The 55,994-nt window shown below is 70.8% G+C and carries 54 protein-coding genes, 1 tRNA gene and 1 pseudogene (1 of these 56 running past the window's edge); 29 read left to right on the top strand and 27 right to left on the bottom strand.

All coding sequences use genetic code 11. The features are described from left to right. From E1267_RS08970 to E1267_RS08960, 3 genes are all read right to left on the bottom strand, one after another. A protein-coding gene (locus tag E1267_RS08970) for a DUF2071 domain-containing protein (protein ID WP_132331680.1) crosses the window boundary here: on the bottom strand, positions 1-597 show its 5' portion. Its footprint begins 147 nt before the window's first position; only the first 597 of its 744 coding nucleotides appear in the window; the start codon lies at positions 595-597; its stop codon lies beyond the left edge, outside the window. Positions 598-798: 201 nt separating this feature from the next. Beyond that, complete coding sequence (locus tag E1267_RS08965) at positions 799-1,053, bottom strand: hemerythrin domain-containing protein (protein WP_132331678.1); 255 nt, start codon at positions 1,051-1,053, stop codon at positions 799-801. Continuing rightward, positions 1,050-2,375 (bottom strand): MFS transporter, encoded by a 1,326-nt coding sequence (locus E1267_RS08960; RefSeq protein WP_132331676.1) that lies wholly within the window; start codon positions 2,373-2,375, stop codon positions 1,050-1,052. The genes E1267_RS08965 and E1267_RS08960 overlap by 4 nt, the downstream gene beginning before the upstream one ends. A 22-nt stretch (positions 2,376-2,397) precedes the next feature. Here E1267_RS08960 and E1267_RS08955 point away from each other — a divergent pair, with 22 nt between their 5' ends. Genes E1267_RS08955 through E1267_RS08940 form a run of 4 tightly spaced genes read left to right on the top strand, consistent with a single transcriptional unit; the run spans position 2,398 to position 5,834 of the window. After that, positions 2,398-3,051: a TetR/AcrR family transcriptional regulator gene (locus tag E1267_RS08955; protein ID WP_132331674.1), complete on the top strand. Its 654-nt coding sequence runs from the start codon at positions 2,398-2,400 to the stop codon at positions 3,049-3,051. 30 nt (positions 3,052-3,081) lie between these two features. After that, a complete protein-coding gene (locus E1267_RS08950) occupies positions 3,082-4,167 on the top strand; it encodes a 50S ribosomal protein L11 methyltransferase (protein WP_132331672.1) in 1,086 nt (361 codons plus the stop codon). A gap of 30 nt (positions 4,168-4,197) precedes the next feature. Continuing rightward, complete coding sequence (locus tag E1267_RS08945) at positions 4,198-5,253, top strand: type III polyketide synthase (protein ID WP_342774793.1); 1,056 nt, start codon at positions 4,198-4,200, stop codon at positions 5,251-5,253. Between the two features lie 38 nt (positions 5,254-5,291). After that, complete coding sequence (locus E1267_RS08940) at positions 5,292-5,834, top strand: TIGR03086 family metal-binding protein (RefSeq protein ID WP_132331670.1); 543 nt, start codon at positions 5,292-5,294, stop codon at positions 5,832-5,834. Here the strand turns inward: E1267_RS08940 and E1267_RS08935 are convergent. Further along, the gene (locus tag E1267_RS08935) at positions 5,803-7,569 is read right to left on the bottom strand and encodes an asparagine synthase-related protein (protein WP_132331668.1); all 1,767 of its coding nucleotides are present in this window, start codon (positions 7,567-7,569) and stop codon (positions 5,803-5,805) included. The two genes, E1267_RS08940 and E1267_RS08935, sit on opposite strands and share 32 nt — an antisense overlap. A 129-nt stretch (positions 7,570-7,698) precedes the next feature. Between E1267_RS08935 and E1267_RS08930 the strand changes: the two genes are divergently transcribed. Both E1267_RS08930 and E1267_RS08925 read left to right on the top strand, forming a co-directional pair. Further along, positions 7,699-9,171 carry a vWA domain-containing protein gene (locus E1267_RS08930; RefSeq protein ID WP_165959522.1) on the top strand — a complete coding sequence of 491 codons (1,473 nt, stop codon included), beginning with the start codon at positions 7,699-7,701 and terminating at the stop codon, positions 9,169-9,171. A 122-nt stretch (positions 9,172-9,293) separates the two neighbouring features. Then, positions 9,294-9,366, top strand: a tRNA-Ala gene (locus E1267_RS08925). A gap of 11 nt (positions 9,367-9,377) precedes the next feature. Here the strand turns inward: E1267_RS08925 and E1267_RS08920 are convergent. The 3 genes from E1267_RS08920 to E1267_RS08910 all read right to left on the bottom strand — a co-directional run bounded on the left by E1267_RS08920 (position 9,378) and on the right by E1267_RS08910 (position 12,306). Beyond that, positions 9,378-10,136: a type 2 periplasmic-binding domain-containing protein gene (locus E1267_RS08920; RefSeq protein WP_165959521.1), complete on the bottom strand. Its 759-nt coding sequence runs from the start codon at positions 10,134-10,136 to the stop codon at positions 9,378-9,380. A 154-nt stretch (positions 10,137-10,290) separates the two neighbouring features. Further along, on the bottom strand, positions 10,291-10,926 hold the full coding sequence (locus E1267_RS08915; protein WP_132331664.1) for a hypothetical protein: 636 nt from the start codon (positions 10,924-10,926) through the stop codon (positions 10,291-10,293). A gap of 126 nt (positions 10,927-11,052) precedes the next feature. After that, positions 11,053-12,306 carry a hypothetical protein gene (locus E1267_RS08910; protein WP_132331662.1) on the bottom strand — a complete coding sequence of 418 codons (1,254 nt, stop codon included), beginning with the start codon at positions 12,304-12,306 and terminating at the stop codon, positions 11,053-11,055. Positions 12,307-12,493: 187 nt separating this feature from the next. On the opposite strand from E1267_RS08910, the gene E1267_RS08905 reads away from it, so the two are divergent. Together E1267_RS08905 and E1267_RS47625 are read left to right on the top strand one after the other, a co-directional pair. Continuing rightward, the gene (locus tag E1267_RS08905; protein WP_132331660.1) at positions 12,494-13,420 is read left to right on the top strand and encodes an NAD-dependent epimerase/dehydratase family protein; all 927 of its coding nucleotides are present in this window, start codon (positions 12,494-12,496) and stop codon (positions 13,418-13,420) included. Then, positions 13,417-13,980, top strand: a pseudogene (locus E1267_RS47625) (glycosyltransferase family 2 protein); the annotation flags it as partial. The gene E1267_RS08905 and the pseudogene E1267_RS47625, both read left to right, overlap by 4 nt. A gap of 167 nt (positions 13,981-14,147) precedes the next feature. On the opposite strand, the gene E1267_RS47620 reads toward E1267_RS47625, so the two are convergent. The 3 genes from E1267_RS47620 to E1267_RS08885 are packed head-to-tail and all read right to left on the bottom strand — an operon-like array spanning position 14,148 to position 16,630. Next, positions 14,148-14,729: a GtrA family protein gene (locus E1267_RS47620; RefSeq protein WP_161714615.1), complete on the bottom strand. Its 582-nt coding sequence runs from the start codon at positions 14,727-14,729 to the stop codon at positions 14,148-14,150. After that, positions 14,722-15,471 (bottom strand): class I SAM-dependent methyltransferase, encoded by a 750-nt coding sequence (locus E1267_RS08890; protein WP_132331654.1) that lies wholly within the window; start codon positions 15,469-15,471, stop codon positions 14,722-14,724. The genes E1267_RS47620 and E1267_RS08890 overlap by 8 nt, the downstream gene beginning before the upstream one ends. Beyond that, positions 15,461-16,630 (bottom strand): NAD-dependent epimerase/dehydratase family protein, encoded by a 1,170-nt coding sequence (locus tag E1267_RS08885; protein WP_132331652.1) that lies wholly within the window; start codon positions 16,628-16,630, stop codon positions 15,461-15,463. Before E1267_RS08885 ends, E1267_RS08890 begins: the two co-directional genes overlap by 11 nt. A 315-nt stretch (positions 16,631-16,945) precedes the next feature. Here E1267_RS08885 and E1267_RS08880 point away from each other — a divergent pair, with 315 nt between their 5' ends. Together E1267_RS08880 and E1267_RS08875 are read left to right on the top strand one after the other, a co-directional pair. Further along, positions 16,946-17,569 (top strand): TetR/AcrR family transcriptional regulator, encoded by a 624-nt coding sequence (locus E1267_RS08880; RefSeq protein ID WP_246063632.1) that lies wholly within the window; start codon positions 16,946-16,948, stop codon positions 17,567-17,569. Further along, entirely contained in the window at positions 17,566-19,071 is a 1,506-nt protein-coding gene (locus tag E1267_RS08875) for an FAD-dependent monooxygenase (protein ID WP_132331648.1), read from the top strand. Before E1267_RS08880 ends, E1267_RS08875 begins: the two co-directional genes overlap by 4 nt. Here the strand turns inward: E1267_RS08875 and E1267_RS08870 are convergent. Further along, positions 19,030-19,662: a TetR/AcrR family transcriptional regulator gene (locus tag E1267_RS08870; RefSeq protein ID WP_132331646.1), complete on the bottom strand. Its 633-nt coding sequence runs from the start codon at positions 19,660-19,662 to the stop codon at positions 19,030-19,032. The two genes, E1267_RS08875 and E1267_RS08870, sit on opposite strands and share 42 nt — an antisense overlap. A gap of 38 nt (positions 19,663-19,700) precedes the next feature. Between E1267_RS08870 and E1267_RS08865 the strand changes: the two genes are divergently transcribed. Next, complete coding sequence (locus E1267_RS08865) at positions 19,701-20,168, top strand: DUF1453 domain-containing protein (RefSeq protein ID WP_132331644.1); 468 nt, start codon at positions 19,701-19,703, stop codon at positions 20,166-20,168. 12 nt (positions 20,169-20,180) lie between these two features. On the opposite strand, the gene E1267_RS08860 is transcribed toward E1267_RS08865, so the two are convergent. After that, positions 20,181-21,002, bottom strand: a complete 822-nt coding sequence (locus tag E1267_RS08860) for an SAM-dependent methyltransferase (RefSeq protein ID WP_132331642.1) — start codon at positions 21,000-21,002, stop codon at positions 20,181-20,183. Between the two features lie 89 nt (positions 21,003-21,091). Continuing rightward, complete coding sequence (locus E1267_RS08855) at positions 21,092-21,469, bottom strand: helix-turn-helix domain-containing protein (protein ID WP_342774790.1); 378 nt, start codon at positions 21,467-21,469, stop codon at positions 21,092-21,094. A gap of 39 nt (positions 21,470-21,508) precedes the next feature. On the opposite strand from E1267_RS08855, the gene E1267_RS08850 reads away from it, so the two are divergent. From E1267_RS08850 to E1267_RS08820, 7 genes are all read left to right on the top strand, one after another. Further along, positions 21,509-22,168, top strand: a complete 660-nt coding sequence (locus E1267_RS08850) for an aminoacyl-tRNA hydrolase (RefSeq protein WP_132331640.1) — start codon at positions 21,509-21,511, stop codon at positions 22,166-22,168. Positions 22,169-22,418: 250 nt separating this feature from the next. Continuing rightward, entirely contained in the window at positions 22,419-23,213 is a 795-nt protein-coding gene (locus tag E1267_RS08845) for a hypothetical protein (RefSeq protein WP_132331638.1), read from the top strand. A gap of 37 nt (positions 23,214-23,250) precedes the next feature. Beyond that, positions 23,251-25,194, top strand: coding sequence for an ATP-dependent zinc metalloprotease FtsH (gene ftsH, locus E1267_RS08840; RefSeq protein ID WP_132331636.1), 1,944 nt, complete (start codon positions 23,251-23,253; stop codon positions 25,192-25,194). A gap of 67 nt (positions 25,195-25,261) precedes the next feature. Further along, entirely contained in the window at positions 25,262-25,882 is a 621-nt protein-coding gene (locus E1267_RS08835) for a DUF937 domain-containing protein (protein WP_165959520.1), read from the top strand. A 16-nt stretch (positions 25,883-25,898) separates the two neighbouring features. Next, the gene (locus E1267_RS08830) at positions 25,899-26,480 is read left to right on the top strand and encodes a Maf family protein (RefSeq protein WP_132331633.1); all 582 of its coding nucleotides are present in this window, start codon (positions 25,899-25,901) and stop codon (positions 26,478-26,480) included. 10 nt (positions 26,481-26,490) lie between these two features. Then, complete coding sequence (locus E1267_RS08825) at positions 26,491-27,237, top strand: EI24 domain-containing protein (protein ID WP_246063630.1); 747 nt, start codon at positions 26,491-26,493, stop codon at positions 27,235-27,237. Between the two features lie 275 nt (positions 27,238-27,512). Continuing rightward, the gene (locus tag E1267_RS08820) at positions 27,513-28,604 is read left to right on the top strand and encodes a DUF4192 domain-containing protein (protein ID WP_132331631.1); all 1,092 of its coding nucleotides are present in this window, start codon (positions 27,513-27,515) and stop codon (positions 28,602-28,604) included. Positions 28,605-28,844: 240 nt separating this feature from the next. Here the strand turns inward: E1267_RS08820 and E1267_RS08815 are convergent, their stop codons facing one another. Further along, positions 28,845-29,192 (bottom strand): hypothetical protein, encoded by a 348-nt coding sequence (locus tag E1267_RS08815; RefSeq protein ID WP_132331629.1) that lies wholly within the window; start codon positions 29,190-29,192, stop codon positions 28,845-28,847. 140 nt (positions 29,193-29,332) lie between these two features. Here E1267_RS08815 and E1267_RS08810 point away from each other — a divergent pair, with 140 nt between their 5' ends. Continuing rightward, entirely contained in the window at positions 29,333-29,923 is a 591-nt protein-coding gene (locus E1267_RS08810) for a DUF1707 and DUF4870 domain-containing protein (protein ID WP_246063628.1), read from the top strand. Positions 29,924-30,053: 130 nt separating this feature from the next. Here the strand turns inward: E1267_RS08810 and E1267_RS08805 are convergent, their stop codons facing one another. The 4 genes from E1267_RS08805 to E1267_RS08790 all read right to left on the bottom strand — a co-directional run bounded on the left by E1267_RS08805 (position 30,054) and on the right by E1267_RS08790 (position 35,074). After that, positions 30,054-30,341: a septal ring lytic transglycosylase RlpA family protein gene (locus E1267_RS08805; RefSeq protein ID WP_342774797.1), complete on the bottom strand. Its 288-nt coding sequence runs from the start codon at positions 30,339-30,341 to the stop codon at positions 30,054-30,056. A 952-nt stretch (positions 30,342-31,293) separates the two neighbouring features. After that, positions 31,294-32,817 carry an ATP-dependent DNA ligase gene (locus E1267_RS08800; RefSeq protein ID WP_132331627.1) on the bottom strand — a complete coding sequence of 508 codons (1,524 nt, stop codon included), beginning with the start codon at positions 32,815-32,817 and terminating at the stop codon, positions 31,294-31,296. Positions 32,818-33,138: 321 nt separating this feature from the next. Beyond that, positions 33,139-33,513, bottom strand: a complete 375-nt coding sequence (locus E1267_RS08795; protein WP_132331625.1) for an FKBP-type peptidyl-prolyl cis-trans isomerase — start codon at positions 33,511-33,513, stop codon at positions 33,139-33,141. A gap of 121 nt (positions 33,514-33,634) precedes the next feature. Further along, complete coding sequence (locus tag E1267_RS08790; protein ID WP_132331623.1) at positions 33,635-35,074, bottom strand: GuaB1 family IMP dehydrogenase-related protein; 1,440 nt, start codon at positions 35,072-35,074, stop codon at positions 33,635-33,637. 98 nt (positions 35,075-35,172) lie between these two features. Here E1267_RS08790 and E1267_RS08785 point away from each other — a divergent pair, with 98 nt between their 5' ends. Then, a complete protein-coding gene (locus E1267_RS08785) occupies positions 35,173-35,625 on the top strand; it encodes a GyrI-like domain-containing protein (protein ID WP_132331621.1) in 453 nt (150 codons plus the stop codon). 35 nt (positions 35,626-35,660) lie between these two features. Here E1267_RS08785 and E1267_RS08780 read toward each other — a convergent pair whose 3' ends face one another. Next, positions 35,661-36,179 (bottom strand): TetR/AcrR family transcriptional regulator, encoded by a 519-nt coding sequence (locus E1267_RS08780; protein ID WP_132331620.1) that lies wholly within the window; start codon positions 36,177-36,179, stop codon positions 35,661-35,663. A gap of 84 nt (positions 36,180-36,263) precedes the next feature. Here E1267_RS08780 and E1267_RS08775 point away from each other — a divergent pair, with 84 nt between their 5' ends. Then, a complete protein-coding gene (locus E1267_RS08775) occupies positions 36,264-37,475 on the top strand; it encodes an FAD-dependent monooxygenase (RefSeq protein WP_132331618.1) in 1,212 nt (403 codons plus the stop codon). Here the strand turns inward: E1267_RS08775 and E1267_RS08770 are convergent. Next, entirely contained in the window at positions 37,472-38,593 is a 1,122-nt protein-coding gene (locus E1267_RS08770; RefSeq protein ID WP_165959518.1) for a CaiB/BaiF CoA transferase family protein, read from the bottom strand. The two genes, E1267_RS08775 and E1267_RS08770, sit on opposite strands and share 4 nt — an antisense overlap. A 252-nt stretch (positions 38,594-38,845) precedes the next feature. On the opposite strand from E1267_RS08770, the gene E1267_RS45545 reads away from it, so the two are divergent. The 4 genes from E1267_RS45545 to E1267_RS08750 all read left to right on the top strand — a co-directional run bounded on the left by E1267_RS45545 (position 38,846) and on the right by E1267_RS08750 (position 44,111). Next, positions 38,846-40,384: a serine/threonine-protein kinase gene (locus tag E1267_RS45545; RefSeq protein ID WP_220449385.1), complete on the top strand. Its 1,539-nt coding sequence runs from the start codon at positions 38,846-38,848 to the stop codon at positions 40,382-40,384. Next, positions 40,381-41,352, top strand: a complete 972-nt coding sequence (locus tag E1267_RS08760) for an NAD(P)-dependent oxidoreductase (RefSeq protein ID WP_132331616.1) — start codon at positions 40,381-40,383, stop codon at positions 41,350-41,352. Before E1267_RS45545 ends, E1267_RS08760 begins: the two co-directional genes overlap by 4 nt. A gap of 142 nt (positions 41,353-41,494) precedes the next feature. After that, positions 41,495-42,844: an FAD-binding oxidoreductase gene (locus E1267_RS08755; protein ID WP_132331687.1), complete on the top strand. Its 1,350-nt coding sequence runs from the start codon at positions 41,495-41,497 to the stop codon at positions 42,842-42,844. Positions 42,845-42,851: 7 nt separating this feature from the next. Next, positions 42,852-44,111 (top strand): SAM-dependent methyltransferase, encoded by a 1,260-nt coding sequence (locus E1267_RS08750; RefSeq protein WP_132331614.1) that lies wholly within the window; start codon positions 42,852-42,854, stop codon positions 44,109-44,111. Positions 44,112-44,160: 49 nt separating this feature from the next. On the opposite strand, the gene E1267_RS08745 is transcribed toward E1267_RS08750, so the two are convergent. The 5 genes from E1267_RS08745 to E1267_RS08725 all read right to left on the bottom strand — a co-directional run bounded on the left by E1267_RS08745 (position 44,161) and on the right by E1267_RS08725 (position 48,562). Then, complete coding sequence (locus tag E1267_RS08745; protein ID WP_181957764.1) at positions 44,161-44,802, bottom strand: DUF6069 family protein; 642 nt, start codon at positions 44,800-44,802, stop codon at positions 44,161-44,163. Between the two features lie 230 nt (positions 44,803-45,032). Next, positions 45,033-45,983 (bottom strand): phosphotransferase, encoded by a 951-nt coding sequence (locus E1267_RS08740; protein WP_220449384.1) that lies wholly within the window; start codon positions 45,981-45,983, stop codon positions 45,033-45,035. 10 nt (positions 45,984-45,993) lie between these two features. Next, positions 45,994-46,281 (bottom strand): HAD family hydrolase, encoded by a 288-nt coding sequence (locus E1267_RS08735; RefSeq protein ID WP_132331612.1) that lies wholly within the window; start codon positions 46,279-46,281, stop codon positions 45,994-45,996. A 113-nt stretch (positions 46,282-46,394) separates the two neighbouring features. Continuing rightward, positions 46,395-46,940, bottom strand: a complete 546-nt coding sequence (locus tag E1267_RS08730; protein WP_132331610.1) for an AAA family ATPase — start codon at positions 46,938-46,940, stop codon at positions 46,395-46,397. 86 nt (positions 46,941-47,026) lie between these two features. Then, on the bottom strand, positions 47,027-48,562 hold the full coding sequence (locus E1267_RS08725; RefSeq protein ID WP_132331608.1) for a long-chain-fatty-acid--CoA ligase: 1,536 nt from the start codon (positions 48,560-48,562) through the stop codon (positions 47,027-47,029). A 185-nt stretch (positions 48,563-48,747) separates the two neighbouring features. Between E1267_RS08725 and E1267_RS08720 the strand changes: the two genes are divergently transcribed. The 3 genes from E1267_RS08720 (at position 48,748) to E1267_RS08710 (ending at position 52,544) form a co-directional block, all read left to right on the top strand. Then, entirely contained in the window at positions 48,748-50,289 is a 1,542-nt protein-coding gene (locus E1267_RS08720; RefSeq protein ID WP_132331606.1) for a GMC family oxidoreductase, read from the top strand. 43 nt (positions 50,290-50,332) lie between these two features. Then, positions 50,333-51,586 (top strand): cytochrome P450, encoded by a 1,254-nt coding sequence (locus E1267_RS08715; protein WP_132331604.1) that lies wholly within the window; start codon positions 50,333-50,335, stop codon positions 51,584-51,586. Positions 51,587-51,647: 61 nt separating this feature from the next. Beyond that, the gene (locus E1267_RS08710) at positions 51,648-52,544 is read left to right on the top strand and encodes an alpha/beta fold hydrolase (RefSeq protein WP_132331602.1); all 897 of its coding nucleotides are present in this window, start codon (positions 51,648-51,650) and stop codon (positions 52,542-52,544) included. Here E1267_RS08710 and E1267_RS08705 read toward each other — a convergent pair. Further along, a complete protein-coding gene (locus E1267_RS08705) occupies positions 52,519-53,595 on the bottom strand; it encodes a methyltransferase domain-containing protein (protein WP_246063626.1) in 1,077 nt (358 codons plus the stop codon). The two genes, E1267_RS08710 and E1267_RS08705, sit on opposite strands and share 26 nt — an antisense overlap. Before the next feature lie 235 nt (positions 53,596-53,830). Here E1267_RS08705 and E1267_RS08700 point away from each other — a divergent pair, with 235 nt between their 5' ends. Continuing rightward, positions 53,831-55,072, top strand: coding sequence for a cytochrome P450 (locus E1267_RS08700; protein ID WP_132331600.1), 1,242 nt, complete (start codon positions 53,831-53,833; stop codon positions 55,070-55,072). A 7-nt stretch (positions 55,073-55,079) separates the two neighbouring features. On the opposite strand, the gene E1267_RS44155 is transcribed toward E1267_RS08700, so the two are convergent. Beyond that, positions 55,080-55,994 (bottom strand): hypothetical protein (locus E1267_RS44155; RefSeq protein WP_165959517.1); only part of this gene is annotated, 915 nt, incomplete at its 5' end.

The raw sequence follows: 55,994 nt of genomic DNA, 5'->3' as shown, positions 1-55,994 counted from the left end.
GGGCCGCATGACCGGGTGCCAGATGCTGTAGACGCCGACCCTGCCGTCCCTTCGGGCATACCAGCCCTGGGTGGGGTGGGTCAGGCGTTCGAGCCAGTCGGACTCGCCGTCGAAGCCGTCCAGCCGGGTGGGCGGCTCCGGTGACTCGGTGGCCTCGCAGTGAGCGGGGCCGGCCTCCAGGCTCCAGCGGGCGGGGTCGCCCGCCCAGTCGGCCTCGATGCTGATGCGGTCGCGCCGCCACGGCATACCCCACACGTGCTGCGGGATGGCGACCACCGGGTGGTCGAGGCCGGTGCCGAAGAACCAGACGCCCGGCCTGCCGTGCGCGGTGACGTAGGCCCGGTAGTTGATCTGGCCGCAGCTGATGGAGGCCGGCGGCAGGAAACGGAAGTGGAAGTCGCGGTCGCGGAAGGCCACGGCCGAGACGAGGGCGCCCGGCCCGTCGGCGAAGGTCATCTTCATCGGGGCGAAACCGTGGGGCAGGTGCCGGGCCAGCGCGCCGGCGTCCACGCGATAGCTGATGATCGCGAAGTCGTCGAGCTCGGTCTGCGCGTGGTGCCAGCGCGGGCGCGGCCGGGGAGTGCCGGTGAAGCTCATGCCTCCAACATAACGATCACCGGTGCCGCCGCGAGGAGGGCGAGGAGGTCAGGAGGTGGCGGCGACGGCGACGTGGCCCACATGGACGCCCGGGCCGGCGAGCGCCTCGGCCAGGGACAGGGCGTGGTCGCGCAGGCCGCCACCGCGATCCCGATGTCGCCCAGGAACGCCAGCGGGTGCGCGCTCCGCGGGGATAGGTCCTCAGACGTCGTCAGGGAGGTCGAGCAGCCGGTTGAGCACCGGGACGAGCTGCTCCTCCTCGTGGTCGAGGTGCGGGAAGAGCCGGCGGTCCTCGCCCTCGTGATGGAGGTGGAGGGCGTCGCAGAACGCCAGGCAGTGCGTACGCAGGTCCGCCCCGCGCGGCGAGCGGCGCAGCTCCGCCAGGTCGCGCCGGAGGCCGTCGTGCAGTTTGACCAGCTCGTCGCCCCAAGCGACAAGTCGCTGTCGATCCGTCATGCCAGTTCCCTCCGTGAAAAATTGCCGTAAAAGGTGGCGAAGAGCGTGGCGAGCAGGGCCGCGCCCGCCGCGATGCCGAAGCTCCACCCGGCGCCCCCGCTCGACAGCGCCGCCGCCCCCACCGCGCCGGCCAGGCTGCTGCCCACGACTCTGACCAGCGCGTTCACCCCTCCGGCCGCGGCGGTCTTGGCGGGCTCGACGTGCTCGACGGCCATCGTGCCGAGCGCGGCGTAGCCGAGCCCGATGCCGAGGCCCAGCACCGCCGCGGCGCCGTACAGGTCGGCGTCCGCGTCCCTGGCGAGCACCAGCCACAGCGCGGCCACCGTCACCAGCGCCGACCCGGCGGCCACCAGCGCGGACGCGGTGAAGCGGCGCATCAGCCGCCCGGCCAGCATCGAGACCACGAGCATCAGGACGGTCGTGGGCAGCAGGTACACCCCCACCTGCAGCACCGAGGCGCCGAGCGGGCCCTGCGCGACCGCCGACACCGTCGTGATGGCCCCGAACAGCGCGAACCCGAGCAGGAACGACGCCACCGTCGCCCCCACCGTCCCCCTGTGCAGCAGCATGGGGATCTCGATCAGCGGTGCCGTCGTACGGCGGGCGGTGACGACCCAGACGGCTGCCACGACCACGGCCGCGACCAGCAGCCCCAGCGTCGGCGGCGACGTCCACCCCCAGGTGCCCCCCTTGCTGATCGCGAGCAGCAGGCACACCAGCCAGGCCGAGACCAGTGCGGCACCGGCCAGGTCGGGACGTCCGGGCTCGCGGGCCGGCGGCGCCTCACGCACGACCGCCGCCACGAGGACGAAGCCCAGCGCCCCGAGGCCGGCCAGCATCCAGAACACGGCCCGGTGGTCACCGTCGACCAGTCCGGCGACGATCATGCCGCCGCCGCTCCCCACGCCGATGGTCGCGCTGAGCACGCCGATCGCCGTCGGCAGCCGATCGCCGGGCACCACCTCCCTGACCAGGCCCATGGCCAGTGGGAGCAGCGGCGCGGCGGCCCCTTGCAGGACCCTGCCGGCCATGATCGGGGCGAGCGCGGTCGACGCGGCGCTGAGCGCGGACCCGGCCACGAGCAGCGCGAGCGCGGCCAGTGAGACGGTGCGCCTGCCGTACATGTCGCCGAGCCTCGACAGCAGGGGGATCGCCACCGCGCCCGACAGCAGCCCGGCCGTGAGCAGCCATGAGACGGAGGTGAGCGGTTCACCGAGTCGCCGCCCCAGCAGCGGCAGCAGCGGCACCACCACGGTCATCTGCAGCGTCCCGACGGCCACCGAGAAGGCCAGCACTCCTACGGTCAGAGAGTTTTTGTACACGTATAGAAAGTAGCATGGCAGCATGCCCTCCCGAACCGGACGACCTCCGAGGATCTCCAGGGCGGAGATCGTCACCGCCGCCCACCGCGTCATCGAGGAGGACGGCGTGGCCGGCCTGACCATGCGCAGGCTCGCCCGCGAGGTGGGCAGCACGCCGATGGCGCTCTACCATCACGTGCGCGACAAGGACGAGCTGCTCCTGCTCCTGCTCGACGACTACGCCGCCGGCATGCCCAGGCCGGAGCTGCCCGAGGAACCGGGCGAGCGCATCGTGGCCGCCGCCGCGGCCCTGCGGGAGGGGCTGGCGGGGTGGCCGTGGGTCGTCGAGGTGATCCGGGCCGACGATCTGCTCTCGGTCAGAGCGCTGTGGTATCCGGAGCAGATCATCGACGCGGCCATGAGCGCCGGGCTGACGATCGAGCAGGCCGTCGGCGCCTACCGCGTCATCTGGCACTACACCGCGGGCGAGATCGCCGCGCGGGCGGCGGCGGCGAAGAGGCGCGAGGATGGGAGCATGACGTACCGGGACCGCGTGTTCGCCGAGCTGGACGCGCGGGAACACCCCCGGCTCAGCGAGGTGGGCGGGCGGTGGGCCGAGCTGACCGCGCGCGACACGTACGAACAAGGGCTGCGCGCGCTGGTGAGAGGGCTCCTGCCCGCAAAGCAGTGGCCGTGAGATGGCGGTCCGTGAGACGGTCGGGGTCTGATGATCTTCTGGAGCGAGGCGGGGCGGGAACGGTCGGCGGCGTGGCGCACGGCGCTGGGCGCGCCGCCGCCGGCGCGCGTGGTGGTCGCCGACGACCGCATGAAGGCCGACACCGCCTACCGGCTCGCCTGTGAGGGCACCGCGCTGTTGTGGCGGGGCGACTTCCACAACGCCCGGCAACTGCTGCGCGCCATGGGCCGCCGCTGCAAACCTGCCGCGCCCGGCAGCGGGTTCCACCGCTACCGCCAGGCCAGGTCGCAACGCGCCCGCACGCTGGGCATGTTGCTCATCCCGTACGACGCCGGCCACGTGGTGCCGCTGCGCCGCGCGCCCGACGTGCGTGAGGCGTGCAACGAGGCGTACGGCCCCGACGCGCCTCCCGCGGTGGGCCAGTTGCGCGAGCTGCTCGGCGTGATCGGCGCTCACGAGTGGCGCAAGAAGGGCGTGTACGTCCCGGCGCTCGGCGCGCGCATCCACCCCCACCACGGCGTCTTCTCCCCGATCAGGGGCGAATATGTCGACCTGGTCGCCGAGGCGCCGCTGCCCGGCGACCGGCTGGCGTTCGACGTCGGCACGGGCACGGGTGTGCTGGCGGCCGTGCTGGCCGGGCGCGGCGTGCGCCACGTCGTCGCCACCGACCTCGACGAGCGGGCCGTCGCCTGCGCCTCCGCGAACATCGCCCGGCTGGGCCTGGACGAGCGGGTGGAGGTCGTACACGCCGACCTGTTCCCGCCGGGGCGCGCCCCGCTCGTCGTCTGCAACCCGCCGTGGTTGCCCGCCACGCCGGTCTCCCCGCTCGACCAGGCCGTCTACGACCCGGGCGGGCGGATGTTGCGCGGGTTCCTCGACGGTCTGGCCGGGCATCTGGAGCCGGAGGGGGAGGGCTGGCTCATCCTGTCCGACCTGGCCGAGCACCTGGGCCTGCGCACGCGCGCCGACCTGCTGGCCGCGTTCGAGGAGGCGGGGCTGCGCCTGGCCGGCCGCATGGACGTCGCGCCCCGGCACGACCGGCCGAAGGACGAGAACGACCCGCTGCACGCGGCCCGCGCCGCCGAGGTGACCTCCCTGTGGCGGCTCACCCGCTGACCATGGGGGAGGCGGCGGGAGCGGTCCGGCATGTTAGCCAGGGCCGTTCAGCGGCAGGAGATGTCCATGCATATTTCGGGGGTACAGGTCGTTCTGCCTGATCACCGCTACGAGCAGGCGGAGATCACCGAGGCGTTCGCCCGGCTGACGGAGTGCGACGAGGACCTGCTGCGGCGCTTCCACACCGCGACCGGCGTGGAGGCCCGCAACCTCGCGCTTCCGCTGGCCGACTATCCCAAGCTCGACTCCTTCACCCGCGCGAACGACGCGTACGTCGAAACCGCCCTCGACCTCGGCGAGCAGGCGATGCGGGCCGCGCTCAAGAAGGCCGACGTGCGCCCCGAGAAGATCGACCACCTGCTGTTCTGCTCGACCACGGGCCTGGCCACCCCCTCGCTCGACGCGAAGCTGGCCCAGCGGGTGGGCCTGCGGATGGACGTCAAGCGGGCCCCGGTGTTCGGGCTCGGCTGCGCGGCGGGCGCGTCCGGCCTGTCCCGCCTGTACGACTACCTTCGCGGCTGGCCCGACCACGTCGCGATGCTCGTCTGCGTGGAGCTGTGCTCGCTGACGATCCAGCGCGACGACACCTCGATCGCGAACCTGGTGGCGAGCGGCCTGTTCGGCGACGGCGCGGCGGCCGTCGTGGCGACGGGACGCGGCCAGGGACCCGAGGTCGTCGCCACCCGCAGCAGGCTCTATCCCGGCACCGAGCACCTCATGGGCTGGAGCGTCGGCGACCACGGCTTCCGCATCATGCTGGACCCCGAGCTGACCGGGTTCGTGGAGCAGGTGCTGGCCGCCGACATCAAGGCCTTCCTCGCCGACTACGGGCTGGCGCCCGAGCAGGTCGCCACCTGGGTCTGCCACCCTGGCGGCCCGAAGGTCATCGACAGGATCGCGCAGACCCTCGGCCTGCCGGCCAAGGCGCTGGACGTGACGTGGCGCTCGCTGCGCGAGCACGGCAACCTGTCGTCGGTATCGGTGCTCCACGTGCTCCAGGAGACCCGCGGCCGGCCCGGCACGCCCGCCGTGCTCATGGCGCTGGGCCCGGGTTTCTCCGCCGAGATGCTCCTGCTGCACTGGTGAGTGCGCGTGCGGGGAGCGGTGCTGGCAGGCTGTGGGCCATGAACGAGACACTGACGATGCTGCGCGAGGCGGCCGGCCGTACGTCGAAGCTGGTCGCCGAGATCGGTGAGGACGAGTTCGCGCTGCCCACGCCCTGCGCCGACTACAACGTGCGGGAACTGATCAACCACCTGGAGTGGGCCGCCACGCTGTTCGAGTCGCTGGCGCAGGACGGCGGGTTCCCGCCGCAGAAGGAGTACACCGGCGACTTCCCCGAGCGGGTCGAGCGCATGCTGGCCGTCTGGGCGCGACCGGAGTCATGGGAGGGCGTCAGCCAGAGCATGGGCCTGCCGAAGAGTGTGCTGGCCAACATGGCGCTGACCGACCTGGTGGCCCACGGATGGGACCTCGCCCGCGCGACCGGCAGGACCTTCGAGGTGCAGGAGGAGACGGCCGCCGCGCTGCTGGCCTTCGCCCGGCAGATGGCGCCGACGGGCCGGGAGCGCGGGGCGTTCGGCCCGGAGGTGCCGGTACGGGAGAGCGCGCCCGTGCTCGACCGCGCGCTCGGGGTCATCGGGCGGGATCCGGCCTGGAAACCGTGATCCGCTCCAGCCCCTCGGGCTCCTTGCCGGGGTGGAGGCCGGTGAGCAGGGTGCTGACGGTATAGAGGTGCCAGGCCTGCGCCGGCTTCTTGACCACGGGGTCGGCGAAGAGCGCGCGCACCTCGTCCGGGTTCACGACGGGGGTCAGGACGTCCAGGTGGTCGAGCACCTGCCTGCGCAGGATGTCCGTCAGCTCGGGTCCGGGGCTGGTGCGCCAGCTCCACCCGCCGCCGGTCTTCGTGGTGGGCATATGCCCGGCGGGCGGACGGGACCAGAACCACCGTTTGGTCATGCCCTCCGCGAACCGCCACGGTTTCCCCTCGATCGGCACGTCCCGCAGCTGGGGGGCGAACCTCAGGATGAGGCCGTAGATCACCTCTTCCGACAGGCGCCAGCCCTGGTCCAGGCTCAGCGCCGCACGTACCACCCGGTTGTCCAGGAACGGCCGCACCGGGTCGCCGCGCCGCAGCGACCCGGCGCGGGCGCTGGCCTGCCAGCGGCCCACCTTGTACCAGATGTAGATGTGGTCGAGGGCCTCCAGCCGGTCCGGCCGGGCCTGCCACGGCCGGGCCAGCTCGCGCGCGTGCTCGTTGGCCTCCGCGGTGAACAGCTTCGTGTCCTTGGTGAAGGTGTTGGTGATCCGCCGCAGCAGCGCCTTGTCGCTGAGGTCTGTCTGGAGCAGGTTCAGGCTGCCCGCGCGCAGCGTCTCGCCGCTCTGCCCCGACATGGTGGGCTTGCCGGAGTACGGCAGGTAGCCGACGATCGACTCGTACGCCGACGTCATGCCCTCGCACGTGCGCAGCGTCTCCCAGGCCCGGCTCAGCGGGTGCTCCACCAGCACCGCGTCCTTCTGGGCGGTCTGCTGCGGCGCGATGACGGTGTGCTCCACCTTCAGCCGGGCCGCGATCTGCCGCGCGAGGATCACATCGGGGTGTGTGTCGAGCCCGTTCGTCGTCACCCTGAACGGCACCCGCGCCGCGTGCAGCAGCGCCGCCAGGATACGGGTGTCGCGCCCGCCGGTCAGCGCCAGGTTGACCGGCTCGCTCAGGTCGCGCAGCGGCGCGACGGTGGCCAGCAGCGCCTCCGCCAACTCGCCGATCGCCGCCCGCTTGGCCCGCGCCGACGTGGGCGCGGGCCCCGCCTGCGGCAGCGGCGCCTCGGTGATGACCCGCCGCCCGTCGCGCACGTCGATCCGCGCGTCGGGCCGCAGCGCCGTCACCCCCTTGTACGGCGTCTCGTCCGACAGGAAGAAGCCCTGTCTGATCATGGTCTGCAGGGCGAGCACGTCGTGGTCGATCCGGTCGGCCGGTTGGGCCGCCAGGTGCACGAGCAGGGCGCGGCTGCCGACGACGTGCAGGTCGGGCGTCTCGGCGTAGAAGACGGGGCACACCCGGTTGACGGCGGTGCTCGCGGTCAGCTGGCCGTCGCGGGCGATCCACGCGGAGAAGCAGCCGCCCACGGAGCCGCCGGGCAGCCTGGTCACGTCGGCGGGTTCGGCCAGGTGGCCGTTCAGCCCGATGACCCGGCCGTCGTGCTCGGTGATCAGCGGCGGCTGCCGCGTGTCGTCGGGTTCGTTGGTCCACGCGAGCAGTGACACGCCTCTGCCGTGCCATTCGCGGGCGCGGATGACGTCGGCGGGCACCGGGAAGGCCGTCTCGATGAGGGTCCGGGCCCGGCTCAGAACCTGAGCGGGAACGTCATGTCGCTTCGCGGCCAGAGCCAGATACACGCGCACGGCGTCATGCCTACCTCAAAGGCACCATTTGTCACAACTGATCACGCGACGGTCGCGGTTTGTGCTCGCTTACGTCACCGGCCCGGCCACCGCTGCGCCGATTCCGTCGTACGAGCGGAGGTGGAAGTGATGAGATTTCGTCCCTTGGTGGTCGGTGCCGGACTGATGGCCGTCCTGATGCTCGCCGCCTGCGGTGGGCCGGGCGGCTCGGCGGACCGAGAGCACGCTGCCGAGCCGGCCGGCGCCCACAACCGGCCGGTCCCGTCGGCGACACAGGGCGCCGACGAGGACGGTCGCGAGGACACCACGAAGGCGCAGATCTCCACGTTCGGGCTGGACGTGGACACCGCGTCGTACGGCTACGCCCGCCGTACCCTCCAGGAGGGCCGCTGGCCCGCGCCCGCGGAGGTCCGTCCGGAGGAGTGGGTCAACGCGTTCAGGCAGGACTACGGGCAGCCGCCGGGCGACGGGTTCGCCGTGCACGTGGACGGCGCGAAGCTGCCGTCAGGAGACGAGGCGGTCATGCGGGTGGGCCTGCAGACGCGCGGCACCGACGCCGCCCAGCGCAGGCCCTCCAACCTCACGTTCGTCGTCGACGTGTCCGGTTCGATGGGTGAGCCGGGCAGGCTCGACCTCGTCAAGTCGGCGCTGGACAAGCTGCTGGACCAGCTCGCGCCCGGAGACCAGGTGTCGATCGTGGCGTTCAGCGACGAGGCCACCGTGCTGGCCTCGATGACCCCGCTGACCGCCAGGGAGGAACTGCGGAGCGCGGTGGACGAGCTGGCCGTCGACGGCGGCACCAACCTGGAGAGCGGCATGGTCGCCGGTTACGAGGAGGCGTCCAAGGCGTTCAGGACGGCCGCCACGAACCGGGTCATCCTGCTCTCCGACGGCCTGGCGAACCAGGGCAGCACCGAGTGGCAGGACATCCTCGACCGGGTCAAGGAACACGCGGCCAAGCGGGTCACGCTGCTCACCGTCGGCGTCGGCAGGGACTACGGGGACGAGCTCATGGAGCAGCTCGCCGACAACGGCGACGGCATGGCCGTCTACGTCAGCTCCCAGGAGGAGGCTGACAAGATCTTCACCACGCAGCTGCCCGCCACCATCGAGCTGCGGGCGCGCGACGCCAAGGCGCAGGTCGTGTTCAACCCGTCCGTGGTGGAGAGCTTCCAGCTCGTCGGGTACGAGAACCGCGCGCTGTCCGCCGAGGAGTTCCGCGACGACACCCGTGACGGCGGCGAGATCGGGCCGGGCCACTCCGTCACCGCCCTGTACGCGCTGAAGCTCAAGCCCGGCGCCAGGGGCCAGCTCGCCCAGGCCACCGTACGCTGGCAGGACCCCGACACCAGGGCCGCCTCCGAGGAGAGCGCGTCGTTGCGGGCGAGCGATCTGGCCGGGTCGGTGTGGGAGGAGGCGCCGGTCCGCCTCCAGGTGGACGTGGTCGTGGCCGCGTTCGCCGGCTACATGCGCGACAAGAAGGCGTTCGGCCTGGATCTGTCCACGCTCGGCGAGCACGCCTCCCGGCTGGCCACCGACTCCGAGGACCCGATGGTGGCGGAGCTGGCCACGCTCATCGAGAAGGCGAGGTCGGTCGGCTAAGCGCGCGGGCCGGCTCGGCGTCACGGGTGCGTGCCGAGCCGGCCCGCGGTTCGCCGGATGTGCGCGGGTTCGGGAGTGTGCTTGAAAGGTCGGGAAGTCGGCTACACTCGTACACGCGACAAGGGGCTATGGCGCAGTTGGTAGCGCGCCTCCATGGCATGGAGGAGGTCTGGGGTTCGAATCCCCATAGCTCCACTCACATCATCTCAGGTGTCCCCGTCGGCGCAACGGTCGGCGTTGATCGTGTCCGGCTCGAACTTCTTCCTGACGATGTCGTCGGTCATGTGAGGGTTGCCGGGCGCCAGTCTCAGATACTCATCGATGAGCTGGCCTCGCAGGTCGGTGAGCCAGTCGTTGCTCCTGACATAGGTGTCGATGGCGCTCACCAGGCGCCGGCACGCTTCGCCGTGGTCCTTGTGCAGCGCTATCGAGATGTGCTGCTGCCTTCCCATCGACAGGTCGGGCACCCGGAAAAAGGACTTCCCCGTCTCCTTGCTGACGTTCTCATCTTGGGTGGTGAATCCCATGAGGATGATCCGGTCGGTGCTGTAGGCGAAGGAATCCTCGTTCCTCACCCTCTCGATGCAGTTCTCCGGGGTCGAGACGGAGGTGAGCCGCAGGCCGGCGGAGTTCTGCAGCACCTTCATGGTTTCGTCGGCCGTGCTCCCCTCCACCGTGCATATGTCCTTGCCGGCGAGGTCCTGGACCTGGTGGACCGGCTCGGCGTCGGCAAGGGTCAGCAGCGCGATGTCGGTCCGCAGATAGGAGCGGGCAAGCCGGAATTTGGCCGCCCTGAGGTCGTTGTCGGAGATCATCCCCATCACCATGTGGACTTTCCTGTTGCTCAGGGCGGTCTCCCAGTTGCTCGTCCACACGGGGGTGGGTGCCGACTCCTGGACGCCCGCGTGCTTGAGTATCTTGTTCCGGGCCTGTGCCTCGAAGCCCACCGGAAGGTGACTGTTCACCGGTGACAGACCTGGGTACAGTTTGACGCCGACCGAGACGATGTCGGCGTCCAGGGGCGGAGGAGGCGCCGCAGACCCGCAGGCGGTCACGAGAAGTAGCGCCGCAGTGAGAATGCCGACACTCCGTGAGGGCTTACCGGACTTCATCTGGACCTCACCGATGGAGTGTGACGTTTTTCGTGGTGATGGATATCGAGCAGTTCTGTGTGGAGATCAGCTCCATGGACACGGTGACCCGGCTCATGTTCTCGTCCACCTCGAACTCGGCGAAATCCCCATTGTCGAAGTCCTCCTTCTTCTCGTTCGGCTGGCGGCCGTCCATCAGAACATCGACCCGGTTGTGCGGGCAGGACCCCCATTCCTCCGCGGGGTCGGTGTACGACACGGGGACGCGAAGCCAGGTGTATCCGGGTTCGAAGCGAACCTCCGTCACGGCCGTGCCGCCGGCCTCAACGGGGTTAGGGGACCACTTAACAGCCACGGCGTGGCCCTGCGTGCCGGCCACGCCCCGGGCGATCCCGTGGGCCGTCAGGCCCGCCAGGGCCGGGGTGACGACAGTGAAGATCACGATGGCCAGGGTCGCGGGGGGCGGATCCAGCAACGGTCGACGAATAATGACCAGCACGGCGGCGGCCAGTGCGGCGTATCCGACGAACAGAGCGGCCAGGTCCAGATCCAGCCAGCCCGGGCCGGCCGCTATGCCGAGGAGAACCGCAAGGAGATGAACCACTCCGACGATGAAGGCATCTTTTCGCTTTATGCCACTCTTGGCGGGTGGGCAGGCGTCCATGCAGAGATGCTAAGTCCTGATCTCTTCTGCTGCGCGGGTCGCGCTAAATTCGGTAATGCAGAAAAGAGCAGCATCATGTGCAATTTCGGTGCACACATATTGTCCGAGTGGTGAACGGCCCAGGCGTCACCGGCGGCCGTTCACCGCCGGCTCGTGACCGTCGGAAAGCCCCTGCGCGCCGGCCGCCGGACCGGTCGCGGGCAGGCCCCGCTCACGCCAGGGCAGGGCGTACACCATCGCGGCGATGACGGCGAGCGACGAGAACACCCACACGCGGTGCGCCGTTGCCCACTCCATGCCCGTCAGGAAGTAGAGCAGGTGCAGATAGCCGGCCACCACCCACAGGCTCGTGAGCGTGATGGCGCTCCAGGCCCCGCGTGGCGGACGGGCGAGGAGATAGGGCAGCGGCCAGAGCAGATACTGGGCGCCCAGCCGGTAGGTCACGATGAGGAAGACCAGGAGGAGGGCGAGGGTCAGCAGTTCGGGCTCGGCCCACCGCCACCACCAGAGCGCGGCCAGGAGCGCCGCGGCCAGGATGACCAGGCCGACGCGGCCGAAGACGGGCGAGACGATCTGCTCCCCGCCGGTCGCCACGGCCGTCCAGCCCCAGTCGCCGACCACGGGGCGGGTCGACATGATGGCGCGCACCAGGGCGGGCAACTCGCTGGCCGCCGTGTCGAGGAAGAGCGAACTGCTGGCCAGCATGGCGAGGGGCGCCATCGCGGTCCAGACGAGCACCGTGACCCGCCGGCGCAGGCCGGGCACCGCCAGCACGACGCCCGGCACGAGCAGCAGCGACCAGTGGGTGCACGACACCGAAAGGCCGATGAGCAGCCCTGCGAGCTGCACGTGGCCCCGCCGGGCGGCCAGCAGCGCGGCCACGCCGAACAGCAGCGTGATGGGCGGGAACTGGCCGTGCACCCCGCTCACCAGGACGCCGACGGGCAGGCACGCGTACTGGAAGCCGCGCAGGGCGCCGCGCTCGGCCGCGAGCCTGCTGATCAGGGGGATGAGGGCGAGGTCGGCGACGACGGGCACGATCCGGCCGGCCACCGCCCACGACAACCCCAGCGTCTCTCCCAGCTCCTGCTGCCCGGCCAGCACGTAGGCGAGCAGCGGCAGGAAATGCCAGCCCCCCTCACGCAGGTGCATCGTCGGGTTCTGCCCGTCGAGCACGGCGTTGGCGGCGTCGCGGAAGTCGTGCTCGAAGTCGTACGGCTGGACGGCCATCTGAGGGGCCAGCAACATGGCGAGCACCCGCAGCACGGCTCCGGCGCAGAGTGCCACCCACAGCGGCGGGGACCAGCCCCTGCGCTGGGCGAACACCGCCAGAGCGAAACCGACGGCCAGCGGTGGCCCCATGATCAGTTCGGGGGTCACCGGCACTCCATGGGGTTGCTCCGATCTCGGCTGCCACGATCACAGGATGCGAAAACCGTAGCGTACGCGATGTGCTCCCCGGCTCCGTGCGATGCGTCTGAACACTCCGAACCTGGGCAGCCGGATGGAGCGAATCTACAGGTTGCGCCGGTAGGGTCTGCAGAACGTCAAGCGAAAGGAGCGGCGAATGTCGGAGTTCGCCGGAGCTCGTGTGCTGGTCACGGGAGGGTCAGGCTTCATCGGCAGACGCCTGGTCGCCACTCTGCTCGCAGAAGGTGCCGAGGTCGTGGTGGCTGATCTGAACGCCCATCCCGACCCCGAGGTGCGCTCTGTGGTCGGAGATCTGCGCGACCCGGGGGTCCGGGGCGAGGCCGTGTCCGCGGGGCTCGACGGTGTCGTGCACCTTGCGGCGGTCACGTCGGTGTTGCGTTCGGTCGAGGACCCCGCGGGTACGTATGAGGTGAACGTCGCGGCGACCGCGGGGCTGCTCGAACTGGCCCGCGAGCGGGAGGTGCCCAGGTTCACGTTGGCCTCCACCAACGCCGTGACGGGCGACGTGGGCAGCGCGCCCATCACCGAATGGCAGGCGCTGCGCCCGCTGACTCCCTACGGCGCGACCAAGGCCGCGGGTGAGATGTTGCTGAGCGCCTACTCCGGCGTCTATGGCATGCAGGCCTGCGCGCTGCGTTTCGCCAATGTCTACGGCCAGGGCATGGGTCACAAGGACAGCTTTGTGCCCCGGCTGATGCGCGCCGCCGCCGAGGGCGCCGGCGTCCAGGTGTACGGCGACGGCACCCAGTTGCGCGACTACGTCCACGTGGACGACATCGTCCAGGCCGTCCAGGTTGCCTGGCGCACGGGCCACAACGGCCCCCTGGTCGTCGGCTCAGGGCGTTCTGTGAGCGTGAACGAGCTGATCGAGGCGGCACGCGAGGTCACCGGGGCGCCGATCCCGGTCGAGCACGTCGCCGCCAAGCAAGGAGAGATGCCGGCGGTCGTGCTCGACACGTCGCTGGCCAAGACACTCGGGTACGAACCACGGCACGATCTGACCACCGGCCTGCCGACCGTGTGGCCGGACTTCGCGCCGGGTGGTGTGGAGGGCCAAGCATGACCGCCGATCACATGGCGAACACCGACGCGCGGGTCGACGCCGCCGCGCTGGCGGAGTTCACCGCCGAGCACGGCGGCGATCTTCCCCCCATCGCGATCGTCATCGCCGCCTACAACGAGGAGCGCGGGATCGGCGACGTGGTCAGCGCGATCCCGGCCGTCATCGCGGGGCACGACACGGCGACCGTCGTGGTCGTCGACGGCGCCTCCGACGACACGGCGGCCGTGGCCCGCAAGGCCGGCGCGCTGGTCTGCGACGTCCCCGTCAACCGGGGGCAGGGCGCGGCCCTGCGGCTGGGCTACCGCATCGCCAGGGCGGGCGGCGCCCGCTACATCGTGACCACCGACGCCGACGGACAGTACGACCCGGCCGACATCGAGCGCATCCTGACTCCGGTGCTGCGGGGGGAGGCCGACTTCGTCACGGGCTCGCGGGTGCTGGGACGCCAGGAGACCTACGACCGTGTGCGCCGCCTGGGCGTGCACGTCTTCGCCCGGATGATCAGTCTGCTGACCGGGCAGCGCATCACCGACACCTCGTTCGGCATGCGCGCGATGCGCGCCGAGGTCACCGGGGCCGTCACGCTGAAGCAGCCGCAGTATCAGTCGTCCGAGCTGCTCATCGGCGTCATCTCGCGGGGCTACAAGGTGGTGGAGGTGCCGGCGACGATGCGGTTGCGCGTCGCCGGCACGACCAAGAAGGGCGGCAACCTGGTCTACGGTTACCGCTATTTGCGTGTGGTGCTCGGCACCTGGCTGCGGGAGCGCCGCGGCGCCGCGCCGTCCGGGCCGTCCATGGCTTCGGGGCCGTCGGCGTCACCGGGGTCCGCCTCCTCATCGTCGTCCGCCTCGCCGGCGGAGCCCGCGCGGGGGTCGGCGAAGACGAAGTAGTGGAAGAAGCAGAACTTCGCCAGGAACAGCACGCCGTAGACCCCGAGGAAGACCGCGCCCACGAACAGCACGCGCGCCCCGTCGGTGGCGAACAGCCGGGGCCCGACATCGTGGGCGACTCCGGTCGCCCACGTGGTGAGCAGCAGCCCCGTCACCGACGTCACCCAGAACGGCAGCAGCTCGCGCAGCACCCGGGGACGTCCGCGGCGCTGCCACGCCCAGCGGCGGGCGAGCACGTAGTTGGTCACCGCGCCCAGGGCCCAGGCGGCCACCGCGGCCGCCTGGGCTCCGAGTAGCCCCTGACCGTAGGACACCAGCAGCGTCACCTCGCTCACCACGGCCGCGGCCACAGAGCCGAGCGTGTAGCGCGTGAAGATGCGTGGCAGCGTGCCACGGAGGAAGCCGCGTAGGTCAATCACGGGTCGTGCGCTCCCCGTCGTGAGGCACGCGGAGCACACCGAGCACCGACTGGCCGAAGGGGATCGGCAGCGCCCGGTCGAGCACCCGGGTGACCGGCACGATGACCTTGTCGTACAGGCCGACCGCGCCCGCCTTCGGCGAGCCCGCCTTGCCCATGCGCACCGCAGCCCACCAGGCGAGCCCGCCCAGCAGGTTGACCGGCCTGGCCAGCGTCACGCCGAGCCCCGCACGACGGGCGGCGTCGCGCAGGGTGGCGGGCGTGTAGCGGCGGAAGTGGCCGACCTTGCGGTCGAACTCGCCGTACAGGCTCATGTAGGCGGGCACCCAGAGCACGATCGTGCCGCCCGGCGTGACCGAACCGGCCAGTTGCCTGAGAATCTCGGCGTCGTCCTCGAAGTGTTCGAGCACGTTGATGGCGATCACCGTCTCGACCGGCCGTTCCAGCCGCGCGCCGGAGGAGAGGTCGAACTGCATGGCCTCGACCTCGGAGGCGCTGGCGAAACGGTCTTTGAGCAGCCCGACCGCGTCGGGGTCGACGTCGGTGACGACCAGCCGCTCAAGGCCGGTGAACTGCGCGGCGAACTCGCCCAGCCCCGCTCCCACCTCCAGCACGCTGCGTCCGCAATGAGGGGCGATCAGGTCGTACTGGTAGCGGCGGTAGCGGGGCTTGTCGGGGCCGCCGTCCTCGCGCTCGGCCGTACGGCCGGTGGCGCGGGCGAAGGCCCCCTCCTCAGCGCTCACTGGTGCGCTCCGCCCCTGGGTTGCGCCAGTTGACGCCCGGCAGAAGTGCCTCCTCGCGGACCCGGTCGACGTGGCGCTTGGCGACGTCGAACAGCGACGTGATGAGCGTGTCGGACAGCAGGTGCGGAACGAGCCCGAGCTCCACCAGGCCGGTGTGGGTCACCTTGTAGTAGTGCTCCTCCTTCTCGACGCGGGGGTTGTCGAGGTTGTCGATCGTCACCTCGCCGGGGAAGGACTCGGAAACCGTGGTGGCGATGTCGCTGACCGACATGGACTCGGTCATCTGGTTGAACACCCGGAACTCGCCGCGGTCCGCCGGGTTCTCGCAGGCGAGCTGGATGCAGCGGACCGTGTCGCGGATGTCGATGATGCCGCGGGTCTGGGTGCCGGAGCCGTAGACCGTCAGGGGGTGGCCGAGCACCGCCTGGATGACGAACCGGTTGAGCACGGTGCCGAAGACGGCGTCGTAGTCGAACCGGGTGGCCAGCCGGTCGTCCAGCGTGGTCTCGGGCGTCTCCTGGCCGTAGACCACGCCCTGGTTGAGGTCGGTGGCGCGCAGGCCCCAGATGCGACAGGCGAACTCCATGTTGTGGCTGTCGTGCACCTTGGACAGGTGGTAGAACGAGCCGGGCCGCTTGGGGTAGAGCACCCGGTCCCTGCGCCCCTTGTGCTCCAGCTCCAGCCAGCCCTCCTCGATGTCGATGTTGGGCGTGCCGTATTCGCCCATCGTGCCGAGCTTGACCAGGTGGATCTCCGGGTCGATCTCGGCGATCGCGTAGAGCAGGTTGAGCGTGCCGACGACGTTGTTGGTCTGCGTGTAGACCGCGTGCTTGCGGTCGATCATCGAGTAGGGGGCGGCTCGCTGCTCGGCGAAGTGCACCACGGCGTCGGGGCGGAAGTCGCGGATCATCCCGTACGTGAAGTCGGCGTCCATGAGGTCGCCGACGAACATCTCGATCGTCTTGCCGGTTCGCTCCTGCCACGCCGTGACGCGGGTGTGCAGCGATGCGATCGGTACGAGGCTGTCCACGCCGAGTTCGAGGTCGTACTGACGGCGTACGAAGTTGTCGGCGACCGCCACCTCATGGCCGCATTGCGACAGGTGGAGGGCCGTCGGCCATCCGAGGTATCCGTCGCCGCCGAGGACCAAGATCCGCATAAATCCATCCTGACTTGTTGTAGACGCATCCGCATCCCGCGGCCCTGCGTCGGTGTGTCGCTTACGGGGTGTCCGCAGCCTGCAGCTAACCAGCCTTATCACACGCTAAACGGGTTCTCATTAATTGAGCATGACTTCTCAGGCTGACTTTGGTGGTTCGACGATGTTACGCGTTGTGCGCACCGTATCGGGTTCTGGAGAGACGTTGTGCCGGACGTGAGGAGTATCTCCCATCGACGTAGAACGCATGTTCGCAACAGAAAGTGCGCATCCTGCAAATTTGCTTAATCCGTAATTTTGCTCCAGGCTGCTCCCGTGAACGGGCTGAGGGAACGGAAGAAGCGTGCCACACGCGAGGCGCTGATGGCGTCCGCGCTCCGGCTCGCGCTGGAGCGCGGGCTGGAGGGCGTCCGCGTCGACGACATCGCCGCCGAGGCCGGTGTCTCGCCCAGGACGTTCAACAACTACTTCACCGGCAAGCACGAGGCGATCGCCGCGCGCCACACCGACCGCATCGAACGGTCGGTGGCCGTGCTGCGCGCCCGGCCTCCCGAGGAACCCTTGTGGGAGGCGCTGACGGAGGCCATGGTGCGGCCGTGGGAGCAGGACGCGGGTGACGCCGGCTCGCCGCCGCCTCCCGAGCTGCTGGCGAGCATCCGGGTGTTGTCCAGGGAGCCCGCGCTGCGGGCCGAGACGTTGCGGGTGGCCCTCGCCGCCGACGGCGCTCTGGCCGCGGCCGTGGCCGAGCGCACCGGCACCGACCTTGCCCGTGACCTTTATCCCCATCTCGTGGCCGCGGCCGCGACCGCGGCCGTGCAGGCGGCCGTCGGCCACTGGCTGCGCGCCGACCCGCCGGTCTCGCTGGCGCCACTGCTGCGCGACGCCTTGCGCGCGCTGGCGGCCGGACTGCCCGCACCCACCGAGGAGCCCGTGACATGAACACCGACAGCGCCACCGACAGCGCCATCGGCTTCGACAGTGACGTCGTCATCGCCGGCGGCGGCCCCAACGGGCTGCTGCTGGCCTGCGAGCTGAGCCTGGCCGGGGTCCGGCCGCTCGTCGTCGAACGCCTGCCGCAGCGCAGCGACCAGCCCAAGGCCAACGGCGTCGTCGGCCAGGTCGTACGGCTCCTGCGCGGGCGAGGCCTCGCCGCCGATGAGGCTCCGATACCCGCGTTCGTGTTCGGCGCGCTGCCGCTGGACCTGTCGGGGCTGGAGGACAACCCGCTGCACGGGATGGGCATCAGGCAGCCCGAGCTGGAGGAGCTGTTCGAGAAGCGGGCGCTGGAGCTGGGTGCCAGGATCGGGCGCGGGCACGAGCTGACCGGCTTCGACCAGGACTCCGAAGGCGTCACGGTGCGTCTCGAAGGGCCCGCGGGCCCCCGCGCGCTGCGTACCCGCTACCTGGTCGGCTGCGACGGCGCGCACAGCACGGTGCGCAGGCTCGCCGGCATCGGCTTCCCGGGCGTGGTGACGGCCGACGTCGTGAGCCGCGCCGCCCACGTCAGCGTGCCGGGGGCGGTGCTGCGGATGGAGCGGGCCGAGCTGGAGGTGCCGGGCGCGGGCACGTTCGGGCTCTACGCCTGGCACCGCACCGAGCGCGGCGCGTACGCGATGATGCCTGCGGGCCCGGGGACGCTGATGATCAGCGTGATGGAGTGGGAGCCCGGGGCGCCGGGCGACGACGTGCCGATGACCATCGGCGAACTGCGTGCCGGCCTCGCCCGTGTGACCGGCGCCGACCTGCCGCTCTCCGGCCCCGTGGGCGCGGGCCCGCACGTGCTCAGGCGGCTGAACGGGCGCAACACGCGGGTGGCCGAGCGTTACCGCGAGGGCCGGGTGTTCGTGGCGGGCGACGCCGCGCACGTCCACTCGGCCATGGGCGCGCCCGGGCTCAACGTGGGCCTGCAGGACGGCGTGAACCTGGCCTGGAAGCTCGCGGCCGAGGTGCGTGGATGGGCGCCGCCGCGGCTGCTCGACAGCTACGAGAGCGAGCGCCGCCCGGCCGCCGAGCGGGTGGCGCTGCACACCCGGGCGCAGCTCGCGCTGACCGCTCCCGGGGGCGAGGTGACGGCGTTGCGCACGGTGTTCGGCGAGCTGCTCGACGACGAGGCGGCCCGGCGGCGCATCGCCTCCCTGATGGCAGGCTCCGACGTGGTCTATCCGATGCCCGCTCCGCCGCATCCGCTGCTCGGCCGCTTCCTGCCCGGCGTGCCCGCCGGGCCCGCCGCCCGCGCCCGGCCGGTCCTGCTCGACCCGGAAGGGCGGCTGCGGGTGCGTCACGGCCGGGTCGACGTGGTGCCGTCGGAGGGGCCCGACGCCGTGCTCGTACGTCCCGACGGCTACGTGGCCTGGGCGGGCACGCTCGGCGAGAGGTCCGGAGGGACGCTCGACGAGGCGCTAAGGACGTGGTTCTGCGAGAGTCTGGAGGTGACGGCGTAGCGCGTCGCGCATCAGCTCGGGCGTCATCCGGTCGGGGTGGAGCACGCCCGCGAGAGTGAGCCCGTCGATCAGCGCGGCCAGCCGCTCGGTCTCCACCTCCGCGTCCACCTCCAGGTCCACCCGGGTGCCCGGCGGCCGGTGCCGGGCGACGCCGTCGATGATCCGCCTGACGAGCCGGCGCATGCCGTCGTGCGCCTCCTGGGCGAGCGGCCGGAGCTCGGGCCGGGTGCGGGCGGCCGTCGTGAACGCCAGCCAGACGGCCGCCTCGTCGCGCCGGGCCTCGTCGAGCGGCAGCAGCTCCGACAACATCGGCTCCACGCCCTCCGCCCGCCGGTCATGGTCGCTCGCGGCGAGCAGCGGGCCCAGCCGCTCGATGAGCCGCGCGCTCACCCGGTCGATCGAGGCGCGCATCGCGAACGTCATCAGGTCGGTGTGGCCGTCGAAATAGTGCCGGACCGAGCCGATGGCCAGCCCCGCCTCCTCGGCCACGTTGCGCAGCGACGCCTGCTCGAAGCCCGCGCGCCGCACGACGCGGAACACCGCGTCCACCACTTCTTCCCGGCGGGCGGCCGGATCGACGACCTTCGGCATGGTGTCCTTTATAGCACGATCCTGCTATGTTATTTGGCATGGACGTGCTAAAAATTTTGATCGTCGCCGGGCTCGTCGTGTACGTCGTGGTCGCGCGCCTGGCCGGCCGGCCGCTCGTCGCCAAGGACGTCTACGTGCTGCCGCTCATCATGGTGGTCATCGGGATCCACGGGCTGCGCGAGCTCGACCTGTCGGTGGCCGACCTCCTGTGGCTCGTCGTCACGGGCCTGTGCGGTGTCGCCTTCGGAGCCCTGCGCGCCGCCACCACCGTCGTGTTCCAGAAAGGCGGGGTCCTGTGGCAGCGCTACACGGGCAGGACGCTGGTCGTCTGGGCGCTCACGCTGGTGGCCGGCTTCGGCGTCGGCGCGCTGGCGGTGGCGGCCGGCATGAATCCGGAGGCCAGGTCCATGCCGATCTCGGTCGGCGTCGGCCTGCTCGGCGAGGCGGTGGTGATCCTGCTCAAGTCGGCGCGCTCTGGTGTGCCGTACGCGCAGAGCCGGCGGTGAGGGGCGCCCGGCTCAGGCGCGGCCCACCCCGGCGAGGATGCCCGCCCTGACGTAGTCGTACGGGCCGTCGGGGGAGGCGTCGGGCGCCCAGTCGGCGACCGGCACGACGCCGGGGCCGAGCAGGGCGAGACCCCCGAAGAAGCCGGTGATCTGGTCGCGGTCACGCCCGGCCAGCCCGCCGGCGGTGGTGCCGCGGTAGACCGACCGGCCCGCGTCGGTCACGTCGGCGGTGGCGTCACCCGTGTACAGGTGCGAGAGCACCAGGTGGCCGCCTGGCGGCAGCCGCTCCTTGACGCGGGCGACGATGCCCGCGGCCTCGCCGTCGTCGGGCACGAAGTGCAGCACCGCGACGAGCAGGACCGCGTACGGCTCGGCCAGGTCGATGCGCCCGGTGACGGCCGGGTCGTCGAAGATCGCGTCGGGGTCCCTGACGTCGCCCTCCACCGCGATGACGTCGGGGTCCCTGGCCAGCAGCGCGCGGGCGTGGGACAACACGACCGGGTCGTTGTCGACGTAGACGACGCGCGAGCCGGGGGCGTGCCGGCGGGCGACCTGATGCACGTTGTCCTGGGTGGGCAGGCCGGCGCCGATGTCGACGAACTGGCGTACGCCCGCCTCGGCGATCGTGCGTACCGCATGGCGCAGGAAAGTGCGGTTGGCGAGCGCGATCTGCCGGGTGTCGTTGCCCATCCGGCGGCCGATCCCGATCATCTTCTCGGCCGCCTCGCGGTCGGCGGGGAAGTTGTCGCGGCCACCGAGGTAGTAGTCGTACATGCGGGCGACGCTGGGGACACGGGGATTGATCCCTGGAGGTAAGCGGTCACCCTCGGCCATGTCACGACCCTTCCGGCATTATTGATCTTTTTCGCTGATTCTAGGTGGGCGAGATGCCGGGAGCGCGGGGTCGTGCGGCGAACGGCCGATCAGGTGCGCCGGAAGGTACGCCAGTAGGCCGGCGGCGAGACGCCGACGGCCGCGTGCAGGTGCTGGCGCAGCGAGACCGCGGTGCCGAACCCCGACCGCCTGGACACCTCCTCCACGCCCAAATCCGTCGTCTCCAGCAGGTGCCTGGCGTGCTGCACCCGCTGCCGGGTGAGCCACTTGGCCGGGCTCACGCCGGTCTCCTCACGGAAGCGGCGGGTGAACGTGCGCACGCTCATCCTCGCGTGGTCGGCCAGCGCCGCGAGATTGATCGGGGCGTCGAGGTTGGCCAGCATCCAGCCGCGGGTGGCGGCCGTTCCGTCGCCGTCGCCGTCGCCCTCTGCCTGGTGGCCGCCGGCATGTCCCTGGCGATCGGGCATGCTAGGGGACGACGAACCTGGGCAACCCCCTAGAGAGCGATGAACACCGAGCTGTACGTCCTGCCGCTGGTCGTCAGGATCGAGCGGGCCGCGCCCCCCGAACGCACCGACGCCCTGGAGGCCGCCGCCATGGCCGTGCTGAGCCTGCTCGCCGATCCGGGGGAGTGGGCCGCCGAGCTGCACGCCTGGCAGTCCACCGGCAAGATCCGCAAGGTCGTGCGCCGGGCGCGGGGCGCCGAGTGGCGCAGGGCGCTCGCGCTCCCGGGACGCACGATCGCCCACCGTACGGCCGAGGTGCGGGTGCATCCGCCGGTTCCGCTCGACGACTGGCCGAAGGACCTGGCGCGGCTGCAGGTGTCGGGCACCGAGCTGACCGACACCGTCGCGCCGCCGCCCGCCGCGCCCCCGCGCCTGTGGGAGAACCCCGAGCTGGAGATGTCCGCGGGCAAGGCCATGGCGCAGGCCGGACACGCCGCCCAGCTCGCGTGGTGGGCCAGCGACGCGGACGAGCGTGCCGCCTGGCGGGAGAGCGGGATGACGGTCTCGGTGCGTCCGGCCCCGGCGCGGGACCTCTTCGACGCCAAGGTGGCCGCCGGGCTGCCCGTCGTGCGCGACGCCGGGTTCACCGAGATCGAGCCGGGCTCGTGCACGTTCGTCGCCGACGCGCCCTGGCTCGCCGGGCGTGTCTTCGGCGCGTGAACAGGCAAGAGTGACGCGCGGCGGTCGCGGGTCGCCGTGGACCGTGACGGACCAGGGGGCGGTCGAGGCCCCCCATCCGCGACGCCATGATTGCACTTCGGTCGCTTCGAGGACGCCATGGCGGGATATGTCGTACGCTCCGCTCGTGCTCGATGGGGAAGATGAGATCAACGGTTCGCGCGTGAGGACCGCTTCCAGGCCCTGGATCCCTGATTCTCCGCCCAAACGCTCCCGCATCGGTGATCTCCGGATGCGGGTGGTGTACCGGGGGCTCGCCGTGGCCGCCGCCGTCGTGGCCGTCGCCGTGACGATGGTCGTGGTGGTGCTCCCGTCAGGGCCGGACGAGGTCGCGGCGGGGCCGGTAACCGCGCCGCCGGCCGCACCGTCCTCGTCCGGCCCCGCACCTTCGCCGACCGGCTCCGCGACTTCCCCCACGGTCGGCGAGCCCGCTCCTGCGGCGAAGGCGTCCGCCACTGCGGGGCCCACTCCAGGCGCCTCGCTCGCGCCCGGCTACACGGCCATGGAGGCCCTGTACGCCGACCCGCGCGTCCCCAAGCTGACCGCCAAGGTCAAAGGCGTGAAGGAGCGCGCGTCCGCCAGGCGGGTGGTGAGGGACCGGCGCACCGGGCTGGCCGTGCCGAGGCTGGGCCGGCCGTGGAAGGCGCACAACGCGGCGCCGTTCACCACGAAGCAGGTACTGCCCAGGAAGCGCGGCACGAGCACGCGGGGCATCGTCGTGACCTGCCCGCTTCCGATCATGAAGCAGGAATCGCCGCGCGACACGGCGCTGCTGGCCGCCCGCTGGACGCTCAACCACCACCCCGAAGGCTCCCGGATCACCTGGCTGGCCACACAACGGGTCAAGCGCGGATGGACACTGATCTATCAGGTGACGTACGGGAAGCGCTCCTCCCGGGCGGCCGTCGTCGTCATGGACGGGGGAATGAGCAAGCCCGGCCTGACGTTCGTCACAGTGCCTGACACGCAGCGAGAGCACTGGCCCGAGGTCGGTCGCGTGGCCACGGGGGTGCGTGTCCTAGGCTAGAAGATCATTGAATGCGGCGATTTGGGGGAGTGACGCCGTGGAACGCTCTGGAGCGCCGCAGGCATCCGACAAAGGCAAGGGCAAGCCGCCCTGGCGCTCGGAAGGGCTGCCCGGCACACCCGGAGGGCGACCCAAGATCAACTGGTGGCGATTCGCCATCACCCTCGTGGTCGTGTACGCGGCCTTCTTCGTGGTCTCGTCCTTCGTCGACAGCGGCTCCGTCGAGACGATCTCGTACACCGAGTTCACCAAGCAGGTGAACGCGAAGAACGTCAAGGACATCTACGCCCAGGGCCTGTCCGTCGAGGGCGACCTCAGGTCGGCGGCGAAGAACCCCGAGAGCAACGAGTCCTACACCGAGTTCGCCACCGAGATCCCCGCGTTCGCCGACACCGACCAGCTCGACAAGCAGCTGGCAAGCGGCCAGGTGGAGATCACCTCCCAGCCGATCACCCGCGGGTTCTTCTCCAACGTGCTGCTGTCGCTGCTGCCCGTGCTGCTCCTGGCGGGTCTGTGGATCTGGATCATGCGGCGCGGCGCCAGCATGATGGGCGGCGGCCTGGGCGGGCTCGGCAAGTCCAAGGCGGCCAAGCCGGTCGAGGCCGGGAAGGTGCGCGTCACGTTCGACGACGTCGCCGGCATCGACGAGGTGGAGAACGAGCTCGTCGAGATCGTCGACTACCTCAAGGACCCAGACAAATACCGCAGGCTGGGCGCGAAGCTGCCCAAGGGCGTACTGCTCGCCGGCCCTCCCGGCACCGGCAAGACGTTGCTGGCCAGGGCGGTCGCGGGCGAGGCCGAGGTGCCGTACTTCTCGGCCGGCGCCTCCGAGTTCATCGAGATGATCGTCGGCGTGGGCGCCTCGCGGGTGCGTGACCTGTTCGAGGAGGCCCGTAAGGTGGCGCCGTCGATCGTCTTCATCGACGAGATCGACGCCATCGGCCGGGCCAGGGGCGGCGCCGGCGGCGTCGGCGGGCACGACGAGCGCGAGCAGACGCTCAACCAGATCCTCACCGAGATGGACGGCTTCTCCGGCGCCGAAGGCGTGATCGTCATCGGGGCCACCAACCGTCCCGAGGTCCTCGACCCCGCGTTGCTGCGTCCCGGGCGCTTCGACCGTACGGTGCAGGTGGGCCTGCCCGACGCGGCCGGCCGCACCGCGATCCTGGCGGTGCACACGAGGGGAGTGCCGCTCGACCCAGAGGTCGGCCTCGACCGGCTCGCCAAGACCACCCCCGGCATGACGGGCGCCGATCTGGCCAACCTCGTCAACGAGGCGGCCCTGCTCGCGGCCAAGCGAGGCAAGGAGAAGGTCTCGATGGCCGACTTCACCGACGCGCTGGAGAAGCTGCAGCTCGGTGCGGCGCGCAGCATCGTCATGCCGGAGGAGGAGCGCACGAGGACCGCCTTCCACGAGGCGGGGCACGCGCTGCTCGGGATGCTCCAGCCCGGCGCCGACCCGGTCAGGAAGATCTCCATCATCCCCCGCGGCCGGGCGCTCGGCGTCACCCTGTCAACGCCCGACAGCGACCGCTACGCCTACGACGAACAGTATCTGCGCGGTCGCATCACGGGCGCGCTCGGTGGCATGGCGGCCGAGCAGGTCGTTTTCGGGGTCATCACCACCGGCGCCGAGAACGACCTCGAACAGGTCACGATGATCGCCCGCGGCATGGTCGGCCGCTGGGGGATGTCGGAGAAGATCGGGCCGCTGACCATCCTGCCCAACGACGGCCAGCAGCCCCAGGCCTCGCCCGTCACGCTCGCCATGGTCGACGAGGAGGCGCGGCGCATCGTGGACGAGTGCTACGAGCGGGCGGTCCAGGTGCTCAGCGACAACCGTGACAAGCTCGACGCGATCGTGGAGGCCCTGCTGGAGCACGAGACCCTCGACGAGCCCGGCGCGTACGCCGCCGCGGGCCTGCTGAGCCGCTCGGCGGAGCCCGCCGAGAGCCGCCCGAGGGAATTTTCCGAGAATTAGGCAAAATCGGACGTTGGTGCCGATCGGGGCCGGGCAGGATGTTGCGACAACGATCGGGGGACTTGTCGTGACACTGACTGACGAGCTTCTCGCCGGGCTCGGAGACTCAGGGCTGGAACAGGTCGCCGGGATGCTCGGCACCGACCCGGCCACCGCCCGCATCGTGACCCAGGCCGTCGCGAGTACGATCATCGGTGGCATGGCCCGCGACGCCCAGCACCCGGACGGCGCCGACGCCCTGCTCAGCGCACTCGACGACCACAAGGACACCGACCCGTTCAGCGGCGACGTGGCCTCGCTGACCCGCGACGGCCACAACATCCTCGGACATGTGTTCGGCGGTCAGGGCACCGAACAGGCGGCCGCCGGATTGTCGCAGGTCGCAGCGGTGCGCCCCGGGGCCATGATGAAGCTCATGCCGCTGGTCGCCCCCATGATCATGTCGTTGCTCGCGGACCGCGCCGCCGCACGGAAGCTCGACGCGCGCGCCCTGGCCGACGAGCTCGACAACGAACGCTCCACCCTTCCCGCCAGGCTGAAGGATTCGGTCACGAGCCTGCTCGACGGCATCTTCGGCGGCACGGCAGCGCCGCGGAGCAGCCCGTACGACACGGCGGCCGTCACCCGCGGCCGCAGGAGCGCGAGCAGGCGTGAGATCTCACCGGGCACCGCGACCCCTGACTGGTGACCGGTAGGCTGTGCGAGTGATCGTTCTGGCCTCAGCATCCTCCGCCCGCCTGGCTCTTCTGCGCAGCGCCGGCCTCGACCCCAAGGTCATCGTCAGCGGCGTCGACGAGGAGGCCTACTCGGCATATTCACCGGCGGCGCTGAGCCTGGTGCTGGCCAAGGCCAAGGCCGAAGCGGTCGCGAGCGGGCTGGACGAAGGGCTGGTCATCGGCTGCGACTCGATCCTCGAACTCGACGGCCGCCCCTACGGCAAGCCGGCCACACCCGAGGAGGCCCTGGAGCGGTGGCGGCTCCTGCGCGGCCGCACAGGGCGGCTCGTCACCGGTCACTGCGTCATCGACGCCGCCTCCGGGCGGCAGGTGGCGGAGGTCGCCACCACCGTGGTGCACTTCGGCCAGCCCTCGCCCGAGGAGATCGCCGCCTACGTCGAGTCCGGGGAGCCGCTCGACCTGGCCGGGGCCTTCAGCATCGAAGGGCGCGGCGGATGGTTCGTCGAGGGCATCGAAGGCGACCACGGCAACGTGCTCGGCATCTCGCTGCCGCTCCTTCGTGACCTGTTCGCGGAGCTCGGCTACGCGGTGACCGCTTTCTGGCGTTAATCTGCCGGGCATGCGATCAGTGCGCGACTTCTTCTCCGGCGTGGGCTTCTTCATCGAAGGCTTCGGCTGGGTCTCCCGCAACGGACGCTGGTGGTTGTTCGGGCTCATCCCGGCCGTCATCGCGTTCGCCGTCTACGTGGTCGCGCTGATCTTCCTCGCGACCAACGCGACCGAGCTGGCCACGTTCCTGACGCCGTTCGCCGACTCGTGGAGCTGGCGTGAGGGGTTCCGCGCGGTGGTGGGCGTCGCGCTGTTCCTCGGCGGGCTGGCGCTGGCGGTCCTGACGTTCGTCGCGCTCACGCTGACGATCGGTGATCCGTTCTACGAGAGGTTGTCGGCGGCGGTCGACGTGCTGGAGACCGAGGACGACCAGCCCTGGTGGCGCACGCTGCCGCGGTCCGTCCGCGACAGCCTGGTGACCCTGTTCTACATGCTGGTGTTCACGATTCCGCTGTTCGCGCTCGGGTTCGTACCCGTGGTGGGGCAGACGGTGGTGCCGGTGCTGGGAGCCGCCGTTTCCGGATTTTTCCTGACAGTCGAGCTCACCACGCTCGCCCTGGAACGGCGCGGCATGGCCCGCAAGGAACGCTTCGCCCTCCTGCGCGCCAACAAGGCCACCACGCTGGGCTTCGGGGTGGCCGTGTTCCTGCTCTTCCTCATCCCGTTCGTGGCGGTCATCGCCATGCCCGCCGCCGTGGCGGGCGCCGCCCTCCTCGTACGCACCCGTCTGGCCCCCACTCCCGACCCGGCGCCCTGAGCCACGGCCCCGTCGGCGGAAGGACGCAACGGAGCCGCGCCGGCAGCGGAGCAGCCGGAGCCACGCGCGGTGATCAGGTGTCGTTCCAGGGGCGATGCTCTGTGCGTTGCAGGTGCTCGGGTTTGGCGGCTGTCCGGTTCCTGCTCTGCGCGTCCAGGACCGGTGAGGACCGCCCGCTCCGGTCGTCCACAGCCCTGACCCGGTGCCCTCGCATCATCCCCAGAACGGCATTCGGCTCGTCGGCCCCTCGCCCGCCCCCGGCACCCTTGGGGCCCATGACGACCGACAGCTCCACTCCCGCTCCCGCCTTCACCGACGAGCCCCGCCTCACCCTGGCCAGCCCGTCCGATGTCCTCGCAGCCGTCCCCTACCTGGTGGGCTTCCACCCGGAGACCTCCCTCGTCGTGATCGGCATCGACCGCGGCACCACCAAGGTGGTGGCCCGGTGGGGCATTCCGCTGGAGCCCGGCGCCCTCGACCCGCTGATCCCCCTTCTGGAACGGGAGAGCGTCACCGAGATGGTGATCGTCGGCTATGGTGCCGGCGAGGCGGTCACACCTGCGGTCGACGAGGTCCGGCGGCTGGCCTCACGGGTGGGAGCCAAGGTGGGCGAGGCGCTGCGTGCCCACGAGGGCCGCTATTGGTCCTACCTCTGCGAAGTCCCGAGTTGTTGTCCCGCGCAGGGCACACCCTACGACCCGTCCACCAGCCAGGTCGCCGCGGAGGCGACGGTCCGCGGTCTGGTCGCCCTGCCCGACCGCGAGGCGCTGGAGCGCACGCTCGCGCCTGTCACGGGCCCGGTGCGCATGGCGATGCACCAGGCCACGGGCGAGGCGATCGCGGAGGTCAGGGCCGGGCTGACCGCCACCCCCGATCTCGACGCCTACGCCAGACGGTTCGTCGCCGATGGCCTGGCCAGGGTGCGTTCGGCGGTGCGGATCCACGCGGAGGGCGGCCGTCTCGACGACGCGGAGGCTGCCAGGCTCGGCCTTGACCTGGCGATCATCCGCGTCCGCGACGAGGCCTGGACACTCATGGACGATTCCCACGCCCCTCTGTGGAAAGACCTGACCCGCAGGCTGGAGCCCCGTTTCGCGCCGCCGGCCGCGTCGCTGCTCGCCATGGCCGCCTGGCGAGCGGGAAACAACGTCCACGCCACCATCGCCCTCGAGCGTGCCCTGACCATCGACCCCGCCTACTCGATGGCCAACCTCCTCATGCACGCCCTGCGGAATCTGCTCTCCCCCAGCGTCCTCCGTGACCGTCTCCCCACCCCGGCCGAGCTCGACGCCGCCATGGGGCCCGTACACGCCGCGTGGCTGCTGCCCCTGGTCAACCTGCTCGACGACGAGCCGCCACCCCGATGACGGGCCTTCACCGGCCGGCGTTCCACCGGCGACGCTCCGGGGGCGATGCGCACGAGCGGGCCTGTTCGGCTCCTTCGAGCGGTTCGAGCGGTTCGAGCGGTGGGCCCAGCGGGCGGCGCGGCTTGCGACGCGAACGATCACGCACTGCTGTGACCTGCTCATTCACGTGGAATACAGCAGCGCCGGCCCTCGGGCACCTGTCGAATCGAAGGGAACGTTGGACGGGGGAATTCGCGTGATTCAGAGGGTGTCCCCCTCCTCACGGCGGCGGCGCTCGTTGTAATCACGCATCCGCCGCGGATATCCGGTGAGCTGAACGTCGTACACCGGCAGGGCAAGATTTCGAGCGACCTTGCGAATGACTGCCGGTGAGCCGACTCTTCGCCTGGTCCACTCGCCGTCGTCGGCCACCGCCACAGCGGTCGTGTCGGTGGCGAAAGTCTCTGGCTCGACGTAGAACTCGACGCCTCGCCGTGATCGGGCAAAGGCGATGAGCGCTTCGATGTCGGCGTCTGTCGCCTCACGGTCGAACTTTGCGACTTTGGGGCCGCGCAGCCGACGCAGGCCGTAGCGGTCGCGCCATCTCATGAATCCTTTTTATACGATCTGAGGGCTGAGCGTCGGGGATGATCTAGGGGACAGATCGGGGATACTCCGGATAGCACCGCGGGCTTCGAGGACGCAGTATGGGGGAAGACCGTTCGATTTCACCGAGGAGAGGCATGGCGATGATGGCTGGGGTACCGACAAGCCCTGGGCCGGGACAGGTGCCGCCAGCTCAACTGCGCGTCACCAACCAGGACCGAGAGCACGTGGTGGAGCACGTCAAGGCCGCCTACGCCGAGGGCCGCTTCGACAAGTTCGAGTTCGACGACCGGCTGGAGCGCGCGATGACGGCGCGCAGCCACGGCGATCTGATGCCGATCATGACCGAGATCTACGGCACTGAGGTCGTGCCCAAACTCGCCACTCCTCCAGCGGTCGGCGTCCCCCGGGAGCGTGCGCCGGAGAGCAACGAACGCCTCGGCGCCGCCCTCGGCCACATGGTGCTGCTGCTCGGCGTACCGATCGTGGCCCCGCTGATCCTGCTACTCACCGGAGGCAAGACCTCCCCCTACATCCGCCGGCAGGCGCTGGAGGCGCTCAACTTCCAGATCACGCTGGTCGGGGCGTCCATTCTGCTGCCCTTCACCATCATCGGCATCGTGCTCGTGCCGGTCATCTGGGTCGTGGCCGTGATCCTCGCGATCGTCGGCGGCGTCTCGGCTCTGACGGAAGGCAACTTCCGCTACCCGATGACGCTCCGCCTGGTGAAGTGACACGACTTATCCGCGACGCCCCGCCGAGGCCCCGGCCTCAGCGGGGCGTCGCGGAGTCCCTGCCGTTCCATGCTTCCCGGCTTCCCGGCTTGTCGCGTCGCGCCGGCTCGTCGGGCTGCCACTGGTCGGGTCAGCGGGCCAGCACCTGATACTTCACCTTCATCACCCCGGAGCTGACGTTCCCGATGGCGGCGAACGCCGCTCTGGACAAGTCAAGGCAGCGACCCCCGATGTACGGGCCGCGATCGTTGATGCGGACCGTGACCGCCTCCCCGTTCGCCGGGTTGGTCACGCGTACCTTGCTGCCCAGCGGGAGGGTCTTGTGCGCTGCGGTCATCGCCGAGGGATCGAACCGCTCGCCGCTGGCCGTGGTCTGAGGGTCGCCATAGTACGAGGCCCCGCACCTACCGGACGACACCACGCGGAACGTGGGCTTCTTCGGCTTGGACGATCGGGGCTTCGCCGCATCCTGCGACTCGATCTTCGCTCCCAACCTCTGAGGCCCCGTCTTCGCCTTGGGACTTTGGGACCCGGTCGTCGCCCTGGGGCTCTGGGGCCCGGTCGGCTGGGACTCCGTCTCCAGGCGCTGGGCCCCTCCCTCCGCGTCAGAGCCTGAGGTCGCCGTCACCGTCCCTGGCCCCCGGGAGCCGGTGGTCGGCTTCCGGCGAGCCGCCGGAGGCTGGGAGACGGGAGCCGGCTGCGAGCTGTGCCGGCGGGCGGCTCCGTCCGGGGCGACGGGCTGGCCGTCGCCGCCGGACCCGCGCCGGTGGGAGTCGTCGTTGCCGAATGCGGCCCAGGCGGTCGTCGAGGCGGCGCAGACGACGGCGGCGCCGACCGCGACGGCTGCCCACCGCCTGGCGGGAGAGAGCTTGCGATCATGCGGCGACGGCTTGCGAGAGTGCTGGCCCAACGTAAACCACGGTCCTACTTAGGGGATAAGGCAGTGGCCAGGCCGCGGGGGTGCGGGTGTACGGCGGCCGGTCCGCGGGCAGACGGGGGGATCCCGCGCGACGAGGACGAACATATGCGACAAATGGCGAGTAAAGGCAACTTAATGGGACATTAAGTGACTCATCTCACGGGCCCGTCCTACCGGTGCGGCGACCGCCCGGAGGACCGGCACGCGTCCGGCCGGGGCTCGCGGTGTCCGGTCCACCGCATCAACACAAGTTCTCGGTCGCGCTGTGCAGGTGTGGGCCCCTTGCCGGTTCTATGCGCGTGCTGGGCCGCGCGCCCCAGGTGTGGGTCCGCGCGCCGAGGGGTGCGACCGCGCCGGGCTCCTCCGACAGCGGGCGCCGGCGGGGCTGTACAGACCCGTACAGACCCGCCCGGACAGACCCGTGCAGGCCACCCGGACAGACCTGTACAGATCACAACATCAGCGCGCGTACGGTCTCCACCGTGTCGGCGTCCTCGACCCGCTTGTCGGGGCGGTAGCGCAGGACGCGGGCGAACCGGAGGGCCATGCCGCCCGGATAGCGGGGTGAACGCTGCACCCCGTCGAAGGCGATCTCCACGACAACCTCCGGACGCACCTGGACCGTCCAGCCGTCCGTGGGGCCCTCGGCGAGCTCAAGGAAGCGCTCGGTCTGCCAGGCCAGCAACTCGTCCGTCATGCCCTTGAACGTCTTGCCGAGCATCACGAAGCCGCCTTCAGGGTCTCTGGCCCCGAGGTGGAGATTGGACAGCTTGCCCTGGCGCCGCCCATGGCCCCATTCGGCGGCCAGCACGACCAGGTCGAGCGTGTGACGCGGCTTGACCTTGATCCAGCCGGCGCCACGGCGGCCCGCCGCGTAGGGGGAGGCCAGGGACTTGACCACCAGCCCTTCGTGGCCGGCCTTCACCACGTCGGTGAAGAACTGCTCGGCCTCCACCACCTCGCCGGTGACCAGCCGCGGGGTCAGCAGACCCTGCGGGACCAGGCGGGTCAGCGTCTCCTGGCGCTGTGCGTACGGCTGGTCGAGCAGGTCGGCGCCGTCGGCCCGCAGCGCGTCGAAGAAGAACACGCTGAGCGGCGTGCGCTCACGCAGCCGGGAGACGTCGGTCTTGCTGGACACCCGGCTCGCCGTCACCTGGAACGCGTGCGGCCGCCCGTCGGGACGCAGGGCGATCACCTCGCCGTCGAGCACCAGATCGTCCGCGGGCATCTCCAGCACGGCCTCGACCAACTCGGGAACCTGCGGCGTGATGTCGTCGAGAGTGCGGGTGAAGACCTTGACCTCCGGACCCGCCCGGTGCGCCTGGACACGAACCCCGTCGAGCTTCCACTCCAGGGCCGCGGGCGTGCCCGCCTTCTCCAGGGCGGCCGCCACGTTGGGCGCGCTGCCCGCCAGCATGGGCGAGACCGCCCGCCCGACCTCCAGCCGGAACGTGTGCAGCGCCGCCACTCCGCCGGCCAGCGCGGCGGCTCCGACGGCCGGGAGCGAGCCGCGCAGCGTGAGCGCGCGGCGGACGTCGCTCGCCGGGGCGCCCGACGCCTTGGCCACCGCCTCGATCATCACGCCGTCGAGTGCGCCCTGCCGCAGCTCCCCGTGGAGCAGCCGGCTCATGAACTGCTGCTCCTGGCTGGTCAGCCCCGCGAACAGCTCGGCCACCAGCGTCCTGCGCGCAGCCTGCGACCCCTGCCCGGACACCGCCTTGATCCTGCTCAGCAACGCGTCGACGGCGGTCAGCGTGGCGGTGGCGGCCAGTTTGGGCTGGGGGAGATCCTCCAGCGTGCGCCAGCCGACGCCAACCTGCCGCTGGGGCAGCTCGCCCGAGAGATAGGAGATCGCGATCTGCGCCTCGCCGGGACCGACCCGGCCCAGCAGCTCCGCCAGATGACCGATCTTGCCCAGCCGGGAGGACGTGCGCGTCACCGCCTCGGACACCCGGACCACGTCGATCAGAAGCACACGCCTATGGTGCCTCACGCGGGCGACATTTCCGTCCACCGGGTCGCAAGGATTCTCTGTGATTCACCCGCTGCACGCACCCGGGGAGTGCGAGCACGCGAGCACGCTGTGCGTCGCGAGCCGTGCCCGCATCGGGCCTGCGGCGGGGCCTGTGTCCGATCCGGAAGGCGGCTCGTGCAGCGGTGCCGGCGCCCGCTCTCGCGCGGCCGGAGGCGGCGTGCCCGTGCCGGGCCCGAAGGGTGTTCCGAGGCTGGAAGGGCGGCCTTCGGGACCGGCTGCCGGCCGGGTGGCCAGGGAAGGCGTCCCGGAAGGAGGAGAACGCTAGCCGACGCCGAGCAGGTCGACGACGAAGATGAGCGTCTCGTTGGGCTTGATGCGGGCGCCCGCGCCGCGGCTGCCGTAGCCGAGGTGCGGCGGGATGACCAGCTTGCGCCGGCCGCCGACCTTCATGCCCGCGACGCCCTGGTCCCAGCCGGCGATGACCCTCCCGCCGCCCAGGGGGAACTCGAACGCCTCGCCGCGGTTCCACGACGCGTCGAACTCCTCCCCGGTCGAGAACGCGACTCCCACGTAGTGGACGCGTACGTTGTGGCCGGGCTTGGCCTCCTCGCCGTCGCCGACGGTCAGGTCGACGATCTCCAGGTCGGCGGGCGGGTTGCCCCCGGGGAAGTCGATCTCGGGCTTCTCGAGTGCCACGAAGTGCTCCAGTTGACGATGAGAACTGACCCGACGACTCTATGGCCTCGTGGTTCGATGTGCTGCGCACGGGAGCGTGCGGCAGCAGCCGCTCCGGCCCCGCCACGACAGGCCGCGGCGGTCACCAGCTCTGGTGCAGGGGCATGCCCTCCGCGTAGCCGGACGAGCTCTGGACCCCGACGACCGCCTGCCGGTGGAACTCCTCCAGGTTCGAGGCCCCCGCGTACGTGCACGACGAGCGCAGCCCGGCCACGATGGCGTCGATCTGGTCCTCGACGCTGGGCCGCTTCGGGTCCAGGTACATCCGGGACGTCGAGATGCCCTCTTCGAACACCGCTTTCCTGGCCCGCTCGAACGCCGAGTCGTCGGCCGTCCTGAGCCGGACGGCCCGCGCGGAGGCCATGCCGAAGTTCTCTTTGTACTTGCGCCCGTCGGCGTCGGTACGGGTGTCTCCCGGCGACTCGTACGTCCCCGCGAACCAGGACCCGATCATCACGTTGGACGCCCCCGCGGCCAGCGCCAGGGCCACGTCGCGCGGGTGGCGCACGCCGCCGTCGGCCCAGGCGTGGCGCCCCAGCCGACGGGCCTCGGCCGCGCATTCGACGACGGCGGAGAACTGCGGCCTGCCGACCCCGGTCATCATCCGCGTGGTGCACATGGCGCCGGGTCCCACCCCGACCTTGACGATGTCGGCCCCGGCGTGGATCAGGTCGCGTACGCCCTCGGCGGTCACCACGTTCCCGGCCGCCACGGGCACGGGTGCGTCGAGTGCCTTGACGGCGCGCAGAGCGGAGACCATCTTGTTCTGGTGGCCGTGCGCGGTGTCGACGACCAGGCAGTCGATGCCCGCGTCGATCAGTTCCTTGGCCCTGGCGGCGACGTCGCCGTTCACGCCGACGGCCGCCGCGATGCGCAGGCGCCCTTGGGGGTCGACGGCCGGCTGGTAGAGGGTGGCGCGCAGCGCGCCCATACGGGTGAGGATGCCGACCAGCCGCCCGTCCGCGTCGACGATGGGCGCCAGCCGGTGCCGGCCCTCGTGCAGCCGGTCGAAGGCCGTGCGCGGGTCGAGCCCGGCGGGCAGCGTCAACAGCTCGCTCGACATGACCTCGGAGAGCTGGGTGTACATGTCCACGCCCTCGCAGTCGGCCTCGGTCACGACGCCGACGGGCTGGTTGTCCCAGTCGACCACGATGACGGCGTTGTGCGCCCGCTTGGGCAGCAGTTGCAGCGCCTCGCCGACCGTGTCGTGCGGGGTGAGGGTGAGCGGAGTGTCGTGGACGAGGTCACGTTTCTTGACCCAGCCGATCACGTCGGCCACGACGTCCAGCGGGATGTCCTGGGGGATCACGGTGATGCCGCCGCGGCGGGCCACGGTCTCGGCCATGCGCCGGCCGGCGACCGCGGTCATGTTGGCCACGACGAGGGGGATGGTGGTGCCGGTGCCGTCGTTCGACGAGAGGTCGACCGCGAGCCGCGAGCCGACCGAGGAACGCGACGGGACCATGAACACGTCGCTGTAGGTCAGATCGTACGGAGGCTCGAGGTCGTTGAGAAATTTCACGTTCATCCATCTTATGTGGTGGCAGGGTGTGCCAAGGGGTTTCCCCCTTTCTCGGGGGCTTATGATCGGCCGGGACACTTTTGGGGGAGGGAGGGCCTGTGGACGTCACCGAACGGGCTGAGCTGACGGTGGTCGGCTTCGCCGTGCGTACCACGAACGCCGACGAGAAGGATCCGGCGCGGGCCAAACTGCCCGCGCTGTGGAAGCGAGCGGGTGCGCCGGGGGCTTTCGCGCACGTGCCGGGACGGGTCGACGAGAACCTCTACGCCGTGCTGACCGACTACGAGAGCGACCACAACGGAGCCTTCACGCAGATCGTCGGCATCAACGTGCGCACGGTGCCGCGGCTGCCCGAGGGCATGGTGGCCGTGCGTGTGCCGGCGGCGAAGTCGCTGAAGCTGGAGGCCCGTGGCTCGATGCCGCAGGCGCTGGCGGGGGCGTGGCAGCAGGTGCGGCAGTACGCCGAGTCGGGCGGTTCGCCGGCGCGCGCGTTCACCACTGACCTGGAGGTGCACCACCGCGACGGAGCCGACCTGTACATCGCGCTCTGACGGCCCCGGCGGCGGTCACGGTGCTCACACGGTGCTCAGAGGCCGAGCGCGTCGGCCGCCGCCTGGACGGCCGTCGGCTTGACCTCCTCGATCGGCAGGTCGGCGTATTCGACCGCGCAGTCGGCTATCCCGCCGAGAGCCACCGTGGCCCTGATGTGCTGCTCCCGCGTGAGGTCCGGGCCGAGCAGTAGGACGACCAACCGGCGCCGCCATTCGAACATGTGCTCGGCCAGTTCGAGCTGGCCGAGCGTGGCCAGTTCTCTGATCACCATGACGAGCACCTGCCGGTGCCGCCAGATCAGCTCGAAATAGTCCTCCAGGAGCTCGCGCGGGTCGCCGGGTGCCCGCGTGGTGACGAACCTGTCGTGGTCGTCGATCATCGGCTGGACGATGCTGCGCACGAGGTCGTCACGTGAGGCGAAGTGGTAGTAGAGCGCGGGTTTGGTGATGCCCAGCCGGTCGGAGATCTGGCGCAGGCTGGTGTTGCGCACGCCCTGCTCGACGAACAGTTCGCGGGCGACCGCCTGGATGCGGGCCTTGGTGTCACTGGACATGGGCTCAAGACTATCGCTTACCTTCCGTTAAGTAAGGACTTGTGCTAGCCTCGCGCTTACCATCCGTTAAGTAAGGAGAGTGCGGTGCGAGTCCTCATCTCGGGCGCGAGTGTGGCGGGCCCGGCGCTGGCGTACTGGCTCGCCAGGTACGGCTTCGAGGTCACGGTCGTGGAACGTGCTCCCGCCCTGCGCAAAGCGGGCGGCCACGCCGTCGACCTGTTCCGGCCCGCGATGGACATCGTCGAGCAGATGGGGGTGCTGGAGCAGGTCCAGGCCGGGAGAACCGGCACGGACCTGCTCACGATGTACAGGGAGGGGCACGCCCGCCCCGTGAACGTGGATGCGCGCCGCGTCTTCTCCGCGGTCTCCGACCGGCACATCGAGATCATGCGCGACGACCTGAGCGAGATCTTCTACGACGCCACCCGCCACGACGTCGGCTACGTCTTCGGTGACTCCATCGCCTCCATCTCCGACGGCGGTGAGGTGGTCTTCGACAGTGGCAGGACGGGCGCGTACGACCTGGTGATCGGCGCCGACGGCCTGCACTCCAACGTGCGCCGCCTGGTCTTCGGCCCCGAGTCGCGCTTCACCGAGTGGATCGGCGCCTACCTGGCGGTCGCCTCGGTGCCCGACCACCTGGGGCTCGACGGCCGGATGGAGGGCCTGGTGGGAGTCGGCAGGATGGCCGCGCTCTATGGCGCGGCGCACCTGGCCGACGCGCGGGCGCTGTTCCTGTTCAGGACGCCGCGGCCGCTCGACTGCCACCACAGGGATGTCGCCCGCCAGAAGGAATGGCTGCGTGCGCACTTCGCCGACGCGGGCTGGGAGGTGCCGCGGCTGCTGAAGGAACTGGACCGTACGGAGGCCTTCTACTTCGACTCGATCACCCAGCTCCGCCTGGACACCTGGTCACGCGGCAGGGTGACGCTGGTCGGCGACGCCGGCTACTGCCCGGGACCGGCCGTCGGCGGCAGCACGAGCCTGGCGGTCGTGGGGGCGTACATCCTGGCGGGCGAGCTGGCCGCTCACGGCGGCGACCACACGCGGGCCTTCCCCGCCTACGAGGCGGAGATCGGCGCTTACGTACGCCGCAGCCGGTCCTTCGCGGTCACCGCGGCCAGGAACCTGGTGCCCGGCAGCCGGTTCCAGCTGTGGGCGCTGGCCCAGGGCGCGCGGCTGGTCAACCACCTGCCTGCGGCCGTGACCAGGGCGGTGAGCAAGGCCGGCGCCAAGGGCGTGCGCCTGCACGACTCGATCACGCTGAAGGACTACACCGCGGCCAGGGTGCCCTAGGCGAGCACTCCCTGCGCGCGCAGCTTGTCCGCCTCCTCCTGCGGCAGACCCCAGCCGGACAGGTCGGCCTGGCGGGTGGCGGGCGACAGGTCCTGGGCGGGCACGCCCAGCAGGCGGGGCGCGGGCATGGGATGGGTGACGCCGCCGACCTGGACGAACGAGCCCCTGGCGACGTTGTGCGGGTGCGCCGACGCCTCGGCCATGGACAACACGGGGGAGACGCACGCGTCCGAGCCCTCGAAGAGCGCCTCCCACTCGGCCCGCGTCCGCTTCCTGAACTCCGCCGCGAGGCGCTCCTTCAGCGCCGGCCACTGCGACCGGTCGTTTCTGTCGGGCAGGCCGGTCAGGCCCATGAGGGTGACCATCGCCTCCCAGAACTGCGGTTCCAGCGACCCGACGGCGACGTACTCGCCGTCGGCCGTCTCGTAGGTGTCGTACTGCGGGGCGCCGGTGTCCAGGAGGTTGGTGCCGCGCGGACCCCAGTGGCCGCTCTGCACGGCCTGGTAGAACATGGAGAACAGGACGGCCGCGCCGTCGGTCATTGCCGCGTCGATCACCCTGCCCCTGCCGGTGCGCTCGCGTTCGAACAGGGCCAGCAGCACGCCGTACGCGAGCATGAGCCCGCCGCCGGCGAAGTCGCCGAGAATGTTGATCGGCGGCGTCGGTTTGTCCCCTTCGCGGCCCAGCATCGACAGGACGCCGGAGATGGCGACGTAGTCGATGTCGTGCCCGGCCGTGGAGGCGAGCGGCCCGTCCTGCCCCCAGCCGGTCATGCGGCCGTAGACCAGCCGTTCGTTCACGGCGTGCAGGTCGTCCGGCCCGATGCCGAGCCGCTCGGCCACCCCTGGCCGGAACACCTCGATCACCACGTCGGCGTGCCGCGCCAGTTCCTTGAACGCCGACACGCCCTCGGGAGCCTTAAGATCGAGCCCGATGGTGCGCTTGCCGCGGTCCATGACGTCGGCGCGCGGCCGGTCGGAAACCGCCTTGACACGGTCCACACGCAGGACTTCAGCGCCGTGATCGGCTAGCATCATCCCGGCGAACGGCCCTGGAGCGAGTCCGGCGAGTTCCAGCACGCGCACTCCGGCCAGCGGGCCACGGCGATCATCAGGCATGTAGGTCTCCTCGGTGTGAACCAGCTCCAGTAGAACAACCTTCGGTCGCCCGTGGCAAGCCGCCCGTCCAAGCCCTGCGACCTTCGCGACCGTCCCGCGAAGATGGGGGAGGTATGGGAAACTTGCCCACTGTTCGGATGGTCTACAGGCAACCGCGTCCGGTGGTTGTCTGCAGAAGGCGTTCGCGCCTCCACGGACTGCCGCGTCCAGCGGTCGTCCCGTGGCGACGCTGCGCCGCTACAGGGGTAGGAAATGGTTTCGGAGAGCAACCACCTCATCGCAGGGCGCTACCAGTTGCTGCGCGAACTGGGCCGCGGGGGGATGGGCGTGGTCTGGGAAGGCCGCGACACCTTGCTCAATCGGCAGGTGGCCATCAAGGAATTGCTGCTGCCCGAGGGCTTCTCGCCCGCCGACCAGGAGCGGCAACTCCTGCGTACGGCCCGCGAGGCGCGCACCGCGGCCCAGCTCAACCACCCGTCCGTGGTCGCGATCTACGACGTGGCCGAGGACGGCGGCAGGCCGTGGATCGTGATGGAGCTGGTACGCCACCCGTCGCTCGAGGAGGTCGTGCTCACCACCGGCGCCCTGCCCGTGCGTGAGGCGGCGAGCGTGGGCCGTCAGGTGCTGTCGGCGCTGAAGGCGGCGCACGAGGCCGGAATCCTGCACCGGGACGTCAAGCCCAGCAACATCCTGCTGGCCGACGACGGCCGGGCCGTGCTCACCGACTTCGGCATCGCCACCGCCGAGGGCGACGCGTCGCTCACCCAGACCGGCATGGTCACCGGCTCGCCGAGCTTTCTCGCGCCGGAACGGGTCCGTGCCGCCGACGCCGGGCCCGCCTCCGACCTGTGGTCGCTGGGAGCCACGCTGTACGCCTGCATGGTCGGGCGCTCGCCGTTCGAGCGCGGCGACCCCATGGCGACACTCAACGCGCTGCTCAACGAGGAGCCCGACTACCGCAGGATCCCGCCCGCCCTGCACGAGGTGCTGCGCGGCCTGCTGCAGAAGGAGCCCGAGGACCGGATCGACGCCGAGGAGGCCGACCGGCTGTTCGACGCCATCATGGCGGCGCGGCCGTCGGAGGACGACCACCTCCTCGACGACAGGAAGCCGCGCAGGCGCCGCGGCCGGGCGCTGCTCGCGGCCGGCGCCGCGGCGGTGCTGGTGATCGCGGGCGGCACGGTCGCCTACCTTGAGCTCGCCGCCCCCGCGGAGGGCACGCCGCGCACCACCACGCGCCCGGCCGCGGCCGGCAGCCCGCTCACACCGGTCCCCACGGCGACGCCGACCCCCTCGCCGACGCCCACGCCCACGCCGAGCGTGAGCAGAGCCGTCCCGATCGTGCGGGCGTGGAAGTCGCGGGACGGCTGGTCGATCATGCGGCCGGCGGGCTGGCGGGGCGCGCTCGCCGAGGCGTACACCGAATGGACCCGCAGGGACAGCCGCGCGCACCTCGGGGTGGAGGCGGTCTACGCCGAGCTGGACCCGCACCAGATCATCCGCGACTCCGAGGAGACGTTCAAGCAGAACGCGGTCGACGTCGTCGACCGCGGGCTCAGGCGGGTCACCCACCAGGGCGTCAAGGCCCTGGAGTGGGAGTTCTCCTGGACGGCCGGCGAGGCGGGCGACGCCCGCTGGGTCAGGCCGGGCGTGCGCTACCGCGAGGTGCGCAGGGCGGTCGCGATCGGCGACACCGCCTACATCCTGTCCTGGACGGTCACCGAGGGGCAGTGGCGCCGCAACCAGGAGCTGATGCGGCAGGTGATCAGCAGCTTTACCGTGGGCGCATGAGACCCTGGAACCTGCTCGCCCTGCCGCCGCTGCCCGAAGAGGTGATGCGCCGCCTGCTCGCGCCGCTCGGCGACCAGGTCAGCGTGAGCGTCCCCGCGTCCCGCGACCGCGCCGCGCTCCTGGCGGCGCTGCCGGAGGCGGAGATCGTGCTCGGCGACTGGACGGGCACGCTCGCGCTGGACGCCGAGGCGGTCGGGGCCGCGCCCCTGCTGGCGTTCGTGCAGCAGCCGTCCGTGGGCGTCGACGGCCACGACCTCGACGCGCTGGCCGCGGCCGGGGTTCCGCTGGCCAACACGCCCGGCGTCAGCGCCGTCGCGGTGGCGGAGTGGTGCCTGGCCGCCACGTTGTCCCTGTCGCGCAAGCTGGCCGCCGCCGACGCGGCCGTGCGCGCGGGTGAGTGGCCCCAGCAGGGCCTGCAGCCCCACGAACTGCGCGGCCGGCGCGTCGGCGTGGTCGGCTACGGGCCGATCGGCGCGGAGTGCGTCACGTTGTTCCGCGCGCTCGGCTGCCAGGTGTCGTACTGGACCCGCACACCGCGCCCCGACCCCGGTTACGAGCCCCTGGACGCGCTCGTCGCCACCGCCGACGTCGTGGTCGTCGTCATCGCCCTGTCGGACGAGACCCGCGGCCTCGTCGGCCCGGCGCGCATGAAGCAGGGCGCCCTGCTCGTCAACGCCGCCAGGGGAGGAGTCGTGGACCAGGCCTCCCTCACCCAGGCGCTGCGTTCGGGGCACCTGGGGGGAGCGGCGCTCGACGTCTTCGACACGGAACCGTTGCCGCCCGGCGATCCGCTGCGCGACCTGCCGAACGTGCTGCTGTCCCCGCACGTCGCCGGCGTCACCCCTGAGGCCACCGGCCGTCTGCTCACGGCCACCCTGGACAACCTGGCCGCCGCGGTCGAGGGCGGACAGGTGGCCGCCGTGCTGAACGGCGCAGGCCAGGTGATCTCCAGAAAGTTTACGCAATAGCCTGTCGCACGGGCCATTCACCTGGCACGATGAACAGTTTTCGTGTCTTTAACGACCCCGGTCTGTTCCGGACCGTCCGTGAGAGATAACGTCTTACGGGCGATCTCTACCGGCGCAAGGGGGTGCTTCCGTGACGACGACGATGTCGACACACCAGCGGGCAGTAGAGCAGATCCGGCAGTCCTACGCGCAGATCCCCGGCGGTGCCGCGCCCCGGCTGGCCAAGTCGACGTCCAACCTCTTCAGGTTCCGCGACCAGGGCCGCACGGCCAAGCTCTCGGCCCGTGACCTCGCCGAGGTCATCAGCGTCGACCCGGAGAGCATGACGGCCGAGGTCCAGGGCATGACCACGTACGAACACCTGGTCGACGCCACGCTGCCGCACGGGCTCATGCCCTACGTCGTCCCGCAGCTCAAGACCATCACGCTGGGCGGCGCCGTGACCGGGCTCGGCATCGAGTCCACCAGCTTCCGCGACGGCCTGCCGCACGAGTCGGTCGAGGAGCTCGAGATCCTCACCGGTGACGGGCGCGTCGTCGTGGCCCGCGAGGACAACGAGCACCGCGAGCTCTTCCGCTCGTTCCCCAATTCCTACGGCACCCTGGGCTACGCGCTGCGCATCCGCATCAGGCTGCGCAAGGTGCAGCCGTACGTGCATCTCACGCACGTCAGGTTCACCGACGCGGGCAAGTGCATGCTGGCCATGCAGGAGATCTGCGACAACATGGTGCACGACGGCGAGAACGTCGACTTCGTGGACGGTGTCTTCTTCACACCGGGAGAGATGTACCTGACGCTCGGCCGGTTCGCCGACCGCGCCCCCTACGTCTCCGACTACACCGGGATGCGCATCTACTACCAGTCGATCCGGCGGCGCAGCCGCGACTGGCTGACCGTCCGCGACTACCTGTGGCGCTGGGACACCGACTGGTTCTGGTGCTCGCGGGCCTTCGGCGTGCAGCAGCCGGTGATCCGCTCGCTCATGCCGCGCCGCTACATGCGCTCCGACGTCTACCGCAAGCTCGTGGCGCTCGACCGGAAATACGGCCTGACCGCCCGCGTCGACCGGTGGCGCGACCAGCCCGTGCAGGAGTCGGTGATCCAGGACGTCGAGGTCCCGGTCGAGCGCGGCGCCGAGTTCCTTGACTTCTTCCACGACAAGGTGGGCATGACACCTGTGTGGATGTGCCCGCTCCGCGCCGGCTCCCGCTGGCCGCTCTATCCGCTGGAGCCGGGAAAGCTCTACGTCAACTTCGGATTCTGGGGCATGGTGCCGCTGCCACGGGGGCAGTTCGACGGCTACTACAACCGGCTCATCGAGCGGTCGGTCCACGAGCTCGACGGGCACAAGTCGCTCTACTCGACCTCCTTCTACGCCCCGGAGCAGTTCTGGCAGCTGTACAACGGCGAAGCCTACTGGCCGGTCAAGCGGGAATACGACCCGAACGGTCGCCTGCTGGACCTGTACGAAAAGTGTGTACGGGGAAGGTGAAACACGGATGGCGCTGGCAACCATCTTCGAGAAGATCGTCGGCACTGACGCGAACGTCGCGTTCACGGCCTACGACGGCAGCAAGGCCGGGCCGGACGGGGCCGACCTGGCCATCGAGGTGAAGTCTCCGATCGCGGTGGCCTACCTCGCCCAGGCTCCCGGGGAGCTGGGCCTGGCCCGGGCCTTCGTCTCGGGGCACATCGACGTCCAGGGCGACCTGTACACCCTGCTCGACCGCATGTGGAACATCACCACCAACGACCTGACCACGTCGGAGAAACTCGCGGCCGTGCGGGCCCTGGGCATGAAGCCGCTGCTCATGCGCGTGCCGCCGCCCCCGCAGGAGATGCGCCAGAGCGCCCTTGCCAGGCTCGGCTCCCGTCACGCCAAGCAGCGCGACGCCGAGGCCATCCACCACCACTACGACGTCTCCAACCGGTTCTACTCGTGGGTGCTGGGCCCGTCGATGGCCTACACGTGCGCCGTCTTCCCCTCCGAGGACTCCACGCTGGAGCAGGCCCAGTACGCCAAGTTCGACCTGGTGGCCCGCAAGCTCGGTCTGGAGCCGGGGATGCGCCTGCTCGACGTCGGCTGCGGCTGGGGCGGCATGGTCATGCACGCCGCCCAGCACTATGGCGTCAAGGTCCTGGGCGTGACGCTGAGCAAGCAGCAGGCGGAGTGGGGGCAGAAGGCCATCGCCGACGCCGGCCTTGAGGACCTGGCGGAGATCCGCTTCATGGACTACCGCGACGTCCAGGAGAGCGGGTTCGACGCGGTCAGCTCGATCGGCCTGACCGAGCACATCGGCAAGGCCAACCTGGGCGCCTACTTCTCCTTCCTGAACAGCAAGCTGAAGCCCGGCGGGCGCCTGCTCAACCACTGCATCACCCGGCCGACCGGCAAGGAGAAGACGTTCAACAAAGGCGGCTTCATCAACCGCTACGTCTTCCCCGACGGCGAGCTGGAGTCGGTGGGCCTGCTGATCAGGCAGATGGAGGACCTCGGCTTCGAGATCCGCCACCAGGAGAACCTCAGGGAGCACTACGCGAAGACCCTGCGGCACTGGTGCGTCAACCTCGACGCCAACTGGGACGACGCGGTCCAGGAGGTCGGCATGGGCACGGCCCGGGTGTGGGCCCTCTACATGGCGGGCTGCATCGTCGGCTTCGAGCGCAACAAGGTGCAGCTCCACCAGGTGCTGGGCGTCAAGCTCGACCGGAACGGACGGTCGGGGGTGCCGCTGCGGCCGGCGGTCGACTGGCCGTGACGGGCTGCGCGGGAGGGCCCGCGGCCCCTCCCGTGTGATCGACGGCCTGCTAGTCGTACGGGTCGTGGTCGCGGCGCTCGTAACCGCGCTGCCCATAACCGCCCTGCCCATGGCGGGGGCGCTCATAACCCTGCCGGTCGTGGCGAGGCTGCTCGTAGTGCGGCCGGTCATATCCCCTGGGCTGGTCGTACCCCCTGGGCTGCTCGTACGGATAGGGCTCGGGGTCCGGCGCCTCCTCCAGGGCCGTGCGCCCGATCGAGGTCAGCAGCGAGGCGATGGCGATGCCGATGACGAGGTTGATGGCGGCCGTGGCGATCTGCTCCAGCAGGTCGGCGGAGTGCATGAACGGCAGGACCGTGATGATGACGGCGAAGAGCCCGGCGATCCAGCTGAAGAACTTGGCCGGTTCCGGCGTGGAGAGCATGAGGACGAAGAGCAGCAGCGTGGCCACGAGCGCCGCCGCCGCGGCCGAGATCGCGTAACCCGTGGTCGCCGCACTGCCGGAGATGGGGTCGCCGTCGGGGGCGATCACGCGGATGCCGAGCAGACTCTTGCTGATCATCACGCCGACCACGGCGACCAGCGCGGCCACGACGGCCGCGGCGGCCCCTCCTCCCCACACTCGCGCCGGGTTGACCCGTGGCCCGGCCGAAGGGCGGCGGTCATAGCGATCATGCGAGGGGTATGACATGGGCTCACCTTTGTCGCGGGTGCTGGTCAAGCGCTTCGAGCACCTTACACGCGCCGTCAAGAGGAGCGCGGGGACCGGCCCGCCCGTGCCGGTGGGCGGGCGGGATCGCTAGCTCTGCTTCTTCGTGTGCTTTCCCCTGCTGGTGTGCTGCCCGTCCTGGCTGGAGTCCTCCTGGGACTCCCGCGGATCTTCCTCGGGGAGCCGCGCTGGTGAAGGTTCCGGCTCGGCCTTCAGGACGTCGCGCGCAGGTCCTCAAGGGTGCCGGCCAGTCCCTTCCATGCCTGCTCGGCGTCCGGCGTGCGCGCGTGCGGCGACCGCAGCCACTCCACGAACTCGGCCACGTCGTCGAGCGCCCACCGCAGCCGGTAGAACGCCAGGGCCCGCGGATCGGGCGTACGGCCCGTGGCCTCGGCGTAGCGGGCCAGGTCGCCGGGCTCCTCGGCCACCAGCCACAGGTCGCGCTCCGGCGGGGCCAGGCCGGCGGTGTCCCAGTCGACCAGGGACCACCGGCCGTCCGCGCACAGCAGGTTGCCCGGATGCGGCTCGCCATGGGTCACCACCGGCTCCCCGAGCGTCCCCGCCAGCCCGTCGAGCTCGGCCAGCCTCCGGCGCAGCGTGCCCGCGTGCTCGGCGACCAGCTCCCTGGCGGGCTCCGAGAACGGGCCGCCGAGCCAGGGACCGTCCGGCCCGCCCAGGCACGACTCCAGGACGGCCCGGCCGGTGAGCTCCGGAGGACGCGGCGGGGTCGGCAGCGGAGGGGGCGTCGCGTGCAGCTCGGCCAGCAGGTCGATGACGGCGCCACGATCGGCCGCCGTCAGCTCGTCGCCGAAGTTCCCGGCCGTGCCGGCGGCGTGCGGGAAGACGCTCATGGCGTAGCGGTGCCGGTCGAGCCGCCGCAACGTCGTGCCGTCGCAGGCGCGCAGCGGGGCCACCACGAACGCGAGCCCCGCCTCCTCCCGCAGGGCCGCCGCCGTGTCCATGGCCATGGCCAGCCCGTCGAACGTGCGGCGGCGTACGTCGGCGACCGTGACGAACCACCGCCGCCCGCCCGCGTCGCCCGCGACCCAGTGATAGTCGCCGAACCCGACGGGCGCGTAGTCGAGCGTGGTCGCCTGCACCTCCCACGCGCGCAGCGCGGGACGCAGCAGCCCTTCGTCGAAGTCTTCCGGCCGATCTCGCACGCGAACCACGCTATCGGTATGAACCGGATGACATCAGCCAGTCGACGGCCGCGACGACGTCCGTGACGACATGGTCAGGACCGGTCCCCGGCGGCTCCGTCACCACGCCGCGGTCGACCCAGATCGTGCGCAGCCGGTCGAGCGCCGTCAGCGCCTCGGGCCGGCACGACACGAGGTGGGGCAACCGCGCCCGGCAGGCCCGCCACAACTCCCCGGCCGGCTCGGGCAGCCGGAAGTGCTCGCGTACGAGCTCGACGAACGTCTCCATCGGCACGGAGCCGTCGGCGTCCCGTTCCACGAGCCACGACGCCGCGTTCTCGCCCAGCTCGCGCTCTGAGGCGAACGCGGTGGCCCGGCGCCGGAACGCGTCCAGCCGGTCGGTCGGTCGAACAGTGCCGGCATGTGATCTCCTTACTGCCGGGCCGCCTCGGCGACGAACGCGGCGCGCTCCTCGACCGGTGTCCTGGGCAGTGCCACCACGTCGTATCCGTGGTCGGCGTAGGCCCGCACGACCGCCTCGTAGGTCCGCTCGGCCTCCCCGAGGCTCTGCCTGCGCTCGCTGTCGTGCTCGTAGATCTCGGGCCAGGGCGGCGCGGCGAACACCCGCCGGTGGTAGCGGAACGTCCCGGCGGCGGCGAGCAGGTGGCGGGGCACCGTACGTCCCAGCATCCGCAGGTAGCCGATGGTGTCGATCAGCCCCCTGTCGAAGATCACCGGCCCGGGCCCCGCGGGCTCGCGGTACGACCGCAGGTCCCACGACAACATCAGCTCGGCGAACAACGCGGGATCCACCCAGGGCAGCGCCCGGCCGGAGATCGCCAGCTGGTCCTGGATGATCGCCCGGCCGGCCTCGGGCCGCGTGGCGAACCCCTGGGCTCCCAGGTGCTCGACCAGCGTGGTCTTCCCCGAGCCCGGTCCCCCGGTGATGACGATGTAGCGTTCGTGCACGTCGGGCATGCGGCAGCGGTCCCTTTCCTCGGTGGTGACAGAGAAGGCCGCCGATCAGTGCCGGGCGCGGGTGGCTCGCGCCCGGCCCGTCGCGCCTAGCGCAGCTCCCGCTTGAGGATCTTGCCCGTGGCCGTCATCGGCAGCGAGTCGCGGAACTCGATGATGCGCGGATATTTGTAGGCCGCCATGTTCTCCTTGCACCAGGCGATCAGCTCGTCCTCGGTGATCGTGGCGCCGGGGGTGCGGATGACGTAGGCCTTGATCTCCTCGCCGTGGGAGTCGTGGGCGACCCCCACCACGGCGGCGAGCGACACGGCCTCGTGGGTGATCAGCACCTCTTCGAGCTCGCGCGGGTAGACGTTGAACCCGCCCCTGATGATCATGTCCTTGGAGCGGTCGATGATGGAATAGTAGCCGTCGGCGTCACGGGTCGCGATGTCGCCCGTCCTGAACCAGCCGTCCCGCATGACCTCGGCGCTCGCCTCGGGGCGGCCGTAATAGCCCTTCATGATGTTGTGGCCGCGGATGGCGATCTCGCCGGGGCCCTCGCCTTCGACGGTCTTCCAGTCGCCGTCGACCAGCTTCATCTCCACACCCCAGATCGGCGTGCCCACGGTGCCCGCCTTGGAGGGGCGGCCCGGCTGGTTGAAGCTGGCCACCGGCGAGGTCTCCGACAACCCGTACCCCTCCAGGATGCCGACCCCGAACGTCTGCTCGAAGTCCTTGAGCACCTCGACCGGCGAGGAGGCCCCGCCCGCCACGGCCACGCGCAGGGAGCGCGGCACCTCCACGCCGTCCGCGTGGATCTTGGTGAGCATGCCCCAGTACATCGTGGGCACCCCGGCGAAGAACGTGACGCTCTCCTTCCGCATGAGCTCGAGTGCCTCGTCCGGGTCGAAGCGCGGCATCAGCACGACCGTCGCCCCGCGCAGGAAACCGGTGTTCAGGACGACGGTCTGGCCGAAGGAGTGGAACAGCGGCAGCACCGCCAGATAGACGTCGCCGCCCTCGCCGTCGGGGAACATCTTGTCGCTGACCATGGCGTTCATCAGCATGTTCTGGTGGCTGAGCTCGGCGCCCTTCGGCTGGCCGGTGGTGCCCGAGGTGTAGAGGATGACGGCGGTGTCGTCGGCGGCGGTCTGCACGGTCTCGAACTCGCCCGCCATCCCGCCGAGCGCGGCCCAGATCGACTCGCCGTGCTCCGACTCGGTCGCCAGCGGCGTGGCGGGGAGGACGAAGAAGTGCTCGCAGCCCTCGGCCGCCTCGACCCCGGCCTTGCCGCGCTCGCCCAGCGGCAGCTCGGGGGTGCCCTCGAAGCAGAACAGGGCCTTGGCGTCGCTGTCGTCGAGGTGGTAGGCGATCTCGCGGGACTGCAGCAGCACGTTGAGCGGCACCACCGTGGCGCCGGTCTTCAGGATGCCGAAGTAGACGAACGGGAAGTACGGCAGGTTCGGGCACGCCAGCGCGACCTTGTCGCCCTTGCCGATCCCGCGCGACACCAGCAGGTTGGCCACCTGGTTGGCGACAGTCTCGATCATGGAGTACGGCAGCCGCATGTCGCCGAAGACGATCGCGGTGCCGTCGGGGGTGTTCCTGGCGCTGTCCTCCAGGACGACCGACAGATTGAGCATGACGCCTTCCTCCCTCTCAGCAGGCTTCGGCGCCATCTTCGCAGGGCCAACATACCGGCCGGTAGGGCAGAATCACGATTTCTCCCGCTACAGCGCCGTGGGGCGGAACACGAGGGCCGCCACGCGATGTGGACGCGCCTCACAGCCTGGAGTAAGCAAGGGTGAAGCACTGCTCAGGAGGGCTCATGGAGTACGACTACGTGATCGTCGGCGCGGGGTCGGCGGGCTGCGTGCTGGCCGGCCGGCTCTCGGAGGATCCGGACGTGTCGGTGGCGCTGGTCGAGGCGGGCGGGCGGGACGACAAGTTCGAGATCCGCGTGCCGGCGGGTTTCTCCAAGCTGTTCAAGACCGGCGACGACTGGAACTTCACCACCGCCAAGCAGGCCGAGCTGTCCGGCCGCGAGCTCTACTGGCCGAGGGGCCGGGTGATCGGCGGATCGTCCTCCATGAACGCCATGATGTGGGTGCGCGGCTGCCAGCGCGACTACGACCAGTGGGGCGTGCCCGGCTGGTCCTACGACGACGTGCTCCCCTACTTCACGAGGGCTGAGCGCCGCGTCGGCAGCAACGAGGGCGGCGTCTACGGCACCTCGGGCCCTCTGTACGTCTCGGAGCTGCGCAGCCCCAACGTCACCACCGCCGCCTTCCTGCGGGCCTGTGACGAGCTGGGGCTGACCCGGCTGAGCGAGCTCAATGGCCGCGGCAACGAGGGCTACAGCCCCACGCCCGTCACCCAGCGCCGCGGCCGCAGGTGGAGCGCGGCCGACGCCTACCTGCGCCCGGCCATGAAACGGCCCAACCTCCACGTGATCACGGGGGCGGCCGTCGACCGGGTGGTGTTCGACGGCCGCAGGGCCGTCGGCGTCGAGCACGGCGGCGTCCGGATCGGGGCGCGGCGCGAGGTCGTCCTGTCCGCCGGCACGATCGGCTCGCCCAGCCTGCTCATGCGCTCCGGCGTGGGCGCGGCCGACGAGCTGCGCGAGGCCGGGGTGCCCGTCGTGCGCGAGCTGCCCGAGGTCGGCAAGAACCTCCAGGACCACCTCTCCTCCGGCGTCTTCGTGGAGTGCCTGCAGCCGGTGACGTTGACCGCCGCCGAGTCGCTCGGCAACCTGCTGCGCTACGTCGTCCTGCGCTCCGGCATGCTCACCACGAACGTCGGCGAGGCCGTGGCGTTCATCAGGACCTCCGACGACGAACCCGCACCCGACATCGAGTTGATCTTCGCGCCCGTGCCGTTCGTCGACCACGGCCTGAGCAAACCGGCCGGCCACGGGCTCACCGTCGGGGTCGTGCTGCTGCAGCCGGACAGTCGCGGCAGGGTCGGGCTGAGCGGCGGCGACGTGGTGATCGACCCCGCCTACCTGTCCGTGGAGACCGACGTCAGGCGCCTGGTGGCGGGGCTGAGGATGGCCAAGCGGGTGTTCACCACCGCCGCGATGAAGCCGTACGCGGGTGGGCCGATGGCGCCGTACTGGGGACCGGAGAGCGACGAGGAGCTCGCCCAGTGGGTGCGCGAGCGCGCAGAGACCCTCTACCACCCCGTCGGCACCTGCCGCATGGGGACTGACGACGCCTCCGTCGTGGACCCCGAGCTGCGCGTACGCGGCGTCGCGGGGCTCAGGGTCGTGGACGCGTCGATCATGCCGACACTCAACCGCGGCCACACCCACGCCCCGGCCGTCATGATCGCGGAGAAGGCGGGCGACCTGATCAAGGGCGCGGGATGACCGGCCTTGACGTAAGTGCTCACTTGCAGAAACCTTGGAGGGTATGACGCTCTCCGCCGGCCCCGACCTGTCACAGATCCCGTTCTGGGCCCTGCCGCAGGCCGAGCGCATGGAGGCCTTCAAGAAGCTGCGCGCGCTGGATCGGCCGGTGTTCGTCAAGGAGCAGGCGGTGCCGTTCGTCGGCGGGGGACCCGGCTACTACGCGCTCGTCCGCCACGCCGACGTGGTGGAGGCCAGCAGGAATGCCGAGGTGTTCAGCAGCGAGCCCTGCTCCAACAGCATCCCGGACATGCCGCGCTGGCTGAGCGTCTACTTCGGTTCCATGATCAACATGGACGGCCCGAGGCACGCGCGGTTGCGCCGCATCGTCTCCCGGGCGTTCACGCCGCGCATCCTGGCGAAGATGGAGGACGACCTCGCGCGGGCGGCCGGGGAGATCGTCGACCAGGCGGTGAAGGAGGGGCCCGGTGACTTCGTCGCCCAGGTGGCCGCCAAGCTCCCCGTACGCGTCATCTGCGACATGATGGGGATCCCGCCGAAATTTCACGGCATGGTGCTGCGGCGGACCAACGTCATCCTCGGCAACGCCGACCCCGAGTACACCGGCATCGCCCCCGAGCTCAGCCGCGTCAACGTCGCCCGCGGCCTGGCCAGGCTGCTGCACGCCGGCTACTCGCTCAACCGGCTGGCCGCCCGCCTGGGCGACGAGCGACGCCGGCGGCCCACGGGCGACCTGGTGAGCCTGCTGGTCAACGGCGACGAGCACCTCACGTCGCAGGAGCTCGGCTCGTTCTTCATCCTGCTGGTGGTGGCGGGCAGCGAGACCACCCGCAACGCGGTCGCGCACGGGCTCAAGCTCTTCACCGACCACCCCGCCCAGCGGGAGGTGCTGCTCGGCGACTTCGACCGCCACATCGTCGGAGCCTGCGACGAGATCGTCCGCCACTCGACGCCGGTGATCCAGTTCCGCCGCACGCTCACCCGGGACCACGAGATGAACGGCACCGCCTACGCGAAGGGCGACAAGGTGCTGCTCTTCTACAACTCCGCCAACCGCGACGAGAGCGTCTTCAACGACCCCGACACGTTCGACATCACCCGCGACCCCAACCCGCACGTCGGCTTCGGCGGCCCCGGCCCGCACCACTGCCTGGGCGCGCACCTGGCGCGCAGGGAGATGACCGTGATGTTCCGCGAACTGTTCACCAGCCTGCCGCGCATCAGGGCGGTGGGCGAGCCCGACCGCCTGCTGTCCAACTTCATCAACGGCATCAAGCATCTGCGCTACACCTGGTGAGAGCGCAGCCGCGGGAGGAGCGGGTGCTCCGGCGGCGGGCCGAATGCTAGGTTTCGCAGTCATGGAGATCAGGAATGTCCACGCCAACGGGGTGGAGTTCGCGTATCTGACGATGGGGGAGGGCCCGCTGGCGCTGTGCCTGCACGGCTTCCCCGACACCGCCCACACCTGGCGCCACCTGATGCCTGCGCTGGCCGAGCGCGGCTACCGCGCGGTCGCGCCGTTCATGCGCGGTTACGCGCCCACCGAGGTTCCCGCCGACGGCGCGTACGAGCAGGCCGCGCTGGTCGCCGACGTGCGCGTGCTGCACGAGGAACTCGGCGGCGACGCGGACGCGGTCGTCGTCGGCCACGACTGGGGCGCCTTCCCCGTCTACCTCACCGCCGGCCGCTTCCGCAGGGCCGTGGCCCTCGCCGTGCCGCCGCCCGGCGCCCTCGGCTCGCGCTTCCTCGACTACGACCAGCTCAAGCGCTCGTTCTACGTCTTCCTGTTCCAGACGGGCCTGGCCGAGGCTGCTGCCTCCCGGCCAGGCTTCCTCGACAACCTCTGGCGCGACTGGTCGCCCGGCTACGACGCGCGCCAGGACCTCGAGTTCGTCCGGCGCAGCATCGGCACGCCCGCCAACCTCAGCGCGGCCATCGGCTACTACCGGTCGATGCTCGGCACCACGCCTCCCTCCGGCCGCTACCCGGAGGTCGAGTCCAGGGTGACCGGACCGGTCCTCTACCTGCACGGCGCCCAGGACGGCTGCCTGAGCGCCGCGCTGACGCGGGACGCGCCCGGCCACCTGCCCGAGGGCTCGCGCGTGCAGCAGGTGGCGGGGGCGGGTCACTTCCTCCATCTCGAACGGCCCGGCGAGGTCAACCGGCTCATCCTCGACTGGCTCGGCCCGGCGTCCTCGGCCGAGCTGACCCAGATCCGCCCGATGAGCTTCAACCCCGGCTCCGGGCCTTTCTGAGCACCGCGATCTCCGGGTGCCGCCCCGACAGGCTCACCTGGTGCGTCTCCTCCACCACGAACCCGCTCGGGATCCCGTCGTGGACGAGCGCCACGGCCAGCCCGTCATCGGCCAGCACCCGGCGTACCTCCCGCCACAACGGGCCGGGACCGCGCGCGAGCGCTCCCCTGGGAGGCACCTGCCGCCCCCAGGGCGGGTTGACCAGCACCCGGTCCACGCACCCGTCAGCCACGGGCAGCCGCCCGGCATCGCCCACCCCCCACAGGAAAGGCGAGGCGCCGGCGGCCCGGGCGTTGGCGGCGGCGGCCGCGATCGCGGCGGGATCGTGGTCGAAACCGGCCGGCCGCAGGCGGGGCGCCAGCGCGTGGGCCTCGATGAGCGTGGTGCCCGCCCCGCAGCACGGGTCGAGCACCGTGCGGGCGTCCCCGAGCCGCGCCAGTCGCGCCATGGCGGCGGCCACCGGCGGGTGCAGCGTCCCCCGGACGGAGGCCGTCTTGTACGGCCTGCGGTGCAGCGGCCGGTCCGCGAGCCTCAACGCGATCACCGCCTGGTCACCCTCGATGGTGACCCGCCACGACAGCGCGTCCGGCGGCGGCCGCCGGCCGTCCCTCCGCGAGTGGTAGGCCAGCCCTGACGGCCGGGCCAGTTCGGCGCCCACCGCGTCCTCGATCTCGTACCTGGTGTAGTTGCGCCGCCCGACGAACGACGCCGACACCTCCAGCCCACCCGCGTCCGGCCAGGCCGGCAGGACCGGATGAAGATCGCGGGCCGCCCCGGCCAGCCGGGACAACGCCGAGCGGTCGTGGCCGACCCCGTCCACCACGGCGGCGGCGACCAGCACGTCGTCGGCCGTGCGCAGGCCCAGCAGGTCGGCCTCCGGCGAGGGCTCGAACCACACCTCCCGGTGGCGCAGCCCGCGCACCCGTCCGAGCCTGGAACGCTGGATCTCCGTCGCCACCAGGGGCTCGATGCCGCGCACGGCCCTGGCCACGGCAAAAGCATGCGCGGCGGGCCGCATGCGAGCGCCCGCCGCACGTAGGAATGTCTGCACCTACGTGTCCTTCTTCCACGTCGCGACCCGGGACGGCGGTCGCTCGGCCGTCCCGCATCGCCGGCGGTGGGTCGTCCGCGACCCGCCGGCGGATCGCTAGCGGAGGTGGAAGAAGAACGTCATGCGGGACACCTTAGTGCGCGCCCGGCACCGCGGGCCACTCGATATCCACGAGGTACGTACGGTGTACGCCAGAACCATTGACGTAAGTGGCCACTTTTCGAATGATGGCCACATGAGCGTCCTTGACTTCGATCTGTCGGACCCCGAGTTCTGGGCCAAACCCATGGGTGAGCGCGAGAGGGCGTTCGAGCGGCTGCGCTCCCGCGAGACGCCCGCCTTCTTCGAGGAGATGGAGATCTCCTTCGCGCCCAAGGGCCCCGGCTACCACGCGCTGGTCAAGCACGCAGACATCCTCGAGGCCAGCCGCAACCCGGAGGTCTTCAGCTCGGGCCAGGGCGGCGCGACGAACATCCCCGACATGCCCGCCGAGTTCACCGAGTATTTCGGCTCGATGATCAACATGGACGATCCCCGGCACGCCAGGTTGCGCAGGATCGTCTCCCGGGCGTTCACACCCAAGATGATCAAACAGTTCGAGGCGGACGTCGAGGCGGCGGCAGAGGCCATCGTGGGCGACCTCCTGGCCAAGGGACCCGGCTGCGACTTCGTCACCGAGGTCGCCGCTCGCCTGCCCCTGAAGATCATCTGCGACATGATGGGCATCCCCGAGCGCGACTACCAGTTCGTCTTCGACCGCTCCAACGTCATCCTCGGCGGCTTCGACCCCGAATACACCGGCGGCGACCTCACCCGGATCGCCGACCGCCTGCTCACCGCCGGCATGGAGCTGCAGCAACTGGTGCAGGACCTCGCCGCCCACCGTGCCGCCCACCCCACCAACGACCTGACGTCGTCCCTGGTCAACGCGAACATCGACGGCGAGCGGCTGACGATGCAGGAGCTGGGCTCGTTCTTCATCCTGCTGGTCGTGGCCGGCAACGAGACCACCAGGAACGCCATCTCGTACGGCCTGCGCCTGCTCACCACGAACCCGGACCAGCGCGCGCTCTGGCTGGACGACCTCGACGGGTGTGCGCCGGGAGCCGTGGAGGAGATCGTCCGCCTGGCCTCCCCGGTGAACTTCATGCGCCGCAAGGTCACCCGCGACCACGAGATGAACGGCCACCTCTACCGCGAGGGCGAGAAGGCCGTCCTGTTCTACTGGGCGGCCAACCGCGACGAGGACGTTTTCGCCGACCCGCTGCGCTTCGACATCGCCCGCGACCCCAACCCGCACGTCGGCTTCGGCGGTCCGGGCCCGCACTTCTGCCTCGGCGCCCACCTGGCCAGGAGGGAGATCACGGTGCTGTTCCGCGAACTGCTGCGCCGGGTGCCGCAGATCGAGGGCGGCAAGCCGGACCGCCTGCACTCCAGCTTCATCAACGGCATCAAGCACATGGAGTGCGTCTTCTAGCCGCCGGTCAGGTGGTCACCCTGATCTGGTTCATCACCGTGCGGATGTCGGGCAGCAGCTGCTTGCTCTGGGCCGGGATCGACATGTAGACGATGGCCGGGACGTTGGCGCCGGTGTTGACGGCCATCGTCACGATCGTGGCCTTCTCGGTCTGCGACGTCAGCGAGTACGCGATCAGCCGTCCCGTGGAGCCGCCCACCTTGATCGGCTGCTGGGCGATCTTGCGAACCTTGTTGTCCTTGGGGAAGAAGCTCCTGCGCGCGGAGAGCACGACCTGCTTGATGACCGGCTCCAGGTCGTCCCGCTCGTAGTAGGAGGCCAGCCGCTGCGACAGCGGGGCCGACATCAGCTGCGCGTACCGCTCGGGCGCGACCTGGACGTACTGGCGGGTGTCGAAACCGTACGTGGCCTTGACCGTGGCGCGCTGGTCCAGCCGCCAGTCGCCGCCGAGGCGCGGCACCGAGATGCGGGCCTGCGCGTCCGGGACCTTGCCGATGACGGGGGAGGGCTTGCCGGAGTATTTCGGCAGCGGCCCGATCGAGGACGAGGTCTTGGTGGCGCGCGGCTTCTGCGTGGCGGTGGGCTGCGCCGCGACGTCCGAGCTCGCCGGGTCGTCGCTCGCGAGCGGCCCGGCCAGGAAGGCCCAGATCAGCGCGATCACCAGGGCGACGGCGACCGAACTGCCGAGGGCGTACATCCAGACGGGTTTGCCCGGCTCGTCCTCCAGGGCGTCCTGCTCGCCCATGGCCTGGTAGTTGTCGCCGAAGACGGTGTTCCAGAGCTCCTGCTGGCGCTCGGGCGGCGGGGTGCGTGACCCGCTGATCTGGCCCGCCGTCACGAAACGGCGGTCGGGGTCGGAGGGGTCGCGGTTCAGGCTCGAACCGGGCCTGGGGCCCTGGTCCTCGCTGGGGCTGTCTCTTAT

It is taken from the genome of Nonomuraea longispora (assembly GCF_004348345.1).
Taxonomy (GTDB): domain Bacteria; phylum Actinomycetota; class Actinomycetes; order Streptosporangiales; family Streptosporangiaceae; genus Nonomuraea; species Nonomuraea longispora.
This window is presented reverse-complemented; position numbering and strand designations above follow the sequence as displayed.

What these genes read in the sequence shown, in the direction of transcription:
- E1267_RS08820 (WP_132331631.1), top strand. Translation starts at nt 27,513, where the DNA reads ATGACGACCGACAGCTCCACTCCCGCTCCCGCCTTCACCGACGAGCCC.
- E1267_RS08870 (WP_132331646.1), bottom strand. Translation starts at nt 19,662, where the DNA reads ATGCCGAAGGTCGTCGATCCGGCCGCCCGCCGGGAAGAAGTGGTGGAC.
- E1267_RS08875 (WP_132331648.1), top strand. Translation starts at nt 17,566, where the DNA reads ATGAACACCGACAGCGCCACCGACAGCGCCATCGGCTTCGACAGTGAC.
- E1267_RS08915 (WP_132331664.1), bottom strand. Translation starts at nt 10,926, where the DNA reads ATGGACGCCTGCCCACCCGCCAAGAGTGGCATAAAGCGAAAAGATGCC.
- E1267_RS08730 (WP_132331610.1), bottom strand. Translation starts at nt 46,940, where the DNA reads ATGCCCGACGTGCACGAACGCTACATCGTCATCACCGGGGGACCGGGC.
- E1267_RS08755 (WP_132331687.1), top strand. Translation starts at nt 41,495, where the DNA reads ATGTCGACACACCAGCGGGCAGTAGAGCAGATCCGGCAGTCCTACGCG.
- E1267_RS08710 (WP_132331602.1), top strand. Translation starts at nt 51,648, where the DNA reads ATGGAGATCAGGAATGTCCACGCCAACGGGGTGGAGTTCGCGTATCTG.
- E1267_RS08845 (WP_132331638.1), top strand. Translation starts at nt 22,419, where the DNA reads ATGCGGGTGGTGTACCGGGGGCTCGCCGTGGCCGCCGCCGTCGTGGCC.
- E1267_RS08825 (WP_246063630.1), top strand. Translation starts at nt 26,491, where the DNA reads ATGCGATCAGTGCGCGACTTCTTCTCCGGCGTGGGCTTCTTCATCGAA.
- E1267_RS08930 (WP_165959522.1), top strand. Translation starts at nt 7,699, where the DNA reads ATGAGATTTCGTCCCTTGGTGGTCGGTGCCGGACTGATGGCCGTCCTG.
- E1267_RS08955 (WP_132331674.1), top strand. Translation starts at nt 2,398, where the DNA reads ATGCCCTCCCGAACCGGACGACCTCCGAGGATCTCCAGGGCGGAGATC.
- E1267_RS08860 (WP_132331642.1), bottom strand. Translation starts at nt 21,002, where the DNA reads ATGGCCGAGGGTGACCGCTTACCTCCAGGGATCAATCCCCGTGTCCCC.
- E1267_RS08715 (WP_132331604.1), top strand. Translation starts at nt 50,333, where the DNA reads ATGACGCTCTCCGCCGGCCCCGACCTGTCACAGATCCCGTTCTGGGCC.
- E1267_RS08780 (WP_132331620.1), bottom strand. Translation starts at nt 36,179, where the DNA reads ATGTCCAGTGACACCAAGGCCCGCATCCAGGCGGTCGCCCGCGAACTG.
- E1267_RS08700 (WP_132331600.1), top strand. Translation starts at nt 53,831, where the DNA reads ATGAGCGTCCTTGACTTCGATCTGTCGGACCCCGAGTTCTGGGCCAAA.
- E1267_RS08760 (WP_132331616.1), top strand. Translation starts at nt 40,381, where the DNA reads ATGAGACCCTGGAACCTGCTCGCCCTGCCGCCGCTGCCCGAAGAGGTG.
- E1267_RS08745 (WP_181957764.1), bottom strand. Translation starts at nt 44,802, where the DNA reads ATGTCATACCCCTCGCATGATCGCTATGACCGCCGCCCTTCGGCCGGG.
- E1267_RS08965 (WP_132331678.1), bottom strand. Translation starts at nt 1,053, where the DNA reads ATGACGGATCGACAGCGACTTGTCGCTTGGGGCGACGAGCTGGTCAAA.
- E1267_RS08865 (WP_132331644.1), top strand. Translation starts at nt 19,701, where the DNA reads ATGGACGTGCTAAAAATTTTGATCGTCGCCGGGCTCGTCGTGTACGTC.
- E1267_RS08810 (WP_246063628.1), top strand. Translation starts at nt 29,333, where the DNA reads ATGATGGCTGGGGTACCGACAAGCCCTGGGCCGGGACAGGTGCCGCCA.
- E1267_RS08885 (WP_132331652.1), bottom strand. Translation starts at nt 16,630, where the DNA reads ATGCGGATCTTGGTCCTCGGCGGCGACGGATACCTCGGATGGCCGACG.
- E1267_RS08905 (WP_132331660.1), top strand. Translation starts at nt 12,494, where the DNA reads ATGTCGGAGTTCGCCGGAGCTCGTGTGCTGGTCACGGGAGGGTCAGGC.
- E1267_RS08850 (WP_132331640.1), top strand. Translation starts at nt 21,509, where the DNA reads ATGAACACCGAGCTGTACGTCCTGCCGCTGGTCGTCAGGATCGAGCGG.
- E1267_RS08940 (WP_132331670.1), top strand. Translation starts at nt 5,292, where the DNA reads ATGAACGAGACACTGACGATGCTGCGCGAGGCGGCCGGCCGTACGTCG.
- E1267_RS45545 (WP_220449385.1), top strand. Translation starts at nt 38,846, where the DNA reads ATGGTTTCGGAGAGCAACCACCTCATCGCAGGGCGCTACCAGTTGCTG.
- E1267_RS08855 (WP_342774790.1), bottom strand. Translation starts at nt 21,469, where the DNA reads ATGCCCGATCGCCAGGGACATGCCGGCGGCCACCAGGCAGAGGGCGAC.
- E1267_RS08750 (WP_132331614.1), top strand. Translation starts at nt 42,852, where the DNA reads ATGGCGCTGGCAACCATCTTCGAGAAGATCGTCGGCACTGACGCGAAC.
- E1267_RS08725 (WP_132331608.1), bottom strand. Translation starts at nt 48,562, where the DNA reads ATGCTCAATCTGTCGGTCGTCCTGGAGGACAGCGCCAGGAACACCCCC.
- E1267_RS08945 (WP_342774793.1), top strand. Translation starts at nt 4,198, where the DNA reads ATGTTAGCCAGGGCCGTTCAGCGGCAGGAGATGTCCATGCATATTTCG.
- E1267_RS08815 (WP_132331629.1), bottom strand. Translation starts at nt 29,192, where the DNA reads ATGAGATGGCGCGACCGCTACGGCCTGCGTCGGCTGCGCGGCCCCAAA.
- E1267_RS08950 (WP_132331672.1), top strand. Translation starts at nt 3,082, where the DNA reads ATGATCTTCTGGAGCGAGGCGGGGCGGGAACGGTCGGCGGCGTGGCGC.
- E1267_RS08770 (WP_165959518.1), bottom strand. Translation starts at nt 38,593, where the DNA reads ATGCCTGATGATCGCCGTGGCCCGCTGGCCGGAGTGCGCGTGCTGGAA.
- E1267_RS08720 (WP_132331606.1), top strand. Translation starts at nt 48,748, where the DNA reads ATGGAGTACGACTACGTGATCGTCGGCGCGGGGTCGGCGGGCTGCGTG.